The organism is Oryzisolibacter sp. LB2S, assembly GCF_040732315.1.
Classification (GTDB): Bacteria; Pseudomonadota; Gammaproteobacteria; order Burkholderiales; family Burkholderiaceae_C; genus Alicycliphilus; species Alicycliphilus soli.
This window is the reverse complement of record NZ_CP160388.1, coordinates 2,280,308-2,336,483: the sequence shown is the minus strand read 5'-3', so window position 1 is coordinate 2,336,483 and position 56,176 is coordinate 2,280,308. Positions and strand designations below refer to the sequence as shown.

The window sequence follows — 56,176 nt, the reverse complement described above, 5'->3', positions numbered from 1 at the left end:
GCATCCGGTGGCCCTGTTCGGCGGCGGGCATGTGGGTCATGCGCTCTCGCGCGTGCTCGCGCCGCTGCCGTTTGCGCTGCACTGGATAGACAGCCGCGACGGCGTGTTTCCGGCGCAGGTCGATGCCGACACCCTGTGCGAGCACTCGGACCCGGTACAGGCCGCCGTGCCCACGCTGGCGCCGCAGTCCATGGTGCTCATCATGAGCTTCAGCCATGCGGAGGACCTGGACATCGTCGCCGCCTGCCTCACGCGCCAGCGCGCCCAAGGCGACCTGCGCTTCATCGGCCTGATCGGCAGCCGCACCAAATGGGCGACCTTTCGCCACCGCCTGCAGGCGCGCGGGTTCTCCGACGCCGAGCTCGCGCAGGTGACCTGCCCGATCGGCCTGCCGGGCATCACCGGCAAGGAGCCAGAGGTCATCGCCGTGGCCGTGGCGGCGCAGCTGCTGCAGCGGCTCGGATAGAGCGCGTCATCGAATCGACGCGCTTCTGACATCGGGGCGTCATCCCGGCCGCCCACACTTGCTGGCAACCCCGAGTCAAGGAGTTGCCATGTCCGAGTCAATCCCGCTTTTGATGCCTTCGCCGGCTGCCGGCGTCATCACCGCCCCCAAAGAGGCACAGGCCAGCGGCAAGAGCGCGGGCATTGCCGTGGCCTGGGCCCGTCATCAGGACGAGGTGCGCGAGGCCCAGCGCCTGCGCCATGCGGTCTTTGCCGGCGAGATGGGTGCCCAGTTGCCATGCCAGGTGCCGGGTCACGACATCGATCTGTTCGATGACTTCTGCGAACACCTGCTGGTGCGCGACGTGGCGAGCGGCCAGGTCGTCGGAACTTACCGCGTGCTCACCCCCGCCCAGGCCAGGCGCGTGGGCAGCACCTACAGCGACACCGAGTTCGACCTGACGCGCCTGCGCGACCTGCGCCCGCGCATGGTGGAGCTGGGCCGCAGCTGCGTGCATGCCGCGCATCGCCATGGCGGCGTGATCATGGCCCTGTGGGGGGCGCTGGGTGACTTCATGGCGCGCAACGGCCTCGACACCATGATCGGCTGCGCCAGCATCCCCATGGTGCACAACGGCGTGATGAGCGGCGACGCGGCGGTGAGCATCTGGCATCAGCTGCGCCAGACCCATATGGCGCCCATCGAACACCATGTGCGGCCGCGTCTGCCCCTGCCGGTGGACAGGGAGCCGTCGCTGCCGCCGGTCGAGCCCCCGGCGCTGATCAAGGGCTATCTGCGCCTGGGCGCCAAGGTGCTGGGCGCGCCCGCCTGGGACCCGGACTTCAACTCGGCCGACCTGCCCATCATGCTGCGCCTGGCCGACCTGCCGCCACGCTACCGCAGGCATTTCCTGGGCGACTGACGGTTAGATCCGGGCCGGCCTCGGGTAATCCCGGATCGGCGTGCGTGGTGGCTGCGGCAAAAAGTGCATACACTTCGTGTCCACAAAGTTGGTCGCAGCGGTGTCCCGGTAGCTTCATGCCAAGGTGCGCGGCCCATTGTTTCCTGCTCAGAGCACCCGCAGTGGTGAGCAGCTTGGCTGGCGCCCCGCGCGGGGCGCCGAGGTGGAAGCATCATGGAAAGCTATCTTCTGGACTGGGCCAATCTGCTGCTGCGCTGGCTGCATGTCATCACCGCGATCGCCTGGGTGGGCTCCTCGTTCTATTTCGTGTTTCTCGACAGCAGCCTCACGCCGCCCGTCGATGAAAACCTCAGGCGCGACGGCGTGACCGGCGAGCTCTGGGCCGTGCATGGCGGCGGGTTCTACCACCCGGTCAAGTACAACGTCTCGCCGCCGAAGCTGCCCGACCATCTGCACTGGTTCTACTGGGAGAGCTACACCACCTGGCTCAGCGGCTTTGCGCTGCTTACCGTGTCCTACCTGTGGAATGCCGGCATCTATCTGGTGAGCCCGAGCAATCCGCTGATGTCTCCGGCCATGGCCATCGTGGCGGCACTGGCCTTCCTCGTGGTGTTCTGGCTGCTGTACGACGCCATCTGCCGCGTCTTCGGCCAGAGGGACAACGGCGACGCCATCGTGGGTGCGCTGGTGCTGGTGCTGGTGTGCATCGCGGCGTGGCTGGCCTGCCGCATCTTCCCGGGCCAGGCGGCCTTCCTGCTCATGGGCGCCATGCTCGCGACGTCGATGAGCGCAAATGTGTTCTTCTGGATCATTCCGGGCCAGCGCAAGGTGGTGGCTGCGCTCAAGGCCGGCCAGCCCGTGGACCCCATCCACGGCAAGCGCGGCAAGCAGCGCAGCGTGCACAACACCTATTTAACGCTGCCGGTGCTGTTTGCCATGCTGTCCAACCACTATGGCTGGCTCTACAACCATGGACAGAACTGGCTGGTGCTGATCCTCATGATGTTCGCCGGCGCGGCGATTCGCCAGTTCTTCGTCATGCGCCATGGCTTCAAGCTGGGGCGCAACGCCCACCCCTGGCCCTATGCCACCGTGGGCGTAGTGGTGCTGCTGGCTGTGCTGGCCTGGCTCAAGCCCGCACCGCAGGCTGCCATCGCGGCACAGGCGCCGGCCGCCGGCTATGCCCAGGTGCACGCCATCATGGAGAAGCACTGCATGGTGTGCCACAGCGCCAACACCGTGGCGCAGAAGAACGTGAAGTTCGACACGCCCGAGGACGTCAAGAGCCACGCCCAGCAGGTCTACCAGCAGGTGGTGCAGCTGCGCAAGATGCCGTTTGGCAACCCGGGCGCGCTCTCCAGCGAGGAAGTCGATACCTTCAAACGCTGGTATGAAGGTGGCGCCCCGGTCACGCCTTGATGTGGATCATGGGTAAAAATCGCTGTCAGCGCCTATGAATAAAGCGCTGACAGCTATTTTTTTAGGAGCTTTCTCGGCGGCTCGATAGAATGCATGCCAGGAGTCTTTACCCATGAGCATCAAAAGCGACAAATGGATCCGCCGCATGGCCGAGCAGCACGGCATGATCGAGCCCTTCGAGCCCGGCCAGATCCGCGAGGCCGACGGCAAGAAGATCATCAGCTATGGCACCAGCAGCTACGGCTACGACATCCGTTGCGCGCGTGAATTCAAGGTCTTCACCAACATCCACAGCACCGTGGTGGACCCGAAGAACTTCGACGAAAAGAGCTTCGTCGACTTCGAGGGTGACCACTGCATCATCCCGCCCAACAGCTTTGCGCTCGCGCGCACCATGGAGTACTTCCGCATCCCGCGCGACGTGCTCACCGTGTGCCTGGGCAAAAGCACCTACGCGCGCTGCGGCATCATCGTCAACGTCACGCCGTTTGAGCCCGAGTGGGAGGGCTATGTGACGCTGGAGTTTTCCAACACCACGCCGCTGCCCGCCAAGATCTACGCCGGCGAGGGCTGCGCCCAGGTGCTGTTCTTCCAGGGCGACGAGGAATGCGCGGTGAGCTACCGCGACCGCAAGGGCAAGTACCAGGGCCAGCATGGCGTGACCCTGCCCAAGGCCTGACACTCGGCCGACAGTTCTCCACCCCTGACGCGCCATGCGCATTGGAGCGATCCTATGAAATGGGAAGGCAACCGCGAATCGGACAATGTCGAGGATCGCCGCAGCGGCGGTGGTGGCGGCTTCGGCGGCGGGCGCTCCATCGGCATTGGCACGGTGGTCATCGCGCTGATCGGCTGGGGCGTGTTCGGTATCAACCCGCTGACCACCATAGGCCTGCTGTCGGGCGGCGACGCGCCCCAGGTGCAGCAGGCGCCGGCCCAGCGCCCGCCCGAGGGGGACCGCCAGGCAGCCTTTGTCTCCACCGTGCTGGCCTCGACCGAGGACGTGTGGGGCCAGATCTTCCGCCAGGGTGGGGCGCAGTACCGCGAGCCCAAGCTGGTGCTCTATCGCGGCGCCACGCCCACGGCCTGCGGCACGGGGCAAAGCGCCATGGGGCCGTTCTACTGCCCGGGCGACCACAAGGTCTACCTGGACATGGACTTCTTCGACACCATGAGCCGCCAGCTCGGCGCGCCGGGTGAATTTGCGCGCGCCTATGTCATCGCCCACGAGGTCGGCCACCATGTGCAGACCCTGCTGGGCGCCACGGGCAAGGTCGACAGCATGCGCGGGCGCGTGAGCCAGCGCGAGCAGAACGCCCTGTCCGTGCGCCTGGAGCTGCAGGCCGACTGCTACGCCGGCGTCTGGGCCCACCACTCGCAGCAGGCCAAGAACTGGCTGGACGAGAGCGACATCGAATCGGCCATCAACGCCGCCGAGCAGATCGGCGACGACACGCTGCAGCGCCAGCAGACCGGCACCGTGCGCCCCGATGCCTTCACCCACGGCTCGAGCGCCCAGCGCGTGCGCTGGTTCACGCAGGGGCTCAAGACCGGCAGCGTGCGCGCGTGCGACACCTTCAGCGCCCAGGCGCTGTAGCGCTCGCCAGGGCCGACCGACCCCATCCATGGGCCGCAAGTTGGCGCGGCCCATGGCCATGTTGCGCTGCAATGCGACAATAGCGGCTTCATGACACAACCGTACTCCACCCTAGCGCTGGCCGAACCGCTCAAGCGCGCCGTAGCCGATATGGGCTACGAGAACATGACTCCGATCCAGGCGCAGGCGATCCCTGTAGTGCTGACCGGCAAGGACGTGATGGGCGCGGCGCAGACCGGCACCGGCAAGACGGCGGCGTTCTCGCTGCCGCTCTTGCAGCGCCTGCTCAGGCACGAGAACAGCTCGGCATCGCCCGCGCGCCACCCGGTGCGCGCGCTGGTGCTGCTGCCCACGCGCGAGCTTGCCGATCAGGTGGCGCAACAGATCGCGCTCTACGCCAAGTACACCAAGCTGCGCAGCACCGTCGTCTTCGGCGGCATGGACATGAAGCCGCAGACGCTCGAGCTCAAAAAAGGCGTCGAGGTGCTCGTGGCCACGCCCGGGCGCCTGCTCGACCACATCGAGGCCAGGAACGCCGTGCTCAACCAGGTTGAGTACGTGGTGCTCGACGAGGCCGACCGCATGCTCGACATCGGCTTTCTGCCCGATCTGCAGCGCATCCTGTCCTACCTGCCCAAGAGCCGCACCACGCTGCTGTTCTCGGCCACCTTCTCGCCCGAGATCAAGCGCCTGGCCTCGAGCTATCTGCAGGACCCGGTCACCATCGAGGTGGCGCGGCCCAACGAGACGGCCTCCACCGTCGAGCAGCGCTTTTTCAGCGTGCAGGACGACGACAAGCGCCGTGCGATCCGCAAGATCGTCAAGGAGCGCGAGATACGCCAGGCCTTCATCTTCGTCAACAGCAAGCTCGGCTGCGCCCGCCTGGCGCGCGCGCTCGAGCGCGACGGCCTGAGGACGGCCGCGCTGCACGGCGACAAGAGCCAGGACGAGCGCCTCAAGGCCCTGGACGCCTTCAAGGCCGGCGAGGTGGACCTGCTCGTGTGCACGGACGTGGCCGCGCGCGGCCTGGACATCAAGGATGTGCCCGCCGTGTTCAACCATGACGTGCCGTTCAACGCCGAGGACTATGTGCACCGCATCGGCCGCACGGGGCGCGCCGGCGCCTCGGGCCTGGCCGTCACGCTGGTGGGCAGCGGTGACACGCGCCTGGTGGCCGACATCGAAAAGCTCATCAAGAAGAAGATCGAGCTCGAGCCGCTGGAGCTGCAGGACGAGCGCCCGCGCGGGCGCTTCAACGACGGCCGCCGCGCCTGGCGCGAGGAGGGCGACGAGGCATCGCCGCGCAGCAGCCGCGAGCGCAGCAGCTATCGCCCCGCGCCGGCCGTGGTGCGCGACGCCTTCTTCGACAAGCCCTACGAGGCCAGCCCGGGCGCCGGCACGCCGAGCTGGGAGGTGACGCCCAAGGCCGTCACCGCACGCGGCAGCATCTCCGCCAACATCAAGCCCAAGCGCAAGGTGGCGGCCTTGTTCAAGGCGCCTCAGCCGGTGGCCGAGCCCTCGGCGCAGTGACCGCATCGGCCACCGGCGATTTTTGATAAAAACGGGCGGAAACGCCCGTGCGGCAAGCGCGGACAGCTACAGTTTTTGATGTTACTGAGCTTGCGGGTGGTGGCTGTGGCCGCCATGGCCCGCAAGCCGCGTGATGAGCGCCGCGTCGATGGCGCCATACGCCAGCACCTGGCCGCCGCGCCGCTGCGCGAAGGCCTGGGCCGCATCGCGTGAGGCAAACGCGGGCAGGTTGCCCGCACGCATGGGGCCGCGGGCCGAGGAGCCGTGCACGTAGTAGGCGCCCAGGGCGTCTATCCAGCGGGCCTGGTCGGCCTCTGCGGCGTCGGTCACGTAATGCGCCACGATGCGCGCCCTGCTGCGGCCGGGGCTGTAGCGCTCCACATCCTGAAGGTACATGAACAGCGACAGGGGCGAGTCGAAGAAATGCGCGTCGCCGTTGTCGAAGATGATCTGCGCCGCCCATTCGCGCGAGCGCGCCGGAAACATGCCGCAGACCGGGCAGCGCGCGTCGGGCGGTATGGGGCGCGCGGCCGTGGGCGCCAGGCCCGATGCCGGGTCATGGGGCGTGGGTGGGGCGACGATGCAGACGTCGGCCTCGGGCAGCAGCGCCTCCCGCGGCGCGACGGCCCTGCGCAGCGCGGGCAGGCTCCAGGGCGTGCTCGCCAGTGCCGCCAGGCCGGCGAGCGCGCCCAGGGCCAGCAGGCGCCGGCGCTGTGGCGATGGGGCAGGGGCCAGGGGGGCCGTGGACATGGGGCTTGCCTGCGATACGGTGCGATGGAACGTGGGGCGATGCGGCAGGCCGCTCCTACATGCGCGTGTCGTGAAGCGCGCCGCCGCTCAGGTCCACCATGCCCGGCTTGATGTCGCCATAGCGCAGCACCTTGCCGCCGTATTCCTGCGCGAACTTCGTGGCGTCGGCCTCCTGGGCAAAGCTGGCGATCGTCGGGCCCATGGAGCCATGGCGCTTGCTGCCCAGCACATAGATGGCGGTCTTGGCGTCTATCCAGTGGCCCTTGGGCTCGTCCCAGCTGGCCTGGCCCATGTCCTGCACATAGACGGCGCGCACGGGGCGCACCTGTTCGCCCGCGAGCAGGGTGTTGAACAGCTCCACGGTGTCGCAGAAGAAGGCCGGCCGGTCCTGGCCCGCGTAGTGGATCTGCGCCTTGGGGCCGGGGTAGTCGGCGAGCAGCATGCCGTCGAGCTCGCAGCTCGTGCTGCGGTCGATCTCCACCGGCGCGAGCGATTGCTGCTCGGCGGCCTTGTCGCCGCAGGCGGCCAGCAGGCCGGAAGAGGCCAGGGCGGCGAGGGAGGCCAGGCCCAGGGCGCGGCGGCGGGTGATGCAGGAACAGGTCATGGCTTGAATCTCCATTGGGCGAGGACGAGCGGCAGGGCGATCCAGGCGGCCATCACGCCACCCATGGTGAGCGGGTCGCCGAGCGAGGCCGGCACCACGCTGGCCAGGCCGTAGAGGGTGCGCACGTCCTCGAGCGAGAACACGTTGAGGATGCGGAACACGTCCGCCGGGTTGAGCAGCAGCAGCCAGGCGAAGGCGTCGCCCGCGAACTGTCCGCCCGTGGTCACCAACAGGCCCAGCAGCAGCAGGTCGAACACCAGCACGAAGAAGAACCAGGTGGCAATCGCCAGACCCGAGGCGCGCGTGCGCTCGCGCGCGAGCACCGAGATCAGCACCGCCAGGCTCAGAAAGGCCAGGCCCAGCAGCACCGAGCTGAGCATGAACCCCGCGTAGTGGAACAGCGCATTGGCGTTCATGTGGCGCCACAGCAGCACGGCCACCAGACCAAAGCCGGCCACGGTCGAGAGCGTGAGCGCCAGCGCCAGGCCCAGGTACTTGCCCAGCAGCAGTTCGAGCCGCGTGATCGGCAGGGCCAGCAGCAGGTCGAGAGAGCCGCGCTCGCGTTCGCCGACGATGGCGTCAAAGCCCAGCAGCAGGGCGATCAGTGGGATCAGGTAGATGACCAGACTGACCAGGCTGGCGATGGTGAACTCGATGGAGCGAAAGCCCACCTGGCCCTGCTGCGCGCCGCCGAAGTAGGCGATGACGAGCGAGAAGATGGTGAACACCAGGGCCACGGCCAGCACCCAGCGGTTGCGCATGCGGTCGCGGAACTCCTTGGCGGCGACGGTGAGGATAGGGGTCAGTTCCATGGATGGCGGTACCCGAATGCGGGCCTTATGCGGAAATGCCGAAGAACATGTCTTCGAGCGAGGGTTCGTGCAGGCGCAGGTCCTGCACGCGTGCGCCCAGGGCGGTGAGGGTGGCGATGGCGGCCATCTTGCGCTCGCGCGGGCACTGCAGCTGCAGGCCGCTCGGCGTCTGCGCGGGCTTGACCCCGGTGGCGCCATGCAGGGCGTGCAGCGCGTCGTGGCAGTCCTGGGGCGCGAGGTCGACCTCGATGACCACCGGCAGGCCCGTGCGCTCGCGCAGCTCGTGCACGCTGCCCAGCGCCTGCACCTTGCCCGAGGCGAGGATGGCGAGGCGATCAACGCGCTCCTGCAGCTCGGCCAGGATGTGGGAGGTGATGATGATGGTCACGCCCTGCTGCTGAAGGCCCCGCAGCGTGGCGTAGAAGTCGCGAATCGCCTGCGGGTCCAGGCCGTTCGTGGGCTCGTCGAGGAACAGCACGCGCGGGTTGCCGAGCAGCGCCTGCGCAAAGCCCAGGCGCTGGCGCATGCCCTTGGAATACTCGCGCACCGGGCGCTTGCCGGCGTGGGCCAGGCCCACCTTGTCGAGCATGGCCGCGCAGTCGCCGAGTGGGGCGCCCTTGAGGCGCGCGAAGAAGTGCAGCGTCTCCAGGCCGTCGAGGTTGTCGTAGAGCACCACGTTCTCGGGCAGGTAGCCGAGCTGGCGGCGCGCGGCGCGAAACTGCCGCCCGCCCACGCTGGTGCCGGCCACGAGGATGGAGCCCGCCGTGGGCGCGAGCAGGCCCAGCATCATCTTGAACAGCGTGCTCTTGCCCGCGCCGTTGTGGCCTATGAGGCCGAAGATCTCGCCCTGGGGGATGTCCAGGTCCACGCCGTCGACCGCATGCAGCGCGCCGAAATGCTTGCGCACACCGCGCACCGATATCGCCATGCCCGGCTCACTGGCCGGGGAAATGCTTGCCACGCCACTGACTCCAATCTTGATGGTGGGGGCGCATGCGCGGATGGGGATCGACCACCGAGGGCACACGCAAAACGGGGAACTGCTGGCCCACGAGGCGCAGCGCCTGCACCGCGGGGCTGGCCAGCAGCAGCTTGATGGCCGGGTGGCGCCAGGTCAGGCGGTCCACCATGTCGTTGGCTTCGTACTGCACATCGCCCTGGCCGTCGTTGTTGCGGTCCCAGCCGAGGTAGTTGCTCCAGTAGTTGCCGCGCTGCTGGCCCCAGCGCTCGTCGCGCGCGCCCACGTAGCGCACCTGCTCGCGGTTGGCGATGAAGTCGTTGCCTTCGACCTCGTTGCGCGTGGAGCCGGCCGACAGGTGCACGCCCACGGTGTTGTCCACGACCAGGTTGTCGTTGAGCTTGATGTACTCCACGTCGTAGATGAAGAAACCGCGGTTGTTGCCGGCCACGACGTTGCCCTCGATGACCGAGTCCTGCAGCGTGCGCAGCATGATGCCGTGGTCCGAATTGCCCCAGGCGCGATTGCCGCGCACCACCTGCTCGCGCACCTCCATCAGGGCCAGGCCGCCGCGGTTGTAGTACGTGTCGTTGTCCTCCCACAGGTTGTGGTAGGAGTTCATGTAGTGCGTGCCGTAACGGCTGTGGTGCAGCTTGTTGCCCTTGAACACCGCGTTGTGCGACACGTCCACGTACAGGGCATCACGCACGAAGCTGATGTTGTTGTGGAGGATCTTCGCGCCCCGGGTGTTGTAGAGCTGCACGCCGTTGCCGCGCTGGGGCGAGTCGTACTCGCGCTTGCCGGTGATGGTGTTGTGCTCTATGAGCACGTCGTTGGCCTTCTCTATCCACAGGCCGAAGAGGTTGTAGGTCAGGTCGCAGTGGCGCACGATGGCGCGGTGCGCGCCGGGGTAGAGGTAGATGCCGGCGTTCTGGTCCTTGAGGCTGTCGCCCGAGTCGCGCACGATCAGGCCCTCTATGACCACATCTGGCGCGGTCACGCGGATGGTGTCGCCCTGGTTGCCGCCGCTCACGGTGGGGCGGTCCAGGCCGCGCAGGGTGAGCGGCTTGTCGATCAGCAGGTTGGCGCGGTACTGGCCGCGCGCCACCTCGATGACATCGCCCGGCTGGGCGCGGGCCACGGCTGCGGCGAGGTCGTCGCCGGGGCGCACGCTCAGCGTCGCCGCCTGACAGGCACCGGCGATGCACAGCGCCAAGGCCAGGCTCAAGCGGGACAGGGTCTTCATGCGACCAGCCAGCCCAGCGTCTTGAGCACCAGGAACAGGGCCGCGCCGATCATCAGGTTCTTGAATCCCACGTAACTCATCATGTCCATCACGCCGGCGACGCGGTACTGGTCGCGCCACCACGGGCCATCCTTCACATATCGGCGACCGGACAGGCGGATCAACACCTCGTACACGCTCCAGCCAAACCACCAGCCGATGATAGCGCCCGAGGACATATGCCCCAGGGCCGTCTGCACCCAGGCGATGGTGGCGGCAATGGCGAGTGCGAGACCCGCGATCTGCAGCGCCTTCTGGCTGCGCCAGCCCTCGCGGCTCCAGGGCCAGAGGTGGTCGCGCAGCTCGAGCCACAGCCATTCGATCGGGCCCACATCCTCCTTGTGCGCGGGCAGGGTGCGGTCGGTGGGCATGCGTGGATCGACGCCATCCTTGGCCTTGGGCGAGATCTGGTCCTCCACCTTGGCCGGGTGGATGGGGATGAAGTAGCCGTTCTTGCCTATGGGGGTGATCTCCAGGCCGTCCTTTTCGCGGCGCTTGCGCTCCTTGGCCAGGGGCGGGCAGCCCTTGGTGTCGGTGTAGAGAATCATGCAGTCGAGGCAGTGCAGGCATTCGCGGTGGTCGATGCGGCCGTCGGCGTCGATGGCCTGGGCGCCGCAGCCCACGGCGCAGGCCTTGCAGCTGTTGCAGTCCTGCTTGCGCTTCAGGCCAAACCAGCGGAAGGTGCTGGGCATGGCGAGCGACGCGCCGAGCGGGCAGATGTACTTGCAGTAGGGGCGCTCGATGAAGATGGACACGCCCAGGATGGCGGCCACGAACAGGCCGTAGGGCCAGGCACGGTTCATCACGCCGACGAGGAAGGTGGTCTTGAAGGGCTCGACCTCGGCGAGCTTCTCGGCCAAGCCCATGGAGAACATGGACACGGCGAGCAGGAAGAAGAAGATCGCGTACTTGAGCCACTTCAGGCGGTCATGCCATTTCTGCGGCAGCGCGGTCTGGAAGCGCTTGAGGCCGATCGCCTTGGCGATCTTGAAGATGCCCTCCTGCAGCGAGCCGAACGGGCACATCCAGCCGCAGAACAGGCCGCGGCCGAACAGGAACACCGTGACGATGATGAAGATCCAGAACAGGAAGATGAACGGGTCGGACAGGAACAGCGACCAGGTCCACTGGAACAGGATGGAGTGGAACCAGGTCAGCACCTGGGTGATGGACGGCTGCGCCATGTAGCCAAAGCCGATCCAGAAGATGCTGATGGCCCAGAAGGTGTACTTGAAGCCGTTGACGGGCCATTTGTTCTTGTGCGTGGATAGGCGCGTGAGCTTTTCGCGGAAGGCGTAGACCACGGTCACGGCGACGAGCAGCAGCGCGAACAGGCCGATGGGCATGGCCTGGCTCTTCCAGATGCGCACCCAGGGGGCATCGGGCTCCTCGACCTTGGGGCGGCCTCCTTCGAGCAGTGCGCCGGGCAGCCAGTACTTGGACTCGAACACGGCAAAGCTGCGCTGGCCCGTGGCACGGTCCACGCGGTTGCCCAGGAAGGCGAACTTCCACGGATAGGCGGCCGAGAACGAGTGCGAGCGGATGATGAAGATGGCCGACTCGGTGTAGCGCGGCGCGCCCGCGGCCTCCAGCCCGTAGAGGTTCATCGAATCGAGGTCGCGGAAGGTGAAGGAGTCCGCGCCCTGCTTGACCTGCACGCGGTCGAAGATGCCGCCGCGCACGAAGCCCGAGCCCTTGAACGATTCCTGTCCGGCGGTGCGGATCACGAACAGCGCGCTCTCGCCCTCCTTGAGGCTGGCGCGCAGCCGGTCATGGTTGTACTTGCCCAGCAGGCTCGTGCCCAGGTCGGGGTGGTTGAGGTCGCCGAACCACAGCTCGATGAAGGGCTCGGGGCCGCGCGGAAGGCCTACCTGCTCGGGCTTGACGAGCAGCTGCTGCACCGCGCCCATCTTCACGAGCTGGGCCCAGTCGTAGCCCTGGCCGCTGGCGGCAAAGCGGGCCGGCTCGCGCACCGTGGGCGCGATGATGCCGGTCTGGCGCGCCACGGCCGCGCCCGAGGCCATGACGACCTGGTTCTGCGCGACGACGGTCACCGTGGCGCCGGAGATCGCGTCCACGCCGATGACGTTCTCGTCGGGGCGCGAGGGCCCGACCTCGATGGTGTCGGTGACCGACTTGCCCAGGTATTGGTTGTTGAAATTGATCAGCGCCGATTCGGGAATGCCCAGCAGCAGGATGGGCTCGGAATGCTTGAGCACCTTGATGCCGACGAAATGACCGGCCTTGTCCATGCCGATCAGCGTGACCACGGGCTTGCCCGAGTAGGCCGGCGTGTCGGTGATGTCGGTCGACAGCATGACGTAGCCGAGCAGCTTCTTCTCGGCCGAGTCGTTGTCGTAGGCCTCGACGTAAGGGGGCTGGCCCTTGCGTTCGGAGAAATGCGTGGCGCCCGGAAACACCTCGGTGCAGGGCAGCAGCGAACACATGTCGGGTGTCGTCGCCAGGTTGGCCGGCAGCTCCGCCTCATAGGCGCCGGCGTGGGCGCGGGGCGTCAGCAGGGCCAACGCGATGAACAGGGCAAGACAAAAGGCTGCGAACCGATGACCGAGGGACAACATTACACTATCAATTTAATAGCTTCTAGCGCTTGAAAGGCAAGCGATGGAGGCATATTTGGCTACAAATCTGGGCGCCATCTGCACAGCTGGCGCGCCCCATGCCAGCAGACGCCGTGGAGCTGGCTTTGCCAGGCCACTGGCGTCGTCCCCCTTCCCGCGCGCGCGGCGCGAGAGAAGGGGGAGGCGGCGTCAGCCGCTCAGGGGGATGTTCCCGCTCATGCCTCGACGATCATGCGCGTGCGCATCTCAAGGTGCAGCGCGTGGCAGAACGTGGAGCAGTAGGCCCAGAACACGCCCGGCTTGTCGGCGATGAAGGTCACCGACTTGGTCTCCAGCGGATTGATGACGAACTGGATGTTGTACTTGGGCAGGGCGAAGCCGTGCGTCAGGTCCTCGATCTTGTCCAGGTTGGTCAGGATCAGCGTGACCTCGTCGCCCTTCTTCACCGTGAACTCGCGCAGGCTGAAGGCCGGCGCCTGCGAGGTGAGCTTGACCGTGACCTTCTTGCCGTTGCGGGTGACGCCCGACTCCTTGGCATCCTTGATGGCCAGGGGCGAGTCGTCCAGGTCATAGACCTGCTTGGGCTTGAGGATGTCGCGCTTGAAGATGATGAAGTCGTGCGGCTCGCCGCGCACCGGGTGGTCGGCCAGCAGCACCATCTTCTCGCCCGAGATGTCGATCAGCTGCTCGTTCTCGGGGTGTAGCGGGCCCACGGGCAGGAAGCGGTCCTTGGAGAACTTGCATCCCACGGCCAGGTACTTGCCGTCGGCAGCCTTGGTTTCGGACTGCGAGGCGTTGATGTGGCCGGGCTGGTAGTGCACGTCGATGCGGTCGACCACGTACTTGGCGTTCTTGTCGCCCTTGTGGAAGGCGATGGCCTTCTCCACGTTCCACTTGACGATCTGGCTGTCCAGGAACAGCGTGGTGTAGGCGTTGCCGCGGCCGTCGAAGGCCGTGTGCAGCGGGCCCAGGCCAACCTCGACCTCGGCGACGATGGCGTCGTCGAGCTTCTCCATCTTGCCGTCGAACCAGTCGAGCACCTTGGCCAGCTCGATGGTGGTGGTGGTGGGCGAGAGCTTGCCCGCGCAGATGAAGTACTTGCCGTCGGGCGAGGCGTTCACGCCGTGCGGGTTCTTGGGAACGCTGACATAGGCCACCAGGGCCGTGGCGGCGTCCTTGTTGGCCTCGCGCGTGCCGTCGACCACGGGCACCTTGTTGCCATAGGTCTTGAACTTGCCGGCCTTGACGGCCTCCTCGATGCGCGCCACGTTGAAGAACAGGCAGGCGTCGCGCTCGGCGGACATCATGTCCTCGTAGTGCATGCCGTTCTCGGTGTTGTACTGGTTGGTGGCGGCGAGCTTTCCGTCATACGACGTGGCCACCAGGTCGCAGTTGCCGTCGATCAGCACCTGCCAGCGCACCTCCATGGTCTCGGCGTCGACGCAGGTGAACAGCGAGCGGTATTTCTCGGGCGCGTTCACGTCCTTGCCGTCGTTGGGCAGGGGGATGGCGAACTCGCCACCGCAGAACACGCGCGTGGTGTAGTTGATCGCGGGATCGACCGGGTCGGCCTTGTCCGGGAAGATGCCGTGGAAGCCCTGCACGTTGGGCAGGTCGGTGATCTTGTCGCAGACCATGTAGTCCAGACGGATGCGCGCGATGCGTGCGTTGATCTTGTCGTTGACCCAGGCGTAGCGACCGTCGTAGTTGCCGTCCTTGTACGAGGCGTGCAGGTGGTGCGTGTCGGCCACCGTGTAGCGCAGGCTACCGTCGGCCTTGGTGCCCATGACGGCCTTGGATTCGTTCGTAATGCCCCAGCCCACGAGCGCGTCGGGCACGAAGCAGGGGATGCGGTGGATCTCACGGCCCGAGGGCAGGCCCAGCACGCGCACGTCACCGTTGTGACCGCCGCTCCAGAGGCCGTAGTAGGTGTCGAGCTCGCCCGGCTTGAGGTGAATGCCGGCGGCCGCGCCGCCCGCATGGTCGGCGGCCGGGGCCGGGGCGCTGGGGGCCGCGGGAGCGGCCGCCGGCTTGTCGTTGCAAGCGGCAACGCCCACGGTCAGGCCGGCCAGGGCGGCCGTGTTGATGAAACGGCGACGGCCCATGCCGACGGTCTCATTGCCCAGGTCTACTTTCTTGCTCATGAGGTCCTCTTTCAGGGTGTGTTAAACGGAAATCGGTGGTGGGCCGCGCGCCGGCGGCGGCGCGGCCGTGGGGGAGGGCGCCAGCGCCAGGGACGGCGGCGCAGGAAGCAGATGAGGTGCCGGAAGGCCCGCCCGCGCCTGCGCCAGGGGCGGCGGTGGCGCGCTGCCCAGCAGGCAGAGTGCGCAGTCCGCACCCAGTTGGTCGAGCACGGGATTGCCGGTGCTGGCATGCACCACCATGGTGGTGCCATGGACGCCCGAGCACACCAGCTCCATGCTGCGCGGCTGTGCCAGGGAGGTCACCAGCGCCGCGCCCAGGCTGGCCACGAAGCACGCGACGACCCACCAGCGCAGGAGATGGGAGGTTCGCAGCATGTCCATGGACTCGGTACGGGCTTGGTGTTGTGTGAGGCGCGCCCCGTTTCGGAGGGCGGTTGAATGTTCACTCCAAATGATTCTTTGGATATTGATTTGTATCAACCAAGCAATTCTGGAAACTACCAAACTGACGCCCATGCCAGAAGGCAGGCCCGGCGCATGGGGCGCGGGCTGCGATGCCGGCTGGCTCGGACGAGCAAATACAAGAAAGGCTTTCTCCATGAACAAGACATCCCTCACGATGGTGCTGGCCGCCGCTGCGCTGGCATTGGCCGCCTGCGGCAAGAGCGAGGCGCCCGCAACGGCTCCGGCCCCGGCGCCTGCCGCCGAGGCACCCGCGCCGGCGCCGGCCCCCGCTCCCGCCCCCGCGGCCGAGAACACGGCCGGCAAGAGCGTCTATGGCAAGACCTGCGCCATGTGCCATGCCGCCGGCGTGGCCGGTGCGCCCAAGCCCGGCGACAAGGCCGACTGGGGCCCGCGCATCGCCCAGGGCAAGGACACGCTGTACAAGCACGCCATCGAGGGCTTTACCGGCGCCAAGGGCCAGATGCCCGCGCGTGGCGGTGCCTCATCGCTCAGCGACGAAGACGTGAAGGCCGCCGTGGACTACATGGCCGACCAGTCGGTGTAAGGCGAGGAGTGCGTGCCATGAACAACGGATGGCAAGGCGGGCGGCTGTCGCGCCGGCGCATTGCCCTGGCGCTGCCCCTGCTGGGCGCGGCGGCCTGGGCGCTTCCCGGCATGGCGCGGGCCAGCGGGCCGCAGCGTGCAAGCCGTGACCTCATGGGCACGCGCGTGGACATCGTGGCCGACGGCGCCGATGCGCGTCATCTGCAGGCCGCCATCGCGCAGGCCTTTGCCGAGATGCAGCGCCTGGAGGCCGAACTGAGCCGCTACCGCGCCGACAGCGTGGTGCGGCGCATCGACGAGGCCGCGGGCCGCCACCCCGTGGCGGTGACGCCCGAGGTCATGGCCGTGCTCGAGAGCGCGCAGCATGTCTGGCGCGAGAGCCGGGGCGCTTTTGATCCCACGGTGGGCGCGCTGTCGGGCTGGCATTTCGAGCCGGGGCGGCAGGCCATGCCGGCCGCGGCCGACATCGCCGCCGCGCTGCGCCATGTGGGTGCGCGCCGGCTGCACCTGGATGCGCGCGCGGGCACGGCCTATCTGGCGGAGCGCGGCATGCGGCTCGACCTGGGCGGCATCGCCAAGCTGCCCATCCTGGCCGCGGGTCTGCGCGTGCTCGAGCGCGAGGGCGTGACCAACGCCCTGGTCAACGGCGGCGGTGACGTGCTCGTCAGCGGCAGCCTGCAGGGCAGGCCCTGGCGCGTGGGCGTGCGCGACCCGCGCGCGCCGGCCAGCCTGCTGGGCGTCATCGAAGTCGAGGGCTTTGGCATCGTCGCGTCATCCGGCGATTACGAGCGCGGCTTTGTGCACCAGGGCCGGCGCCTGCACCATGTGCTCGACCCCCAGACCGGCTGGCCCACCGAGGGCGTGCACGGCGTGGCGCTGCTGGCGCGCGATGTGCATGCCGTCAACGGCTGGGGCACGGCGCTCATGGTGCAGGGCATGGAGGCCGTGCCCGCCTGGAGCGCGCGCCACCCCGACGTGGCGGTGCTGGCGGCCAGCGGCGACGGTGCGCTGTGGCAGTCGGGCGGCATGCGCCGGGCGCTCAGGCCCGTGTCTGCTTAGAAAAGAATAGCTGTATGCGCCTGGTGGGCGGCATTCTCAGACCTTCTTGTCGGTGAAACCCATGTCCAGAAGGCGCAGGCAGCTTCTGTATTTGTAGTGCCTACTTGCCCGGGCGCTGCGCCTGAGGGCATTGCACGCGCAGGGGCTCGCGCTCGGCCAGCGTGGCGCCAAAGCGCACGGCGGTCAGGGCGCCGCCCCAGACGCAGCCCGTGTCCAGCCCGAGCACGTCGGGCCGGCTGAACCAGCCCAGCGTGGACCAATGGCCGAAGGCGATCAGCGTGTCGCGCGTGCGCCGCTGCGGCGCGTCGAACCAGGGCAGCAGCCCAGCCGGGGCCTGCGTCGCGCTCTCCGTGCTGTCGAAGTCCATGCGCCCCTCGGGCGTGCAAAAGCGCAGCCGGGTGAGTGCGTTGACGATGACGCGCAGGCGGTCTGCGCCACGCAGCTCGGCGCTCCAGTGATCGGGGCTGTTGCCATACATCCGCTGTAGAAACTCCGGCAACCGCACGCCCGACAGCTGCGCCTGCACCTCGGCCGCAAGATCCAGCACCTCGTCGGCCGACCATTGGGGCAGCACGCCGGCGTGCACGAGCAGCATGTCCTGGCCGCCGTGGTGCACGCGCCGCGCCAGCGGCTGGCGGCGCAGCCAGTCGAGCATGGCCTCGCGGTCGCTCGCCTGCAGAATGCCGTCCAGGGTGTCGCGCCTTGAGGGCGGGCGCACCCCATGTGCCGTGGCCAGCAGGTGCAGATCGTGGTTGCCCAGCAGCACGCCCACGCTGCCCTCCAGTTGCATGCAGCGGCGCAGCACCGCGGCCGAGTCCGGGCCGCGATTGACCAGGTCACCCAGCAGATACACCGTGTCGCGACTGGGCGAAAAGCCGATTTCGGCGAGCAGCCGCTCGAAAGCGCCGCCGCAGCCCTGGATATCACCGATGCAATAAAGTGCCATGTCGATTAGCTCAAGCCATTGATGCGCCGATTGTCGCCCCGTATTTGATGTCCGCGGCGCAGGCAGGACGCGGCTTCCAATCGCAATTCGATACTTGCCTGCGGCGCGTCATGGCAGAAACCATTTGAGTCTGGCGGGAATGCATATCCGGCCCAAGCCTGACCCTGGCGCGGGATGCGCAATGTGCGGGTGATCGCGGGTGTCAGCCAATGCCCCGCCTGTCGTCATAAAAAAATATACGGCGCTTGTAATCAAAGGGGAATTGTTTCAATATAATCCGCAACGTTTATTAATTCTCAACCCACTATTTACCGCTATGACCGCAAGCTACAAAGAGCTCTTGAAGCAGCGCGAAGCGCTTGAGCAGCAGATCAAAGAGGCCAAGCAGCGCGAAATGGCCACCGCCGTCGCACAGGTGCGCGAATTGATCGCCGCCTATGAATTGACCCAGGAGGATGTATTCCCCGTCGGTCGTGCCGGGCGCGCATCGAGCAATGCCGGCGTGAAGGTGGCCCCCAAATATCGCGACCCCGCGACGGGCCAGACCTGGACGGGCCGCGGCAAGCCGCCGAAGTGGATTCAGGACCAGGATCGCGAGAAATTCGCGATTTAATCGACTGACGTGAATGTCCCGCGGCGCGGGATATGTCCGTCAGGGCGGGTGAATACTATGTGTGCACTCGCTGACAGCCCGCCATTGGCGGGCTTTTTGTTTTGGCTTGCCATTATCTGCAGGGGGTATCGGCATCGGCAGAGTGTGCGGGGCGTCAATGCCCCAGGCGGGGATGGGTATTTCCCCGGACATCGGGCGGGCCCTTGATACTCGCCCCGTGGGTATTGTCCTGGCGCATTGGCGTTTGTGATGGGGACTGCCAGAATGGGACGTTGTCGTCTTACTACGGAGTTTCCCCATGGCTGCCACCCCCGCTCATGACTTTGCCTCCACCCTCAAGACCTTCACCACCCCCTCTGGCAAGGAGGGGAGGTTTTTCTCGCTGCCGGCGCTGGCCCAGCAATATCCGGGGGTCAGGCGCCTGCCGGTGTCGATACGCATAGTGCTCGAATCGGTATTGCGCAACTGCGACGGCCGCAAGGTCACGGCCGAGCATGTGCGCCAGCTGGCCCAATGGGGAGCCACGGCGCCGCGCAAGGAGGAGATCCCCTTCGTCGTCGCGCGCGTGGTGCTGCAGGACTTCACGGGTGTGCCGCTGCTGGCCGACCTGGCCGCCATGCGCAGCGCCACCGAGCGCCTGGGCCGCGACCCGAAGAAGATCGAGCCCCTGGTGCCCGTGGACCTGGTGGTGGACCACTCCATCATGGTGGACCACTATGGCAGCAAGCAGGCGTTGCAGCTCAACATGCAGCTCGAGTTCAAGCGCAACCGCGAGCGCTACGAGTTCATGAAATGGGGCATGCAGGCGTTCGATACCTTCGGTGTCGTGCCGCCGGGCTTTGGCATCGTGCACCAGGTCAATCTGGAATACCTGGCGCGCGGCGTGCACCGCGGCGCGGGCGGCGTCCACTACCCCGACACCCTCGTGGGCACGGACAGCCACACCACCATGATCAACGGCATAGGCGTGGTGGGCTGGGGCGTGGGCGGCATCGAGGCCGAGGCCGCCATGCTGGGCCAGCCCGTGTACTTCCTCACGCCGGACGTCGTGGGCGTGGAGCTCACGGGCCGGCTGCGCGAGGGCGTGACGGCCACCGATCTGGTGCTCACCGTCACCGAGCTGCTGCGCAAGGTCAAGGTGGTGGGCAAGTTCGTCGAGTTCTTCGGCGAGGGCACGCGCTCGCTGTCGGTGCCCGACCGCGCGACGATTGGCAATATGTCGCCCGAATATGGCGCGACCATGGGCTTCTTCCCCGTCGATGACAACACCCTGGCCTATCTGCGCGGAACGGGTCGCACCGACGAGGAGATCGAGACCCTGGAGGCCTACCTCAAGGCCCAGGGCCTGTTCGGCATCCCCAATGCCGGGGACATCGACTATTCCCAGGTCGTGCGGCTGGATCTGGGCACGGTCACGCCCAGCGTGGCCGGCCCCAAGCGGCCGCAGGACCGCATCGATCTGGGACAGGTCAAGCAGCAGTTCACGAGCCTGTTCTCCAAGCCGGTGGCAGAGGCGGGCTTCAACCAGGCGAGCGAGCGTCTGCACCTGCGCTATGCGCTGGCGCACCACCACGGCGCCGCGCCAGCCGTGCCTGACGAGCGCCCGGCCGCCGAGGGCACGCCGCGCTTCGAGGCCGAGATGGTGCACAACAAGCCACGCCTGGAGGTCCAGCACATCGACGCGCCCACGCACCCGGCGCCCAGGGGTGCCCAACCGACGGTCGGCAGCGGCGACGTGCTGATCGCCGCCATCACGAGCTGCACCAACACCTCCAACCCCAGCGTGCTGCTGGCGGCCGGTCTGCTCGCCAAAAAGGCTGTCGAGGCGGGCCTCACGGTGCAGCCCCACATCAAGACATCGCTGGCGCCGGGATCGCGCATCGTGACCGAGTACCTGACCGAGACCGGCCTGCTGCCCTATCTCGAAAAACTCGGCTTTGCCGTCGCGGGCTACGGCTGCACCACCTGCATAGGCAACGCGGGCGACCTGACGGCCGAGCTCAACGAGGCCATCACCGGCAACGACCTGGTGTGCGCGGCCGTGCTCTCGGGCAACCGCAACTTCGAGGCGCGCATCCACCCGAACATCAAGGCCAACTTCCTCATGAGCCCGCCGCTGGTGGTGGCCTACGCCATCGCCGGCACCATGCTGCGCGACCTGATGACCGAGCCCCTGGGCCAGGGCAGGCAGGGGCGTGACATCTTCCTCGGCGACATCTGGCCCAGCGCGCAGGAGGTGCAGGAGCTCATGCAATACGCCATGCGCGGCAAGGCCTTCCGCGAGAACTACGCCAAGGTCAAGACCGAGCCCGGCGCGCTCTGGGACCAGATCCATGGCGTGAGCGGCGATGTCTATGCCTGGCCCGCGAGCACCTACATCGCGGAGCCGCCGTTCTTTGCCGGGTTTGCTATTGATAACGAAGCTGCCAGCGCAGCAGGGGCGGGCGCTGAAGGCCAAAAAGATGCCGAATCCGTGCGCGGCGCGCGCATCATGGCGCTGTTTGGCGACTCGATCACCACGGACCATATCTCGCCCGCCGGCTCCATCAAGGAGAGCTCGCCCGCGGGCCAGTGGCTGCTGCGCCATGGCGTCGCCAAGGCGGACTTCAACAGCTACGGCGCGCGCCGCGGCAACCACGAGGTCATGATGCGCGGCACCTTCGCCAATGTGCGCATCAAGAACCTGATGATCCCGCCGCTGGCCGACGGCTCGCGCGAGGAGGGCGGCATGACGCTGTACCAGGGCGAGGGCGCCGAGCGCGGCCGCAAGATGTCCATCTTCGACGCGGCCATGCTGTACATGGCCAGCGACACGCCCACGGTGATCTTCGCCGGCGAGGAATACGGCACGGGCTCGAGCCGCGACTGGGCGGCCAAGGGCACGCAGCTCTTGGGCATCAAGGCCGTCATCGCCAAGAGCTTCGAGCGCATTCACCGCTCCAACCTCGTCGGCATGGGGGTGCTGCCGCTGCAGCTGCACGCGGGTGACTCCTGGGAGAGCCTGGGCCTCAAGGGCGACGAGCGCATCGACGTGCTGCCCGATGCCGCGCTCACGCCGCAGAGCGAGGCGCGCGTCGTCATCCACCGCGCCGACGGTTCAACCCAGGAGGTGGCGGTGACGCTGCGCATCGACACGCCCATCGAGGTGGACTACTACCGCGCGGGCGGCATCCTGCCCTATGTGCTGCGACAACTGTTGACCGACTGAATAGGGCCGATCCGCGCCCATCGGGCCCCTCGGGCGCAGACAATCGGGGGATGCAGAAACAAGTCTTGATAGCGGGCGGCGGCATAGGGGGGCTGGCCGCCGCGCTGGGCAGCGCAAGAGCGGGCTGGGAGGTGCGCCTGTTCGAGCGCGCGCGCGCATTCACCGAGGTGGGCGCGGGCGTGCAGATCGGGCCCAACGTGGTGCGGCGCCTGCAGGCCTGGGGGCTGCAGCGGCCCCTGCAGGCCGTGGCCAGCTTTCCCGAACGTCTGCAGGTGCGCTGCGCGCTCGGCGGCGCCGAGCTCGGCATGCTGCGCCTGGGCGCGACGGTGATCGAGCGCTATGGCGCGGCCTATGCCACCATCCACCGCGCGGACCTGCACGCCATGCTGCTCGACGTGGCGCGCAAGTCCTCCCTGGTGCACCTGAACCTCGAGCACCGCGTGGAGCGCTACGTGGAGCAGGGCGATGCCGTCACGGTGCGCCTCGCGCGTGGCGATGGCTCGACCATGGAGGTCGAGGGCGACGCCCTCATCGGCGCCGATGGGTTGCGCAGTGTCATGCGGGCCCAGCTGCTGGGCGAGACGCCGACGCGCGTCTCCGGCCACCTGGCCTACCGCGCCGCCCTGCGTCAGGACGTGCTGCCCGCGGCGCTGCGCAGCCAGCAGGTCACCGTCTGGCTCGGGCCGCGCCTGCATGTGGTGCAGTACCCGCTGCGCCGCGGCGAGCTGCTCAACGTCGTGGCCATACGCCATGGCCAGGCGCCGGCCGACCTGGACTCCTGGGACCATGGCGCCAATGCGGCCGACCTGGAGACGGCGCTCGCGCACACCTGCACGCCGCTGCAGGACCTGATTCGCGCCGTGCCCCAGTTCGGCGACGGCTGGCGCCTGTGGCCGCTGCTCGACCGGCCGCCCGTTGCCGGTGCGCACCAGATGGCGCGCGGCCTGGTGGCCCTGCTGGGCGACGCGGCCCATCCCATGCGGCCCTATCTGGCCCAGGGTGCGGGCATGGCGATAGAGGACGCGGCGGAGCTCGAGAAGTCTCTTGCCATGCACGACCTGGACGTGTCCCTGTGCCTGCGCCGCTACGCCCTCAACCGCTGGCAGCGCAATGCCCGGGTGCAGGCGCGCTCCGAGCGCAACGGGCGGATCTTCCATGCCAGCGGCCCGGTGCGCTGGGGGCGTGATCTGGCCATGCGCCTGGGCGGGGAGCGCCTGCTCGACCAGCCCTGGCTGTACGGCGGATGAGCGCGCCGGCGCTCACGTGGCCATGGCGGGGCCGCCGGCCGCCTGCATGCCCTGGGCCGTGAGCTGCAGCACGCGGTCTGCACGCGCGGCCGCCGCGCCCGAGTGGGTCACGAGCACCAGCGCGGCGCCATGCGCGCGTGTCTGGGCTATGAGCAGGTCCATGATGCGCGCGGCCGTGCCGGGGTCGAGGTTGCCCGTGGGCTCGTCGGCCAGCAGCAGGGCCGGGCGATGCACGAGGGCGCGCGCGATGGCCACGCGCTGCAGTTGCCCGCCGCTGAGCGCGTGCGGCAGCCGCGCGCCCAGGCCGGCCAGTCCCACGGCGGCGAGCATCTCGTCCACGCGCCGGCCATCGGGGCGGTGCAGCAGCAGCAGCGGCAGGCCCACGTTCTGCGCCACGTCCAGGTGCGGCAGCACGTGAAAGGCCTGGAACACGAAGCCCACATGGGCGCGGCGCCACAGCGCGCGCCGGGCGTCGTCCAGCGGGCCCAGGTCCACGCCCTCGTGCAGCACCTGGCCCGCATCCCAGTGGTCCAGCCCCGCCAGGCAGTTGAGCAGCGTGGACTTGCCCACGCCCGAGTCGCCGACGATGGCGACGAACTCGCCGCGGCGCACCTCGAGAGCCACGTTCTCGAACACCGTCTGCGTGCCGTAGCACCGGGCCAGGCCGCGCACCTGGAGCAGGGGCGGGGCGCTCACGCGGCGCCGCCCAGCACATGGGCGCGCACGGCGTCCACCAGCCGCGCCGTGGCGCCCTCGGCGTCGCAGGCGATCACGTGGCGAGCGGGCATGCCGCGCAGCCAGGTGATCTGGCGCTTGGCCAGCTGGCGCGTGGCGGCAATGCCGCGCTCGGGCAGGCTGGCCATGGGGTGCAGGCCGTCGAGCGACTCCCAGGCCTGGCGATAGCCCACGCAGCGCATGCTGGGCAGGTCGGCATGCAGGTCGCCGCGCGCGCGCAGGCGCAGCACCTCGTCGAGAAAGCCCTCGGCGAGCATGGCGTGAAAGCGTCGGGCGATGCGCTCGTGCAGCCAGGCACGATCCTGCGGTTCCAACGAAAAAAGGCCTCCAGCGCTTATGGGGCGGGCGCTGGCAGCTATTGTTTTTGCTGTGTGAAAGCTCGACAGCGGACGGCCCGAGACATGCCAGACCTCGAGCGCGCGCTGTATGCGCTGGCTGTCGCCGGGCGCCAGGCGCGCGGCCGTGACCGGGTCCACGCGCGCGAGCTCGGCATGCATGGCGGGCCAGCCCTGCGCCGCGGCCTGCTGCTCCAGGCGGGCGCGCACGGCGGCGTCGGCCGCGGGCATGTCGTCGATGCCATCGAACAGCGCCCTGAAGTACAGCATGGTGCCGCCCACGAGCAGCGGCAGCGCGCCGCGCGCGCGGATGTCCTCGATCAGCCGCGTGGCGTCGCGCACGAACTCGGCCGCGCTGTAGGCCTGCAGGGGGTCGCGGATGTCGATCAGATGGTGCGGCACGGCGGCGAGCTCCTCGCGCGTGGGCTTGGCCGTGCCGATGTCCATGCCGCAGTACACCAGGGCCGAGTCCACGCTGATGATCTCCACCGGCAGCCGCGGCGCCAGCGCCTCGGCGATGGCCAGCGCCGCCGCCGTCTTGCCCGAGGCCGTGGGCCCCGCGAGGGCGACGGCCGGGATGGATTCAGCGGTCATGGGCCGGCTCCTGCGGTGTGTGGCGCTGCACCAGCGTCCAGGCGACGGCCGCGACCAGCACCGACCACAGCGCCACGCCCTGCACCAGCGGCCAGACCGTGCCGTCCAGCGCCCCGCCGAGCCAGTGGCCTATGGCAAAGGCCGCCAGCATCATCATGAAGCCGTTGAGCGCCGAGGCCACGCCCGCCGCCTGCGGAAACGGCCCCACGGCACCCGACTGTCCGCAGGGCTGGTGGATGCCATGGCCGAGCATGAACAGATAGAACGGCGGCAGCAGCGCCGCCACGCTGTGCCAGCCGAGCGTGGCGGCCAGCAGCATCAGCAGGCCGCCGCTGGCGCTCAGCGCGCCGGCGATGGCCACCGTGCGCGCCAGGCCCCAGCGCGCCAGCAGCCGCCGGCACAGCAGCGTGCCCAGCAGATAGGCCACGGCCGTGGACAGCAGCGTCAGCCCGTAATGCGTGCGCGTCGTGCCCAGCACGTCGATGAAGACGAAGGACGATGCGGCGAGAAAGGTGAACAGCCCGCCATAGGTGGCCGTGGTGAGCAGGGAATAGGCCCAGAACGCCGGCGTGCGCAGCACCAGTGCCCAGGTGCGCGCCATGGTCGCGGGGCGCAGCGCCCGCGGGTTGCGCTCGGCCAGCGTCTCGGGCAGGCGCAGCGCCACCAGGGCCAGCGTGGCCACGGCATAGGCCGTGAGCACCAGCAGCGCCGCGCGCCAGCCCAGCCATTCGGTCAGCAGGCCGCCCAGTGGCGCGCACAGGCAGGCGATGATCCCCAGGCCCGTGAGCGCCTTGGACATGGCGCGTGCGCCCGCCAGCGGCGAGTACAGATCGCGCACGATGGCGCGCGCGCACATCACGGCCGCGCCCATGGCCGCGCCCTGCAGCGTGCGCCAGGCCACGAGATGCTCCATGGTCGGCGCCAGCACCGCGCCCACCGAGGCCAGCGTGTACAGCGCCAGCCCCATGAGCAGCACGGGCCGCCGGCCCAGGCGGTCGGACAGCGGCCCCCAGAGCAGCTGCGAGCAGCCAAAGGCGAGCAGCAGCGCGGACAGCGTGAGCTGGCCGGCCGCCACGGGCGCGCCCAGGCTGCGCGTGAGGGCGGGCAGGGCGGGCAGGTACAGGTCGGTGGTGACGGGCTGGATGCTCAGCAGCAGGGCCAGCACCATGATGGCCAAGCCGGGAGGGATGGTCATGGGCTGAACCCCCAGCGGGCCGACGGCGGCGGACGGAACGGACATGGTGCGGGCGAGGGTAGCAGAGTCTGCCCACCGCCGCGCGGTGGTCGGCAGGGGGGCTAGAGCGCCGCGCGCAGGCGTGCGGCGTAGTCGGCCAGCACGGCGGGCGGCGGCTCCTGGCGCGGCCAGGTGAAGCTGATGCCGTCCTGCGCGTGGCGCGGCACCACGTGCATGTGAAAGTGCGCCACGGTCTGGCCGCCCAGGGCGCCGTTGGCCTGCAGCAGCGTGAGCCCGGGCGGGTCGAAGGCCGCCTGAACGGCCTGGGCCACGCCGTGGACGGTGCGCATCACGGCCGCGGCCTCCTCGGGCGTGGTCTCCAGCAGCGTGGCGGCGTGGCGCCGGGTGGCCACGAGCACATGGCCGGGTGTGACCTGGCCTATGTCCATGAAGGCAATGGTGTGCTCATCCTCGTGCACCAGGGCGGCAGGGATCTCGCCGGCGATCAGGCGGCAGAAGATGCACTGGCCCGGGGGGGAGTGGTCGACGAACATGGGCATGGATGGTTCTCCTGAGGTTCCAATACACAAAGGGCACGCGGCCATGCGCCCGCGTGCCCTGCGCCAAGGCAGTATCGGTCAGAAGCGGTGGCGTATGCCCACGCCGAAGCTGTTGCCCTTGGTCTGCCCGGTGATGCGGTCGTTCATGTACATGGCGTACACGTCGGTGCGCTTGGACAGGTAGTGGTCATAGCCCACGGTGAAGGTCTTGCGGTCGCGGTTGGTGGCGGTCATCTCGGTCTTGGCCCAGGACGCGAGCAGGCTGCCTGCGCCCAGCGGTGCCGAGGCGCCGAGCTGCAGCGTCTTGGCCTTGTCGGGCAGGCCGTCGGCCTTGGCCTGGCCGTAGCTCAGGTAGGGCTTGACCACCTTGAAGTCATAGGCTGCGGCCAGCATCCAGTCCTTCGTGGTTGCGCCCAGCGGGACGCTGGTGCCGGGGTTGCTGACCTGGTCGCGCTCATAGAAGCCGGTCAGGGTCAGGGGGCCGCCGAAATAGAAGAAATTGGCGCCGATGTTCTTCTTGCCGTTGTCGCCCGCCTGCTCACCGAACTGGTATTGCAGATTGGCCTTGAAGCCGCCGATGTCGGGTGTGCTGTAGACGATCTGGTTGCTCCAGCCGGTGTCGGCGGGGGTGGTGGACATCCAGCTTGCGGCATTGAACAGCGGCACGTTCATGTGCAGGATCAGCGGCGAGAAGGTGAACGAGTCGCCCAGCGGATTGCCGATGACGGACGGCAGGAAGTTGGGCGCCATCCAGCGGCCCAGCAGCACCGAGCCGAAGCTGCCCGACAGGCTCACGTTGGCGTCGCGCGAGAAAAAGGTGTCATTGGGGATGCCGCGCGTGGGCGCGCCGCTGTCCGCCTGGAAGAAGGAGGTCAGCTGAAAGCTCGCCTTCAGACCGCCGCCCAGGTCTTCCGTGCCCTTGAAACCGAACCACGAGGTGGTCATGCCGCCACTGTTGACGACGGATCTGCGATCGCCGTCGCCGGCCATCTTCATGGAGCCGGCGTACACGTCCACCAGACCGGTGACCTGAACGGAACTTTGGGCATGGGCACCGGCGCAGCACAACGCTGCGGCGGCCAGGGCAATGAGCTTCTTGGGCATGAGCAATCCTTCTTCTTGGGAGGGGAGGGTGAGGGGTGTTTTGTATGCAATTACTGCACACCAAACCATCATCCGGCAGTTTGCATGTCCTGCATAGATGAAACAGAGTCTTGCCCAGCGTTTTTGTAATATTTCAAGGACGTTTGTTGCATCCATGTCAGTAAACGTGTAGTGGCGCAGGTTTGATATCCCTCAAAGCGGGCGCCGCGCACACCCGGCACAGTGGTGCCATGTTCCCGACTCCTTCCTCCGACCAGTCCGTCCAGATCGAGGTGGCCGCCGCCGGCGAGGTGCTGCGTGAACGCCACCAGCAACCCGCCTCCGTGCTGTACTTGGACAGCGGCCGCGTGCTCCTGGGCGTGCGGGAGGAGGGCGTGATGCGTCATCAGCTGGGCGTTGTCAACGGGCCGTTCTGGCTGGACGCCGCGACGGCACTGCTCGACCAACCCTGTCCCGTGGACATGGTGGCCGACACGCGCGTGCATCTGCGTCGCATGCCGGTCGAGGAATTCAAGCGTGGCTTCGATAGCCTGCCCGCCGCGGCGCAGGCATTGCTGCGCGACATGGCCACGGGTTACTGCCAGCAGACCGAGCTGGCCGTCAGCCGCCTGGCGCAGGATGCCGAGGCGCGCTGCGCGCAATGGCTGCTGCGCCATGCGCACAACGGCGAGGACGGCGGGCTGCGCGTGACGCTGCACCAGCGCAAGCGCCTGATCGCGGCCCAACTGGGCATCGCGCCGGAAACCCTGTCGCGCGTGCTGCGCCATCTGCGTGAGCATGGCCTCATCGCCGGTACCGGCAACGTGCTGAGCCTGCCGCAGCCGCGCGCGCTGCAGATGGTCGCTGGGGTGTAGGGGTGGCACGGGGCGACAGGCGCGGGCTGCGACGCGCAAGCGGGCTCATCTTGTAAGAAAGTGCGTCCAACGCAGGCGAATACCGCGCTTTTGCGCGTATTTGTCAGCGGCTGGGCCTGCATGGCGCGTTTGCTAGGGTTTTCCTGAGCGTGCCACAGGGTTCCACCCAGGGCCGGGCGTGAAGGCGCTGCGTATATTGGCTCGGACATCCCTTGTCCGAGTCCTTCGCCATGCGCCGCCCCCTCCCTTGTTCATTTGATGCTTCCGTGACGGGGCGGCCATGACGCATCGCGCACACGAGGGCGGGCCCTGGGGCCCCGAGGCCGACGAGACGAGTGGTGGCGGCTGGTTGCCGGGCCCCCTGGTGCGCAAGCTGCTCCTGGTGCCGGTACTGGCGATTGCCCTGTCGGGTGCGCTGGCCGCCTGGTGGGTGTCGCACGCCATGGGCCGGGAGGCCATGGACCGCCTCGTGAGCCAGCAGAACGACGAGGTCGAACTGGTGGCGCGCCTGCTGGCGAGCAAGATCGAACAGAGCCAGAAGGTCCTGTCCACGGTTGCCGAAGGCATCACGCCCGAGATCCTGGATTCTCCGGCCTGGCTCGAGTGGCTGCTGCAACAGGGCTTGCCCGCGGTGCGCTTCTTTGACGCCATCCAGGTGGCGCGCAAGGACGGCACCTTGAGCGTGAATCTGCGCTATGGCCGGCTTGCCAAGGCGTCCGAGCTCGACCCCGTCGAGCGCGAGTTTCTGGTGCGCACCCTGCTCGATGGCAAGCCGCAGGTTTCGGGGGTCATCGGCACCTCCGATGCGGACGCGCGCGTGATGTTCACCATGCCATTGCTGCGGGGCGAGGGCCGGGTGATAGGGGCGGTATCCGGTGTGCTGAGGCTGCAGTCGCAAGGTTTGCTGCCGCACTCGCTGGCCCTGCCGGCGCGCAGCGAGTCACGCCTGGTCGTCTTTACGCGCGACGGGGTGATCCTCTCGCACCCGAGTCTGGAGCGCGTGCTCGGTCAGATCAGCGAGGAGCCCGGGCTGGCCGAGGCCTATGCCCGCTGGCTCGACGTGAATCAATCCCACTCGGGCGGGGGCGGCACGCAGGTGCTGGGCGAGCGCGTCATCAGTCTCGCGAGCGTGCCCATGCCGCGCTGGATGGTGGCCCGTGTGAGCGACGCGCATGCCATGCTCGAACCGCTGCAGGGGGCGCAGCACCGTGCCTGGGGGCTGGTGGCAGGGGTCACGGCCATGGTGTGCGCGCTCACGCTGGCCGCCATGCTCTGGCTCGCGCGGCCGCTGACGCTGCTGCGTCTGCGCGCCAGGTCCGTGCTTGAGCAGGACGAACCGAAGCCATGGCTTCGTGCCCAGACCGGGCCATCGCCGACGCAGGTGACCGGCGTGGAGTCATGGCCTCGTGCGCGTGGGGAGGTCGATGATGTCGTGCAGCTGCTCTCCCGCTTGCTGGAGGGGCGGCACAGGCTCCAGCGTGGCACGGAGACATTGCTGCGGCAACTGCAGTCCGTCCTCGATCATGTTCCCCTGGGCATCGCGGTCACCCGTGCCGAGCAGGTGGAGGTCGTGAGCCAGCAGGTCTGCCGCCTGCTGGGCTATTCACCGCAGGAACTGCAGGGGCGCAGTCTGGTGGCGTTGCTGGCGCCCCATGAGCAAGGCGTGGACATGGCGCAGCAGGTGCACGATGCGTTCGCCGCGCATGGAGGTTTCGATGGCGAGCTGCCCCTGTTGTGCAAGGATGGTGGCGCACTGTGGGTGCGGGTGAGAGGGCATCTCGTGCAGCCGGGCGAACCTGCGCGCGGTGTGGTCTGGACGCTCGAAGATGGCACGGCCGAGCGCGAGGCACGGGCGCAGCAGGCATGGGAGCGCACCCACGACAGCCTGACGCAGTTGCTCAATCACACGGAGATGGAGCACCGCCTGCAGGTGTTGCTGGCCGAGCGCGCGGAGCGTGAATGGCAACCCAAGGGTGATGCTCAGGAGGGCAGCGGTGTGCTGCTGTTCCTCGATCTCGATCATTTCACCGTGGTCGACGATCTGGCGGGCCGGGCCATGGCCAACGATGTGCTGCGTCGCCTTGCGAGCCTGCTTGAGGCCGAGGCGCGCAGCAGCGGCTGGGCGGCACGCATGGGGGGTGACGAGTTCGCCGTGCTGTTGCCCGGCAGCAGCGTGGAGCGCGGCCGGATGGTGGCCGAGCGTCTGCGTGTGGCGGTGCAGGCGTGGGAGCCCGCATACCAGGGGCGCAGCTATGGGTTGGGCCTGAGCATTGGCCTCGTGTCGCTGGTCCCGGGTCTGCGCGATGCGGCGGCCGTGCTGCATGCGGCAGACCTGGCCTGCTACGAGGCGCAGCGCGCGGGGGGCAACCGCGTGCATGTGGGGGACGCGCACTCCATGGCGTGAGGGCGGCAATGCAATCGCGGCACGGCGCCGAGGGCGGGCGTTGTGGCGTGAGATGTTGACCTGCGCATCGGACTGCACTTATCCTGAGATACTATCAATACGGTAGCTTCCAACGCGTGCGCAGTGGTGCTGTGCACGGGTTTGGTGCAGTGCACCAAAACCGAGAACCAGGACACGAACGCCCCATGCCCCCTTCCGCCCACCCCGCCTCGGCCCCCGCGGCAGCGCCATCTGCGCCGCGGCTGCAGCTGACGGGTATCACCAAGAAATATCCGGCCGTGGTGGCCAATGACGGCGTGTCGCTCACGGTGCAGGCGGGAGGGGTGCATGCGGTGCTCGGCGAGAACGGGGCGGGCAAGTCCACGCTGATGAAGATCATCTACGGCGCCGTCAAGCCCGATGCCGGGCAGATGCTGTTCGACGGCCGGCCCGTGCAGATCAGGAACCCGCAGGAGGCGCGCCAGCTCGGCATTGCCATGGTGTTCCAGCATTTCAGCCTGTTCGACACGCTCACCGTGGCCGAGAACGTCTGGCTGGGCCAGGACAGGAGCCTGCCGCTGGCCGAGGTGGCGCGGCGCGTCAGCGCCACGGCGGCCGAGTACGGCCTGGACATCGACCCCGAGCGTCCCGTGCACACGCTCTCGGTGGGCGAGATGCAGCGCGTGGAGATCATCCGTGCGCTGCTCACCCAGCCAAAGCTGCTGATCCTTGACGAGCCCACCTCGGTGCTCACGCCGCAGGCCGTGGACAAGCTGTTTGTGGTGCTGCGCAGGCTGGCCAGCGAGGGCTGCTCCATCCTCTACATCAGCCACAAGCTGCATGAGATTCGCGCCCTGTGCACGGCCTGCACCGTGATGCGCGGCGGCAAGGTCACGGGCGTGTGCGATCCATCGCAGGAGTCCAATGCCTCGCTCTCGCGCCTGATGATTGGCGCCGAGCCGCCGCAGCTCGCGCACCGCTCGGGCAGCGCGGGCGAGGTGGTGCTGCGCGCCCAGGGCCTGAGCCTGCCCGCCGCCGACCCATTTGGCGTGCCCTTGGTCGCCATCGACCTCGTGGTGCGCGCGGGCGAGGTGGTGGGCATTGCCGGCATCTCCGGCAACGGGCAGAAGGAGCTGCTGCAGGCGCTGTCGGGCGAGGACCTGCGCGCCGCGCCCGACATGGTGCTGCTGGCCGGCAGGAAGGCGGCGCGCCTGAGCCCCCGGCGCAGGCGCGCCCTGGGTCTGCACTTCGTGCCAGAGGAGCGGCTGGGCCGCGGCGCCGTGCCCAGCATGAGCCTGGCGCACAACCTGCTGCTCACGCGCGGCGATGCCGTGGGCGTGGGCGGCTGGCTGCGCATGGGGCGGCTCGAGGAGCAGGCGCGCGGCATCATTGCGCGCTACCAGGTCAAGGCGGGCGGGCCCGACGCTGCGGCCCAGTCACTGTCGGGTGGCAACCTGCAGAAATTCATCGTGGGACGCGAGATCGAGGCCGGCCCCAAGGTGCTCATCGTCTCGCAACCTACCTGGGGCGTGGACGTGGGTGCGGCGGCGCAGATTCGCGGCGAGATATTGCGGCTGCGCGACCAGGGCTGCGCCGTGCTCGTGGTCAGTGAGGAGCTGGACGAATTGTTTGAGATATGTGACCGGCTGCATGTGCTGGCCAAGGGGCGGCTGTCGCCCAGCGTGCCGCGCGCCGAGGCGACGGTGGCGCGCATAGGCGAATGGATGAGCGGGCTGTGGCATGCCGAGGTGCAGGCCCATCTTGCGGGCGCTGCAGACGCTGCGGGCGGGGAGGGCGAGCATGCTCAAGCTTGAGATGCGGCCCCAGGCCTCGCGTCTGTGGGCCTATGGCTCGCCCGTGCTCGCGCTGGCGATCACCGTGCTGATCGGCGTGGCGCTGTTCGCGGCGCTGGGCAAGGATCCGGTGCGTGCGCTGCAGGTGTTCTTCTGGGAGCCCATCAAGTCGCCCTATGCGCTCGGCGAGCTGGCGCTCAAGGCCACGCCGCTCTTGCTCATCGCGCTGGGGCTTGCGGTGTGCTTTCGCTCCAACGTCTGGAACATCGGCGCCGAGGGGCAGTTCGTGATCGGCGCCGTCGCCGCCGGGGGCATCGCCCTGCTGGCGGACAAGGGCACGGGGCCGTGGATCGTGCCGGCCATCCTGGCCGCGGGCATGGTCGGCGGCATGGTCTGGGCGGGCATCACGGCGCTGCTGCGCGACCGCTTCAACGCCAACGAGATCCTGGTCAGCCTGATGCTGGTCTATGTGGCCATCCTGTTCCTGGGCTACCTGGTATATGGCCCGTGGAAGGACCCCATGGGCTACAACTTCCCGCAGACGCGCATGTTCGAGCGCGTCACGCAAATGCCCCGGCTGTTCGCCGGCTCGCGCGTGACCATCGGTGCCGCGCTGGCCCTCGTGGGCGTGCTGCTGCTGTGGGTGTTCCTGTTTCGCACGCGCGCCGGTTTTGCGCTGCAGGTGGGAGGCCTCGCGCCCTCAGCGGCGCGCTATGCGGGCTTTTCCTCGCGCCGCGCGCTGTGGACGGCGCTGTTGATCTCTGGCGCAACGGCGGGCCTGGCGGGGGCGCTCGAGGTGGCCGGGCCGATTGGCCAGCTCACGCCCTATGTGCCGGCGGGCTATGGCTTTGCCGCCATCATCGTGGCCTTCGTCGGCCGCCTGCACCCGGTGGGCATGGTGTTCTCGGCGCTGCTCATGAGCATGTTCTATATCGGGGGGGAGCTTGCGCAGTCGCGCCTGGGCCTGCCGAAGTCATTGACCGGCGTGTTCCAGGGCCTGCTGCTGTTCACGCTGCTGGCCTGTGACACGCTGATTGCCTACCGCGTGCGCTGGGTGGGCGCGAAGGGAGGGGCGCGCTGATGGAGTCGTACGCATTGCTGCTGGGCAGCACGCTGAGCGCGGGCACCGTGCTGGCGATTGCGGCGCTGGGCCTCTTGATCAACGAGAAGGCCGGCATCGTCAATCTCGGCGCCGAGGGCATGATGCTGTGCGCGGCCATTGCCGGCTTTGCCACCGTGGTGCACACGGGCAGCTTTGCTCTGGGCCTGCTCGCCGGCATGGCAGCGGGCGCGCTGCTGGCGGTGCTGTTCGGCTGGCTGGTGATCTGGCTCAACACCAACCAGTACGCCACGGGGCTGGCGCTGTCGCTGTTCGGTGTGGGGTTTTCGGCCTTCGCGGGCATCAACTATGTGCAGGCCAGGCTGCCGGACACGCCCAAGTTTTCCTGGCCCGTGCTGGGTGATCTGCCCGTGCTGGGGCCGGCGCTGTTTCGCCTGCATCCGCTGGTCTATCTGACCATGCTGCTGGTCGTGCTGCTCATGTGGTTTCTGTACCGCACGCGTGCCGGCCTGGTGCTGCGCTCGGTGGGCGAGTCGCCCCAGTCGGCCCATGCGCTGGGCTACCCGGTGCGGCGCATCCGCCTGCTGGCCGTCGCCGCCGGCGGGGCGTTGTGTGGCCTGGCGGGGGCCTACATCTCCACCGTCTACACGCCGCTGTGGGTGGAGGGCATGGTGGCCGGGCGCGGCTGGATTGCGCTGGCACTGACCACCTTTGCCACCTGGCGGCCCGCGCGCGTGCTGCTGGGCGCCTATCTGTTTGGCGGTGTGACCATGCTGCAGTTCCACCTGCAGGCCTCCGGCGTGCATGTGGCCAGCCAGCTGCTGTCCATGCTGCCCTACCTGGCCACCATCGTGGTGCTGGTCTTGATCTCGCGCAATCCGACCTGGATCCGTGTCAACATGCCGGCCTCGCTGGGCAAACCCTTTTTTCCGGGAAGCTGACTTTTTCAAACCTTGCCATGAACACCTTGAACAAACGCACCCTGCTCAAAACCGCGGCCCTGTCTGCCGTCACCCTTGCAGTCCTGGCCGGCTGCGGCAAGAAGGAGGAGGCCGCACCCGCCGCTGCCCCGGCGCCGGCCGCTGCGCCAGCGGCCGACAAGCTCAAGATCGCCTTCATGTATGTGAGCCCCATCGGCGATGGCGGCTGGACCTTCCAGCATGAGCTGGGGCGCAAGGCCATCCAGGAGAAGTTCGGCGACAAGGTCGAGACCTCCTTCGTCGAGAGCGTGCCCGAGAGCGCCGACGCCGAGCGCGTCATGCGCGACATGGCGGGCCAGGGCAACAAACTGATCTTTGCCACGAGCTTTGGCTACCAGGAGTTCGTGCAGAAGGTGGCGGCGGATCTGAAGGACGTGAAGTTCGAGCATGCCACCGGCTACAAGCAGGCCGACAACGTGGCCACCTACGACACCAAGACCTTCGAGGGCGCGTACCTGGCTGGCATCGTGGCCGGCGGCATGAGCAAGACCAAGACCGTGGGCATCGTGGCCTCGGTGCCCATTCCCGAGGTGGTGCGCAACATCAACAGCTTTGTGCTGGGCGCGCAGAGCGTCGATCCGTCCATCAAGGCCAAGGTGGTCTGGGTCAACGAATGGTTCAGCCCCCCGAAGGAGGCCGAGGCCGCCAGCACCCTGATCAACGGCGGCGTGGACGTGATGTACCAGAACACCAATTCGCCCTCGGTGCTCAAGACGGCCGAGGAGCGCGGCGCGCGCGCCTTCGGCAAGGATGGCGACATGAGCGCCTTCGCGCCCAAGGCCCACCTGGGCTCGGCCGTGGTGGATTGGACGCCGTACTACACCAAGGTGGTCGAGGACACGCTGGCCGGCCAATGGCAGAGCGGCTCGTTCTGGTGGGGCGTGAAGGAGGGTGCCATCGACCTCAAGAAAATCGCCGACGATGTGCCGCAGGACATCAAGGACCGCGTCGAGAAGGCCCGCGCAGGCCTCAAGGATGGCAGCTTCGCCGTCTGGACCGGGCCCATCAAGGACAACACCGGCAAGGAACTGCTGGCCGCCGGTCAGGTGGCCGACCTGAAGTTCCTCACCGGCATCAACTTCTACGTCGCCGGTGTCGAAGGCAAGGTGCCGGGCACCGAAGGCAAGTGAGAGTGTTTCCCCATCAATCCACGCAAGGATTCCGCATGACTGATCTGCACAAGCGTTCCCTGTTCAAGCTCGCGGCCCTGACGGCCGTCACCGCCACGGCCCTGCTGGGCTGCGGCAAGAAGGAGGAGCCGGCACCGGCCGCATCGGCCCCGGCACCCGCCGAAGCGCCCGCGGCCAAGCCCGCGCCGCTGAAGGTGGCGTTTGCCTACGTCGGCCCGGTGGGCGACGGCGGCTGGTCCTATGCGCATGACCAGGCGCGCCAGAAGCTGCAGGCCGAGTTCGGCGACCGCATCGAGACCTCGTATGTGGAAAGCGTGCCCGAGGGCCCAGACGCCGAGCGCGTGCTGCGCGACATGATCGGCCAGGGCAACAAGCTGATCTTCGGCACCACCTTCGGCTACATGGACGTGATGCAGAAGCTCGGCGCCGAGTTCCCTGACGTGAAGTTCGAGCATGCCACCGGCTACAAGACCAGCGCCAACGTGCGCACCTACGACAGCCGCACCTACGAGGGCGCCTACCTCGCGGGCATCATCGCCGGCGCCATGACCAAGACCAACACGCTGGGCGTGGTCGGCTCCGTGCCCATCCCTGAGGTGCTGCGCAACCTCAACAGCTTCACGCTGGGCGCGCAGAGCGTGAACCCCAAGATCAAGACCAAGGTAGTCTGGGTCAACGAATGGTTCAGCCCGCCCAAGGAAACCGAGGCCGCGACCAGCCTGATCAACGGCGGCGCCGACGTGCTGTTCCAGAACACCGACTCGCCCGCCGTGCTCAAGACCGCACAGGAAAAGGGCAAGCGCGCCTTCGGCTGGGACAGCGACATGACCGCCTATGGTCCCAAGGCGCATCTGGCGTCGGCCGTGATCAACTGGCTGCCCTACTACACCAAGGCCACCAAGGACGTGCTCGACGGCACCTGGCAGACCGGCCAGAGCTGGTGGGGCGTGAAGGAGGGCGCCATCGATATCGTCTCCATCGCCGAGGATGTGCCCGCCGACATCAAGGCCAAGGTCGATGAGGCGAAAAACGGCCTGAGAAATGGCAGCTTCGCGATCTGGAAGGGCCCCATCGTGGACAACACGGGCAAGACCGTGCTGGAGCAGGACGTGGTGGCCGACGACAAATTCCTCACCGGCATCAACTTCTACGTGAAGGGCGTGGAAGGCCAGGTGCCGGGCGGCGACAGCAAGTAAGCCGCGCGCATCTGCCTGTGCACAGGGCCACCACCGGTGGCCCGTTTTTTTCATGGCGGCGGCGTATGCTTGCCCGGTCTGGGGGCAGACCGCCCGTTGCATGAGGAGTCCGTGACCATGATCGAAGCAAGTCTGTGGCACCCCGTTGCCGCCGTGCAGGACCTGGCCCAGGCGCCGCTGGCCGTGCGGCTGCTCGAGCGCAACATCGTCCTCTGGCGCGACGGCGAGGGCCAGGTTCAGGCCTTTGCCGACCAATGCCCGCACCGTGGCGCGCGCCTGTCCCTGGGGCGCGTGCACGATGGCCGGCTCGAATGCCCCTATCACGGCTGGCAGTTCGCCGGCAGTGGCCAGTGCGTGCATGTGCCCGCGCTGCCGCACATCACGCCGCCGCCCCTGCACCGTGCCTGCCGCCATGCCGTGCGCGAGGCCTGCGGACTGCTCTGGGTGCGGCTGCAGGAGGGCGACGCGCCGCTGCCGGCGTTTGCCGCCGAGCACGACGCGCATCTGCGCAAGCTCAATTGCGGCCCCTATGACGTGGCGGCGAGCGCGCCGCGCATCATCGAGAACTTTCTCGACATGTCGCATTTCGGCTTCGTCCACGAGGGCTGGCTGGGCGCGCGCGAGGCCACGGCCATCGACCCCTATCAGGTGGAGCAGACCGCGACGGGCCTGCGTGCGACCGGCTGCAAGGCCTGGCAGCCCCAGTCCAACCTGCATTCCACGGCGCCCGCCCAGGTCGAATACGAGTACGAGGTGACCGCGCCCTACACGGCCGTGCTCACCAAGGTGCCCGAGGCCGGCAGCACGGCCGTGCAGGGCTGGCGCGAATCCATCGCCCTGTTCATCTGCCCGCTTGCACCGGAGGCCAGCCGCGTGTGGTTTCGCCTGGCCGTGGCGGACTTCGACACGCCCGACGACAAGCTGCGCGCCTTCCAGCACACCATCTTCACGCAGGACCAGCCTGTGCTCGAATCGCAGCAGCCCAAGCGGCTGCCGCTGGACCTGCGGGCCGAGCTGCACGTGATGTCCGACAGGGCATCGACGACCTACCGCCGCTACCTCAAGGAATGCGGCATCACCTTCGGAGTCTGCTGATGCACACGCTGCCGACCATCGCCCCCGAGCGCCTGCCCGATCTGCTGGCGGCCAGCCCCAAGGCGGAGTTGCACATCCACATCGAGGGCTCGCTCGAGCCCGAGATGATCTTCGCGCTTGCGCGGCGCAACGGCGTGGCGCTGCCGTACGACGATGTGGAGGCGCTGCGCCGGGCCTACGCCTTTACCGACCTGCAGAGCTTTCTGGACATCTACTACGCGGGCGCCAGCGTGCTGCTGCATGAGCAGGATTTTTACGATCTGGCCCTTGCCTATCTAGCGCGAGGAGCTACAGATAATGTAGTGCGCGCTGAGATCTTCTTCGACCCGCAGACGCACACCGCGCGCGGCGTGTCCATGGAGACCGTGGTGCGCGGCCTGCACCGTGCCTGCGTCGACGCGCGCGCCAGGTTCGGCATCTCGGCCGCGCTCATCATGAGCTTTCTGCGCCACCTGAGCGAAGAGGATGCGTTTGCCACGCTCGAGCAGGCCATGCCGCTCCTGGACCACATCATCGGCGTGGGGCTGGACAGCAGCGAGCTCGGCCACCCGCCCGAGAAGTTCGCGCGCGTGTTCGCGCGCTGCCGGCAGCTCGGCCTGCATGTGGTGGCGCATGCGGGCGAGGAGGGGCCGCCGGCGTACATCTGGGGCGCGCTCGATGTGCTCCACGCCGAGCGCATAGACCATGGCGTGCAGGCTGTGCACGACGCGGCGCTGGTGCGCCGGCTGGCTGCCGAGCGCATACCGCTCACCGTGTGCCCGCTGTCCAACCAGAAGCTGTGCGTGTTCCCGGAGCTCGCGCAGCACAACCTGCCGCAGCTGCTCGCCGCCGGCCTGGTGGCCACCGTCAACTCTGACGATCCGGCCTATTTCGGCGGCTACATCAACGACAACTTCCGCCAGACCTTCGCCGCGCTGCCGGCACTCACGGCGCAGCACGCCTGGCAGCTCGCGCGCAACAGTTTCGAGGCCAGCTTTGCGGCCGAGGCGGAGCGCCAGGCCTGGCAGCAGCGGCTCGAAGCTTGCTTCGAGCAGCACGCGCAGCGCGGCTGACCGCTTCGGACGGGCGCGGGCCGGCGTGGGGCGCCATGCGCTCATGCGGCATGGCGCGCGCCATCAGCCCCCGGTGGTCATGTAGCCCATCCACGGCCAGTAGGTCAGCGAGAACACCGCCAGCAGGACCACGGCCGCGGCGGTGAGCACCAAGCCGGTGCGCACGTAGTCGCGGATGTCGAAGGTGTCCGTGCCGTAGGCCAGCATGCCCTGGGGCGAGTTCACCGGCAGGATGAAGCCGATGCTGATGACGAACTGCAGCAGCATGGTCAGGCCTATGGCGTTGATGCCCGGCGTCTGCACCGCCTGCAGCACGCTGATGATGATGGGGATCATGGTCGACGCCAGCCCCGTCGCGCTGGCAAAGCCCAGGTGGATCACGATCAGGAACAGCGCCAGCAGCATGAAGATGGCGAACGCGCTGGCATGGGTCAACCCCAGATGGTCCACGATCAGGCGCGCCAGCCAAGGCGCGGCCTCGGTCTTGAGCAGGGCCGAGCCCATGGCGATGCCCACGGCAAACAGCAGCACGGTCCCCCAGGGGAAGCCCTTTTGCGATTCCTTCCAGCCCATCACGCCCACGCGCGGCATGAGCATCAGGGCGATGGCGACAATGGTGGAGGTGGTCGTGTCCACGTCGTGCAGCACGCCCTCGGTGGCCCAGAAGCCCAGCAGCACCAGGGTGATGCCCAGCAGCTTCCACTGCCTGGCGGTCATCGGACCCAGGGCGCTCAGTTGCTGGCCGATGGCCTCGCGCCCGCCGGCGATATGGTCCATCTCGGGCCTGAGCATGCGCGTCATGATGAAGTACAGCGCGAAGGTCAGCGCGGCGGCATAGGGCGCACCGGCCACGAACCACTCGCCCCAGGTGATGCCCTGGCCGAACTGCCTTTCGATGAAGCCGATGGCCACCATGTTCTGCGCCGCGGCGGTCTTGATGCCGATGTTCCACACGCTCGCGGTCTGGGCCGCGGTGATGACCACCAGCGCGGCAAACTTGCTGCGCCTGTCGGCGCCGAAGGCCGTCAGAAAGCCCAGCATGATGGGCATGAGGCAGGCCACGCGCGCCGTGGCGCTGGGCACGATGAACGACAGCAGAAAACCCACCAGGATGGCGCCCATGGCCACATGGTTGGCGCGCGCCGGCACGTACGACAGCACCTGCAGGGCGATGCGTTTGTCGAGCTGCGTGGCCGTCATGGCAGCGGCGATGAAGCAGGCCGCCGCCACCAGCACCACGGCGCTGTTGCTGAAGCCGCTCAGCGCGTAGGGCAGGGCCGCCTTGGTGCCCATCATGGCGCCCGCGGCCTCCTTGCCGGGCACGGGGCTGATGGCCATCAGCACGATCATCAGCGCGCCGATGACGACGGCGCTCACAGCGTAGTCCAGTGCCTCGGTCATCCACAGAATCACCGCAAAGGCGAGTATGGCCAGCATCATCTGACCCGCCTGTGGCAGCCCCGGCAGGGCCGGCATGAAGCCGATGACAAGCAGGACGGCAATGGCGGCCCACAGCCCGACGCGCTGCGTGAGGGTCGGTCCGCCGGGGCCGCCGGAGGGTGCAGGCGAGGCCGGCGGTGCGGCCGGTGAGGGCGAGGCAGTGATGGCGGGAGACGATGTCACGGCAGCTTCCTTTCTTTTTGTTGGTGCCGGCAGGGCCGGCGGTTCTGCGGCCATTGATTGTGTGCCGCGCTGGCGGCCTTGCATGGCTCATGGCGTGGCGCAACGCCGCATTCTTGATGGACATCAAGCATGGCCCTGCGGGCGGGCGGCGCCGCATGCGCCTACAATCGCCGCCCGGCAATATCGCCAACATGGGTTCCCTCGCCCCCATCCATCAAAAAGGACTGTCATGTCATTGCCTCAGGCACAGCCGTCGCGCGTGCCGTTCTACCTCTCCCTGCTGGTCGCGTTTCACATCGCCATCGTCATCGCCAGCAACTATCTCGTGCAGCTGCCCATCAATCTGCTGGGCTTTCACAGCACCTGGGGGGCGTTCAGCTTCCCGTTCATCTTCCTGGCCACCGATCTCACGGTGCGGCTCATCGGCAAGGCGCAGGCGCGGCGCGTCATCGCGCGCGCCATGGTGCCGGCGCTGCTCGCCTCCTATGTGGTGGGCGTGCTGTTCCATGAGGCCGCCTTCAACGGCTGGGGCGCTCTCGCCGAGTTCAACGCCTTCGTGTTCCGCATCGCCTTTGCGAGCTTTGCCGCCTATGTGCTGGGGCAGTTGCTGGACATCCAGGTGTTCGACCGCATCCGCCAGCAAAGCCGCGCCTGGTGGCTGGCACCGGCGGCCGCCTCGGTGTTCGGCCAGGCGCTGGATACGGCGGCGTTCTTCTCCATCGCGTTCTGGCGCAGCTCCAACCCCTTCATGGCCGCGCACTGGGTGGAGATCGCCTGGGTGGACTATGTCATCAAGCTCGGCGTGAGCCTGCTGCTCTTTGTGCCCGCCTATGGCGTGGTGCTGGCGGCCATCGTGCGCTGGCTGCGCCAGGACCCGCTGCCGCTGGCGGCCGCGCGATGAGCGCGCTGCAGCCGCGCCGCGCCCTGGTGCTGCTCTCGGGCGGGCAGGACTCCGCGACCTGTCTGGCCTGGGCGTTGTCGCGCTACGCCGAGGTCGAGACCCTGGGCTTCGACTACGGCCAGCGCCACCGCGCCGAGCTCGAGTGCCGCCTGCGCCTGCGCGCCGGCATGCAGGCCATGGCCTGGCCCGGCCGCCTGGGGCCCGATCATCTGCTGACCGTGGATGTGCTCGCCCAGCTGGGCGGCAGCGCCATGACCGAGGAGGTGGCCATCACCCTGCAGCAGGACGGCCTGCCCAACACCTTTGTGCCGGGGCGAAACCTGCTGTTCTTCACGCTGGCGGCGGCGCTGGCCTACCGGCGTGGGCTCGAGGTGCTCGTCGGGGGCATGTCCGAGACCGACTATTCCGGCTATCCCGATTGCCGCGACAACACCCTGAAGGCCCTGCAGGTCGCGCTCAGCCTGGGCGTGGACCGGCGGCTGACGCTGGAGACGCCGCTCATGTGGGTGGACAAGGCCGGCACCTGGGCCCTGGCGCAGCGGCTCGGCGGGGACGCGCTGGTGGAGCTCATCCGGCGTGACTCCCATACCTGCTACCTGGGCCAGCGCGACCGGCTGCACGACTGGGGCCATGGCTGCGGCAGCTGCCCGGCCTGCGAGCTGCGGGCACAGGGCTGGCAGGCGTGGAAGCGCAATGCCGGGGCAGACTGATTGCTTTTGAATTGATAGCTGCCAGCGCTTTGTGGACAAGCGCTGCAGGCCTTTTTGACTGATATTGCTCCTGCGCTCCCTCAGTACACGAGCCGCTCCGGTCGCACCTCCTGCAGGATGGTGGTAGCGATCTCCTCGATGCTCTTGGTCGTTGTGGACAGCCAGCGTATGCCGGCGCGGCGCATCATGGCCTCGGATTCGCTGACCTCGTAGCGGCAGTTGGTCAGGCTGGCGTAGCGCGAGTTGGGGCGGCGCTCGTTGCGGATCTCGGACAGCCGCTCGGGCTGTATCGTCAGGCCGAAGATCTTCTTGCGGTAGGGCACGAGCGCGGGCGGCAGCTGGCGGCGCTCGAAGTCCTCGGGAATCAGCGGGTAGTTGGCCACCTTCAGACCGCATTGCATGGCCAGGTACAGGCTGGTGGGCGTCTTGCCGCTGCGCGAGACGCCGATCAGGATGACGTCCGCCCCCTCGAGGTCGCGGTGGCTCTGGCCGTCGTCATGGTCCAGGCTGAAGTTGATGGCCTCAATGCGGTCCAGATACTCCTTGGAGCGCGTGATGTCCGAAAAGCGTCCCACGCGGTGCAGCGACTTGATGCCCAGCTCCTGCTCCAGCGGCCGCACAAAGGTGCCAAACATGTCCATGAGCATGCCCTTGCAGCCGGCCTGGATCACCTTGAGCACTTCCATGTTCACCAGCGTGGTGAAGACGATGGGCTTTCTGCCCTCGAGCTCCGCCGTGTGATTGACCTGGCGCACGGCCTGGTGCGCCTTGTCCACGGTGTCCACGAAGGGCAGGCGTACATGGCGCGGCTTCATGTCGAACTGGGCCAGGATGGCGTTGCCGAAGGTTTCGGCCGTGATGCCGGTGCCGTCGGAGATATAGAACACGGTGCGCGTGTGCGTGGGCAGCATGGAAGGTGGTGGTCTGCGGTGGGAGATGGGGCGGGGATTTGGCGGCGCCCCTACAATGGCGCCCATTATTCCCAATTTCCACCCATGCACTGCGCCGGCCCACAACCACAACAGCAAAGCCAAGGCCGCTGCATGGGCGCACACCGGTTTTCAACTTCTGGAGTCTTCCCATGTCTGCACGTTTCGATGCGGCCGCCCTGGTCGTACCGTTTGAGAACCTGAGAATGAGCGACGTCGAGGTCGTTGGCGGCAAGAACGCCAGCCTCGGCGAGATGATCTCGCAGCTGCCCCAGGGCGTGCGCGTGCCCACCGGCTTTGCCACGACGGCGCACGCCTTCCGCGAATTTCTGAAGCACGAAGGTCTGGCCGAGCGCATCAGCGCCCGCCTGGCCGCTCTCAACGTCGACGACGTGCGCGCGCTGGCCGAGGCCGGCGCCGAGATCCGCGCCTGGGTGGAAAACCAGCCCTTCCCCGCCGACCTGGAAAAGGCCGTGCGCGACGCCTTTGCCCAGCTGTCCGGCGGCAACGCCCAGGCCAGCTTTGCCGTGCGCAGCTCGGCCACGGCCGAGGACCTGCCCGATGCCTCGTTCGCCGGCCAGCAGGAGACTTTCCTGAACGTCGTCGGCATCGAAGACGTGCTGCACAAGATGAAGGAAGTGTTCGCCTCGCTGTACAACGACCGCGCCATTTCCTACCGTGTGCACAAGGGCTTTGCCCACGATGTGGTGGCGCTGTCGGCGGGTGTGCAGCGCATGGTGCGCTCGGACCTGGGCGCGGCCGGCGTGATGTTCACCATCGACACTGAAAGTGGCTTCGACCAGGTGGTCTTCATCACCAGCAGCTATGGCCTGGGCGAGACCGTGGTGCAGGGCGCGGTGAATCCCGACGAGTTCTACGTGCACAAGCCCATGCTCAAGGCAGGCAAGCAGGCCGTGATCCGCCGCAATCTGGGCAGCAAGCTCATCCAGATGGTGTTTGCCAGCGCGGAAGAAAAGGCCGCCACGGGCAAGCTCGTCAAAACCACGGATGTGGCCCCCGAGCAGCGCAACCGCTACAGCCTGACCGACGCCGAGGTGCAGCAGCTCGCCCAGTACGCCCTCGTCATCGAGGAGCACTACGGTCGCCCCATGGACATCGAATGGGGCCGCGACGGCCAGGATGGCCAGCTCTACATCCTGCAGGCGCGCCCCGAGACCGTGAAGAGCCAGGCCAAGGGCCAGGCCGAGCAGCGCTTCAAGCTCAAGGGCCAGGGCCAGGTGCTGGCCGAAGGCCGTGCCATCGGCCAGAAGATCGGCACCGGCCCGGTGCGCCTGGTGCACGACATCCGCGAAATGGACAAGGTGCAGGCGGGCGACGTGCTGGTGACCGACATGACCGACCCGAACTGGGAGCCGGTGATGAAGAAGGCCAGCGCCATCGTCACCAACCGCGGTGGCCGCACCTGCCACGCGGCCATCATCGCGCGCGAGCTGGGTATCCCGGCCGTGGTCGGCTGCGGCAACGCCACCGACCTGCTCAAGGACGGCACGCTGGTCACGGTGAGCTGCGCCGAGGGCGACACCGGCAAGATCTACGACGGACTGCTGGAGACGGAAGTCACCGAGGTGCAGCGCGGCGAAATGCCTGCCATCAAGACCAAGATCATGATGAACGTGGGCAACCCGCAGCTGGCCTTCGACTTTGCCCAGCTGCCCAACGAGGGCGTGGGTCTGGCGCGCCTCGAATTCATCATCAACAACAACATCGGCGTGCACCCCAAGGCCATCCTTGACTATCCTGCCGTCGATGCCGACCTGAAGAAGGCCGTGGAGAGCGTGGCCCGTGGCCATGCGAGCCCGCGCGCCTTCTACGTGGACAAGGTGGCCGAGGGCGTGGCGACGATTGCCGCGGCCTTCTGGCCCAAGCCCGTCATCGTGCGTCTGTCGGACTTCAAGAGCAACGAGTACCGCAAGCTCATCGGCGGCAGCCGCTACGAGCCCGAGGAAGAAAACCCCATGCTGGGCTTCCGCGGCGCGGCGCGCTACATCAGCGAGGACTTCGGCGAGGCCTTCGCCATGGAATGCGAGGCCATCCGCCGCGTGCGCGGCGAGATGGGGCTGACCAACGTGCAGGTCATGGTGCCGTTCGTGCGTACCCTCAAGCAGGCCGAGCGCGTGACCAGCCTGCTGGCCGAGCATGGCTTGAAGCGCGGCGAGAACGATCTCAAGCTCATCATGATGTGCGAGGTGCCGAGCAACGCCGTGCTGGCCGACCGCTTCCTCGAGTACTTCGACGGTTTCTCCGTCGGCTCCAACGACCTGACCCAGCTGACCCTGGGGCTGGATCGCGACTCGGGCCTGGAACTGCTCGCCGCAGACTTCGATGAGCGCGACCCGGCCGTGCAGACCCTGCTCAAGGGCGTGATCGCCACCTGCCGTGCCCAGGGCAAGTACGTGGGCATCTGCGGCCAGGGCCCCAGCGACCATCCCGACTTTGCGCAGTGGCTCGCCGCCGAGGGCATCACCTCGATCTCGCTCAACCCCGACAGCGTGATCGACACCTGGCAGAAGCTGGCCGCCTGAGCCACGCGCCCCGGGCCATGCCACAGCGCAGGACGTTCACCGAAGGACTGGTGGAGGGCGAGCATGCGGGGGCGCCGTTCGCGCCCGACCTGCACGATGCGCGCCACCTCTGGCTCAAGGCCGGCCTGCTCGTGGTGTGGGCGCTGGTGTCGTTCGTCGCCTGCTACTTTGCGCGCGACCTGCAGATCACGGTGGGGCAATGGCAACTGGGCTACTGGATCGCTTCGCAGGGGGCGGTTCTGGTGTTCATCGTCATCGTCGGCGTGTATTGCGTGGCGATGAACTGCTTCGAGCGGCAGGACCAGGCCGCACAGCGCAGGGACGGGGGCGCCAGCGCCGATGACTGAGCGCGCTGTGCAGCGCTCCTATGTCGGGCGCCTGAACCGCATCGTGGCGTTGTATGTGGCGGGCCTGCTCGGCTTTGTGGCCCTGATGGCCTGGGCCGAGCAGCGCGGCCTGTCGCGCCAGTGGATAGGCCCCATCTTCCTGTTCCTCACGGTGATGGCCTATGCCGCCATCGGCGTCTATGGCCGCACCACGGACGCCGACGAGTACTACGTGGCCGGCCGTCGCATTCCGCCCATGTACAACGGCATGGCCGCGGCGGCGGATTGGATGAGTGCGGCCTCCTTCATCAGCCTGTCGGGGGCCCTGTACCTGCAGGGTTTTTCGGGCACGCCGGACCAGCCCGGCGGGCTGGCCTATCTGCTGGGCTGGACGGGCGGCTTCGTGCTCGTGGCCATGCTGGTGGCGCCGCATCTGCGCGCCATGAACCTCTACACCATCCCCGACTTCTTCCAGGTGCGCTTTGGTGGGCGCTGGCCGCGCATCATCGCGGCGCTGGCGGCCGTGCTGTGCTCCTTCACCTATGTGGTCGCGCAGATTTACGGCGTGGGCCTGATCGCCTCGCGCCTCACCGGGGTGCAGTTCGAGATCGGCATCATGCTCGGCCTGGGCGGCGTGCTGCTGTGCTCGTTTCTGGGCGGCATGCGGGCCATCACCTGGACGCAGGTGGCACAGTACATGGTGATTCTTCTGGCCTTTCTGATCCCCGTGTCCTGGCTGGCCTACAAGCAGATGGGCAACCCGACGGCGCCCTTCGTCGTGGGCGCGCAGATCGAAAAGATCGCGCATCTGGAGGACGCGCTGCTGGCCTCCGATGTCGAGCACCAGGTGGTCGCCGCCTATCTGAGGCGTGCGCGCGACTACGAGGCGCGGCTCGCCGATGTGCCCGCGGCGCTGGCGCGCGAGCGCGAGACCGCACGCGCCCACCTGCAGCGCCTGCGTGCCCAGAACGCCGACGTGGGGCTGATCGTCGCCGCCAGCCGAGAGCTGGCCACCATGCCGCGCGACGAGGCCAGCGCGCGCGAGCGCTGGACGCGCGAGATGCAGGTCAACTACGAGCACGCACGCGCACTCGGCGGCCTGCCGCGCCACAGCCAGCCCTTTGCGGGCGACCCGCAGGGCACGCCGGCGCAGCAGCAGGCCTTCGAGAACTCGCGGCGCAACTTCCTCGCGCTGATGTTCTGCCTCATGGTGGGCACGGCCGGCCTGCCGCACCTGCTCACGCGCTACTACACCGTGCCCTCGGTGGCGGCGGCGCGCAGCTCCGTGGCCTGGTCGCTGGTCTTCATCGCCCTGCTGTACCTGAGCGCGCCGGCGCTGGCCGTGCTCGTGAAGTACGAGGTCATGAACAATCTCGTGGGCAGCAGCTTCAACGAGCTGCCGCACTGGATGGCGCAGTGGGCCAGCGTCGACCCCGCGCTGCTGTCGATCGAGGACATGAACGGTGACGGCGTCGTGCAGTTCGGCGAGATCCACTTCGGCGCCGACCTCATCATGCTGGCCACGCCAGAGATTGGCGGCCTGCCCTATGTCATCTCCGGCCTCGTGGCCGCGGGCGGGCTGGCGGCGGCGCTGTCCACGGCCGACGGCCTGCTCCTGACCATCAGCAACGCCTTGGTGCGTGACCTGTACTTTCAGCAAAAGCGTCGCCGCCGCGCCTCGCCCGAGCAGCGCGTGATTCTGACCAAGTTCGCGCTGCTGACCGTGGCGCTGTCGGCGGCCTTTGTGGCCGCGCTCAAGCCGTCGGAGATCCTGCCCATGGTCTCGGCGTCGTTCTCCATTGCCGCATCGGCCTTCGTGCCGGTCATGGTGCTGGGCATCTTCTGGCGCGGCACCACGCGGCGCGGCGCCGTGGCCGGCATGGTGGCCGGCCTGGCGGTCACCATCTACTACCTGCTCTCGCAGGTCGAGGGCGTGCGCGACTGGATGCCCAGCCTGCTGGTGCCCGATGGCCTGTGGTTCGGCATACACCCCATTTCCTCGGGCGTGTTCGGCGTGCCGGCGGGCCTGGTCGTGGCCTGGCTGGTGAGTCTGGCCACGCGGCCCGGCAAGGTGCCGGTGGTGGCGCCCGACGGCCTGTGAGCATCACCGAATCAAGGCGACCACTTATTCACAATTGCATACATTCGTGGCAAGCTGAAACTCGTGCGGCGTGGCGACGCCGTAGTGTGACGTCTACCAAGAGGTGTGCATGATTCTCGTCAAGACCGAACTCGGGCAGCAGACGCTCAAGGAGCGTCACGGTGCGCTGTCTCAACGTCAGCGCTCGGCCTTCATTCTGTTTGATGGCTCGCGCAGTCTGCAGCAGGTGCTCGATGCCACGGCCGTCCTGGGCATCACCGAGGCCGATGTGCAGTTCATGATCGACTCCGGCCTGCTCGCATTGGCCGGCCCGGCGCAGCCGGCGCGGGCGCCCCGGTTGCCGCATACGCAGGCGACCATGCCGGGCGACGGCGGCGCGGGTGGCGGCCGCTCCGAGGGCGAGCGCTACCAGACGGCCTACCTCATCGCGTCCGAACTCACCGCGGGCCTGGGGTTGCGCGGCTTTCGCCTGCATCTGGCGGTCGAGCGCGCCGCCGGCTACGAGGCGCTTACCGAACTGGCCCCGAAGATCCGCGAGGCCGTGGGCGAGGCCAGGTACCGGCCTCTGGAGCAGGCGCTCTTCGCCTGACAGGGCCGCACCGCTGTCATGCGGCCGGGCAACAAAAAAGGGAACGTACTGGACGTTCCCTTTGTCTTGTGGCGGCCGGCGCGGCTTACACGCGCTTGCGGTATTCGCCGGTGCGGGTGTCGACCTCGATCTTGTCACCCTGGTCCACGAACAGCGGCACGGCGACCTCGAAGCCGGTGGCGATCTTGGCGGGCTTCAAGACCTTGCCGGAGGTATCGCCCTTGACGGCGGGTTCGGTCCAGGTGATTTCGCGCACCACGGTGGTGGGCAGCTCGACCGAGATGGCCTTGCCGTCATAGAACACGACTTCGGCGGACATGCCGTCTTCCAGGTAGCTGATGGCGTCGCCCATGTTGCCGGCCTCGACCTCGTACTGGTTGTACTCGGCGTCCATCCAAACGTACATCGGGTCGGCGAAGTAGGAGTAGGTGCACTCCTTCTTGTCCAGGATCACGTTGTCGATCTTGTCGTCGGCCTTGAAGACGACTTCCGTGCCCATGTTGCCCAGCAGGGACTTGAGCTTCATGCGCACGGTGGCGGCGCCGCGGCCGCCACGGGCGTATTCGGTCTTGAGAACGATCATCGGGTCTTTGCCCTGCATGATCACGTTGCCGGCGCGGATTTCTTGAGCGATTTTCATGGCTTGCTTGGGAAGGTAAGGTTGGGCCGCTCCACAAGACGGGGCGGGCGGGCGTGACCGCGGGGGCCCGCCTTCCACCCCGGCGCATGTTCCGCGGCGGGGGCGCCGGCTGGACACGCAAACGTGCAGCCTAGAGGTGGCGCAAAGCCAAGCATTCTAGCTTTTCTCGGCCACAAACCCCAACAGTAAGGTCAATAAATCGGCTTGTTCCAGCAGCCGCGCGCGCGCAGCGAGGGCGCAGTCACGCCATTCGGCGAGCGTGTCGGCGTCGAGCGGGGGCAGCGTCGGCGCGGCTTCCATCCCGTTCCACAGCAGGTGAAAACGTCGCAGCGAGGCGGGCGCCTGCAGCCAGTCGAGAAACGCGAGCAGCTTGGCGTGGTGCGCGTCGTCATGCTGAGGGTAGATGTGCCAGACAAAGGGCTGGCCGGCCCAGAGCGCGCGCACCAGCGAGTCCTCGCCGCGCACCAGGTTCAGGTCAGAGGCCCAGAGCATCTCGTCGAACGCGGGCTGGGCGCAGGGTTCAAGATATGAAATTGAGAGCTGCTCGCGCTTGTTCCATAAGGGATTGAGGCCGATTTCATGCAAAACCGCCGCCGTGGCACGCCCCGGCGTGACCAAGAGCCGCGCATCGCCGCGGGGCGCGAGCTGCGCGAGCAGCTGCGCGAGCGACGGCGGCTCGTAGCAGAACAGCGAGACGGCCAGCGTGTCCGCCGCCAAGCCGTGGCGCGCGCGCCAGGCCGGGCGGTCGAAGGCCGCCTGGCGCGCCGCCAGGTCCCGCTCGCGCAGCAGGCCGCCGGTGCGCGGCGTGAAGCCCGGGTAGAAGAACCAGCGCGTCAGGCCCGCGCCGGGCCCGCTCATGATCGGTGAGGGCAGGGCGTGGCAGCGCTCCACATAGCCCTCGGCCGACAGGTATTCGAGGTTGATCCACAAGGGTTTTTGGCCTTCAGCGCTTGCCTGGCGTGCGATGGCAGCTATGAAATTTGCAGGAATCTCGCAGCCGAAGGCCTCGACCACCACGTCGCCCGGCCCATCCGGCGGCGCCTCGGTCGGCCAGGGCCGCACCTGCACGCCCGCGGCGCCCTGCGGCGCCATCCAGGTCAGGGCGCTCGCGTCGTCCGTCCACAGGCGCACGGCGTGGCCGCGGGCGCCGAGCTCGGCCGCCAGGCGCCAGCACACGCCGATGTCGCCAAAGTTGTCTATGACCTGGCAGAAGAGGTCGCAGCGCAGCCTGCGGTTCATGCGGCCTGCTCCTCGGGGGCCGCGCGCAGATGCTCGACGAGCAGCCGGGCCGCGCCCGACAGCGGCTCGTGCGCGCGCACGCACAGCGACAGGCGTCGGCGCGCCCAGGGCTCGGCCAGAGTGACGGCGCGAATCGCCAGCGAGCCGCGCAGGTTCTGCGCGCTGCCGCGCGGCAGCACGGCCACGCCCAGGCCGGCCGATACCATCAGGCACAGCGCGTCGTAGCTCGTGACCTGCATGCGCAGCCGCAGGGGCCGCTCCAGCTCGGCCGCTGCGCGCGCAAGCAGGTGGTTGATGGCGCTGCCCGGGTGCATGCCGACGAAGTCGCAGTCCAGCGCGTCGGCCAGGCGGGCGCTGGGGCGGCGCGCCAGCGCATGGCCCGTGGGCACGATGAGCACGAGCTCGTCCTCGCGGTAGGGCAGCAGCGTGACGCGCTCGCCATAGCTGCCGTGGTTCAGTATGCCCAGGTCGGCCGCGTTCTCGGCCACCGACTGCGCCACGGCGCTGCTGATCTGCTCCACCAGGCGCACATCGACCTGCGGGTGCGCGGCCATGAAGCGCTGCAGCTCGTGCGGCAGAAACTGCGTGACGGCCGAGATGTTGGCCACCACGCGCACATGGCCGCGTACGCCGGCGCGGTAGTCGCGCATCTGCGTGGCAATGCCGTCCAGGTCGTTGAGCACGCCGCGCGCCAGCTGCAGCAGCGCATAGGCCGCGGCCGTGGGTTCGGTGCCGCGGTTGCTGCGTGCAAACAGCTCCACGCGCAGCTGGTCTTCCAGCTCGGCCAGGCGGCGGCTGGCGGCGGATGCGGCGATGTGCTCGCGCGCGGCGGCGCGCGCGATGGCGCCGTTCTCCATGACGGCGACGAACAGGCGCAGGGAAAGCGGGTCCAGCTTCATGGCGGGCGATGGTACTGCGAGCGCGCACTGCCATGCCGGATGGCGATGGCAGCGTCGCGCCAAAGCGCTTTGAGTGGCCACCAGAGCCGGCGCATGATGCGCGCCTGATTTTCAGGAGACATGGCATGCAAGACACAGCCACCCTCACGCCCGCCGCGCTTGCCGGCGTGCGCGTGATCGAGATGGGCCAGCTCATCGCCGGGCCGTTCTGCGGCAAGACACTGGGCGAGTTTGGTGCCGACGTGGTGAAGATAGAGGCCACGGGCACGGGCGACCCGCTGCGCAACTGGCGCCTCATCAAGGAGGGCACCTCGGTCTGGTGGCAGGTGCAGTCGCGCAACAAGCGCTCGGTGGCGCTGGACCTGCGTCAGGCCGAGGCCCAGGAGATTGCGCGCCGCCTGATCGCCGAGGCCGATGTGCTCATCGAGAACTTCCGCCCCGGCACGCTCGAGGGCTGGGGCATGTCGCCCGAGCAGCTCCACGCGCTCAACCCGGGGCTGGTGATTCTGCGCATCTCGGGCTATGGCCAGACCGGGCCCTACCGCGACCTGCCGGGCTTTGGTGTGATCGGCGAGGCCATGGGCGGCCTGCGGCATCTGACGGCCGAGCCCGGCCGCGTGCCGGTGCGCGTGGGCGTGTCGATAGGCGACACGCTGGCCGCGCTGCATGGCGCCATCGGCGTGATGATGGCCCTCTACCACCGCAAGGCCAATGGCGGCGCGGGCCAGGTCATCGATGTGGCGCTGCACGAGGCCGTGTTCAACTGCATGGAAAGCCTGATCCCCGAATACAGCGCCTTTGGCGCCGTGCGCGAGGCTGCGGGCAGCGCGCTGCCGGGCATTGCGCCCAGCAATGCCTACGCCTGCCAGGACGGCTGGGTGCTGGTGGCCGGCAATGGCGACAGCATCTTCAAGCGCCTGATGGCCACCATAGGCCGGCAGGACCTGGAGGCCGACCCGCAGCTGGCCGACAACGCCGGCCGCGTGGCGCGCGTGGCCGAGATCGACGCCGCCATTGGCGCCTGGACGGCCGAGCGCACCGTGGCCCAGGTCATGGAGCTGCTCGCCGCGGCCCGCGTGCCGGCGGGCAAGGTCTACACGGCCAGGGACATCTTCGAGGACCCGCATTACCGGGCGCGCGACATGCTGCTGACCCAGCGCACGCGCGACGGTTACGAGGTCACCGTGCCGGGCATAGTCCCCAAGCTCTCGGCCACGCCGGGCAGCATTCGCACGAGCGCTCCGCGCCTGGGCGACGACACCGATGCGGTGCTCGCCGAGGCAGGCATCACGGCCGAGCAGATCGCGCTGCTGCGCAGCAAGGGGGTGATCCAGTGAATGCCGTGTGCAGCGGTGTGTGGCAGGGCGCCGGGCGGCGCATTGCACTGTGCGACGTGGGCCTGCGCGATGGCCTGCAGATGGAGGCGCAGTTCGTGCCCACCGAGGACAAGATCGCGCTCGTGAATGCGCTCTCGGCGGCGGGCCTGGCCAAGATAGAGGTCACCTCGTTCACCTCGCCCACGGCCATCCCCGCGCTGCGCGACGCGGAGATCGTGATGCGCGAGATAGCGCGCCGGCCGGGCGTCGTCTACACCGCACTCGTGCCCAATGCGCGCGGCGCCGAGCGCGCCATCGAGTCGCGCACCGACGCGCTCAACCTCGTCATGTCGGTGAGCGAGACGCACAACCTGGCCAACCTGCGCATGACACGCGCGCAGTCGTTCGCGGCGCTCGCGCAGGTCGTGGCCATGGCCCAGGCCGCGCGGGTGCCGGTCAACGTATCGCTGTCCTGCAGCTTCGGCTGCCCCATGGAGGGCGATGTGGCCGAGGAGGTGGTGAGCGACTGGGTGCAGCGCTTTGCCGACCTGGGCGTGACCGGCATCACGCTGTGCGACACCACGGGCATGGCCTACCCGACGCAGGTCGCAAGGCTCACGGCGCAGGCGCTCGCGCGCTGGCAGCAGCTGGCCTTCACGCTGCACTTTCACAACACGCGCGGCATGGGCCTGGCGAATGTGCTGGCCGCCATCGATGCCGGGGCGAGCCGGTTCGATGCCTCGCTCGGCGGGCTGGGCGGCTGCCCCTACGCGCCGGGCGCCACGGGCAATGTGTGCACCGAGGAGCTCGTGCATGCGCTCGCGCTCATGGGCTATGACACGGGCGTCGATCTCGCCGCGCTGCTGGACGCCGTGGCGCGCTTGCCGGCGCTCATAGGCCACGAGGTGCCGAGCCAGATCGCCAAGGCCGGCCAGCGGCTGCACCTGCACCCGGTGCCGGCGGACTTTGCCGCCATCCGCGAGCGTGCGCAGGCGCGCGCCGCCATCTGATTTTCACCACCCGAGGAGACAAGCGAATGCACATTACACGCAAGCAATTCACCATCGCCGCCCTGGCCGCGGCCGCGCTCTCCGGCGCCTGGGCCCAGGGCGCATACCCCGCCAGGACCGTGGCCTTCGTCGTGCCGGCCGCAGCCGGCGGCACCACCGACATTGCGGCGCGCATGGCGGCGCAGGCGCTCGCGCCCGTGCTGGGCCAGTCGGTGGTGGTGGACAACAAGGGCGGCGGCAACGGCGCCATCGCGGCGGGCATCGTCAAGCGCGCCGAGCCCGACGGCTACACGCTGCTCATGCAGTACTCGGGCTTTCACGTCATCTCGCCGCATCTGGCCAAGGCCCCGCAGTGGGAGCAGAAGGACTTCCAGCCGATCGCCAACGTGCTCTCGGCGCCGCAGATCATCGTCGTGCGCGAGGGCCTGCCGGTGAAGACATTGCAAGAGCTGATCGCCTATGCCAAGGCCAACCCCGGGCGGCTCAACTACGCCTCGTCGGGCAATGGCTCGCTGCAGCATGTGACCGGCGCCATGCTGGAGCAGCAGGGTGGCATCAAGATGGTCCACGTGCCCTACAAGGGCACGGGCCCGGCGCTGCAGGACCTGCTCGGCGGCCAGGTGGACCTGACCTTCGGCACCGCGCCGCCGTTCATGCCGCACATCGCCGCGGGCAAGCTGCGCGTGCTGGCCGTCACGGGCAAGGAGCGCCTGGCCAGCCTGCCCGATGTGCCCACCACGGCCGAGGCCGGGTACCCCGGCGTGAACGCCACCTCGTGGTTTGCGCTGTTCGCGCCGGCCGCCGTGCCCAAGCCCGTCATCGACAGGCTGGCCGCCGACATGAAGAAGGTCGTGGAAGACCCGGCCTTCCGCAAGAAGGCGCAGGAGCAGGGCGCCAGCGCCGACTACCTGGGTCCGCAGCAGCTCGGCGAGCGCGTGAAGGCCGACTTTTCCAACTGGGCCGGCGTGATCAAGAGCTCGAAGATCCAGGCCGAATAAGGCCTGGCCATCCGAGGGCCGGCCGCCACCTTGCCCGGCCTACGGCCCCGACCTGCCACCATCGGCCGGCAGCGCCGAGCAGCATGCGGCGGGCAGGTCCAGCCAGCGCCCGGCCGCGGCCTGCAGCGCATCGAGCCGGCCCGTGGTGTAGAGGCGGATGCTGCCCTCTGCGTCGGCCTGCTCGTCCGCCAGCGTGCCGGCCTGGGTCAGGATGCGGCGCGTCTGGCGCGCCACGGCGGCGCCGGTGTCCAGAATCTGCACGTCGGGGCCGACCAGGGCGCGCAGCGCGTCCTTGGCGAACACATAGTGGGTGCAGCCCAGCACCAGCGTGTCCATCTCGCCGGTTTTCAGACCAAACAGGCCTAGAGCGCCCGTGTACTGGGCGCAAAGCGCTCTTATTTTTGCTGCAGACTCGGTGGCCGGCAGGGGCTCCTCGGTGCTCTGCTCTATGGCCCGGGCCAGGCCGTCGCAGGGCTGCACGGCAAACCGCGTGTGCGCCGAATGGGCCGCCAGCAACCGTTGAAAGCGCGCGCTGCCCACGGTGCCGCGCGTGGCCAGCACGCCCACATGGTGGGTCTGGCTGCAGGCGGCCGCGGGCTTGAGCGCGGGCTCCACGCCGATGGCGGGCAGGTCGGGCAGCGTGGCGCGCAGCCGCTCCACGGCCGCGGCCGTGGCCGTGTTGCAGGCCACCACCAGGGCCTTGATGCCATGCTGCGCGCGCAGCCAGCGCGCAATCGCCAGCGTGCGCTGCTGCACAAAGGCCTCACCCTTGGCGTCGCCATAGGGGGCGTTGCCGCTGTCGGCCAGGTAGACGAAGTCTTCGTGTGGCAGCTCGTGGCGCAGGGCCTGGAGCACGCTCAGGCCGCCTATGCCGCTGTCGAAGACGCCTATGGGCCGGGCGGCGGGGGGTTCGGTCATGGAATGCGGGGCGATGGATGGGCGAAGGGTGTCACTCTACGCCAGCGGCGCCGGCGCCGCGGCGAAACACCAGCAGGCGGTTGTTGGCCGGCATGGCGTGGTCCTGCGCCAGCGTCAGGCCGTGCTGCGCGGCCAGCGCTGCGATGTCCTCGAAGTGGCGTATGCCGCTTTTCGGGTCGCGCTGGCGCAGCCAGGCGTCGAAGGCGCGGTTGCTCTCGCTGGTGAAGGTCCCGCCGTAGTTGAACGGGCCGTAGAGCGCCAGC

General features: G+C 68.2%; 50 protein-coding genes (2 of these 50 cut by a window edge). 29 read left to right on the top strand and 21 right to left on the bottom strand.

The window, feature by feature from the left end:
- The 6 genes from xdhC to ABUE11_RS11000 all read left to right on the top strand — a co-directional run.
- A protein-coding gene (xdhC, locus tag ABUE11_RS11025) for a xanthine dehydrogenase accessory protein XdhC (protein WP_367065369.1) crosses the window boundary here: on the top strand, positions 1-466 show its 3' portion. It extends 356 nt beyond the left edge of the window; 466 of the gene's 822 nt are visible here — the last part of the coding sequence; the start codon falls outside the window, past its left edge; the stop codon is at positions 464-466.
- Between the two features lie 88 nt (positions 467-554).
- Positions 555-1,367 carry a GNAT family N-acyltransferase gene (locus ABUE11_RS11020; protein WP_367065368.1) on the top strand — a complete coding sequence of 271 codons (813 nt, stop codon included), beginning with the start codon at positions 555-557 and terminating at the stop codon, positions 1,365-1,367.
- 213 nt (positions 1,368-1,580) lie between these two features.
- The gene (locus tag ABUE11_RS11015; protein WP_367065367.1) at positions 1,581-2,786 is read left to right on the top strand and encodes a urate hydroxylase PuuD; all 1,206 of its coding nucleotides are present in this window, start codon (positions 1,581-1,583) and stop codon (positions 2,784-2,786) included.
- A 112-nt stretch (positions 2,787-2,898) separates the two neighbouring features.
- Positions 2,899-3,465 carry a dCTP deaminase gene (gene dcd, locus ABUE11_RS11010; RefSeq protein ID WP_367065366.1) on the top strand — a complete coding sequence of 189 codons (567 nt, stop codon included), beginning with the start codon at positions 2,899-2,901 and terminating at the stop codon, positions 3,463-3,465.
- Between the two features lie 54 nt (positions 3,466-3,519).
- Positions 3,520-4,383, top strand: coding sequence for a neutral zinc metallopeptidase (locus ABUE11_RS11005; protein ID WP_367065365.1), 864 nt, complete (start codon positions 3,520-3,522; stop codon positions 4,381-4,383).
- A gap of 90 nt (positions 4,384-4,473) precedes the next feature.
- Complete coding sequence (locus ABUE11_RS11000; RefSeq protein ID WP_367065364.1) at positions 4,474-5,913, top strand: DEAD/DEAH box helicase; 1,440 nt, start codon at positions 4,474-4,476, stop codon at positions 5,911-5,913.
- A gap of 81 nt (positions 5,914-5,994) precedes the next feature.
- On the opposite strand, the gene ABUE11_RS10995 is transcribed toward ABUE11_RS11000, so the two are convergent.
- The 8 genes from ABUE11_RS10995 to ABUE11_RS10960 all read right to left on the bottom strand — a co-directional run bounded on the left by ABUE11_RS10995 (position 5,995) and on the right by ABUE11_RS10960 (position 15,420).
- Positions 5,995-6,615 (bottom strand): nitrous oxide reductase accessory protein NosL, encoded by a 621-nt coding sequence (locus ABUE11_RS10995; protein ID WP_367068805.1) that lies wholly within the window; start codon positions 6,613-6,615, stop codon positions 5,995-5,997.
- 103 nt (positions 6,616-6,718) lie between these two features.
- Positions 6,719-7,267, bottom strand: a complete 549-nt coding sequence (locus tag ABUE11_RS10990) for a nitrous oxide reductase accessory protein NosL (protein ID WP_367065363.1) — start codon at positions 7,265-7,267, stop codon at positions 6,719-6,721.
- The gene (locus ABUE11_RS10985; protein ID WP_367065362.1) at positions 7,264-8,079 is read right to left on the bottom strand and encodes an ABC transporter permease subunit; all 816 of its coding nucleotides are present in this window, start codon (positions 8,077-8,079) and stop codon (positions 7,264-7,266) included. The genes ABUE11_RS10990 and ABUE11_RS10985 overlap by 4 nt, the downstream gene beginning before the upstream one ends.
- Positions 8,080-8,104: 25 nt before the next feature.
- Positions 8,105-9,007: an ABC transporter ATP-binding protein gene (locus tag ABUE11_RS10980; protein ID WP_367068804.1), complete on the bottom strand. Its 903-nt coding sequence runs from the start codon at positions 9,005-9,007 to the stop codon at positions 8,105-8,107.
- 7 nt (positions 9,008-9,014) lie between these two features.
- Positions 9,015-10,283 (bottom strand): nitrous oxide reductase family maturation protein NosD, encoded by a 1,269-nt coding sequence (locus tag ABUE11_RS10975; RefSeq protein WP_367065361.1) that lies wholly within the window; start codon positions 10,281-10,283, stop codon positions 9,015-9,017.
- Positions 10,280-12,901 (bottom strand): 4Fe-4S binding protein, encoded by a 2,622-nt coding sequence (locus ABUE11_RS10970; protein ID WP_367065360.1) that lies wholly within the window; start codon positions 12,899-12,901, stop codon positions 10,280-10,282. The genes ABUE11_RS10975 and ABUE11_RS10970 overlap by 4 nt, the downstream gene beginning before the upstream one ends.
- A 215-nt stretch (positions 12,902-13,116) precedes the next feature.
- Positions 13,117-15,045: a TAT-dependent nitrous-oxide reductase gene (gene nosZ / locus ABUE11_RS10965; protein WP_367065359.1), complete on the bottom strand. Its 1,929-nt coding sequence runs from the start codon at positions 15,043-15,045 to the stop codon at positions 13,117-13,119.
- A gap of 21 nt (positions 15,046-15,066) precedes the next feature.
- Complete coding sequence (locus tag ABUE11_RS10960) at positions 15,067-15,420, bottom strand: hypothetical protein (protein WP_367065358.1); 354 nt, start codon at positions 15,418-15,420, stop codon at positions 15,067-15,069.
- A gap of 223 nt (positions 15,421-15,643) precedes the next feature.
- On the opposite strand from ABUE11_RS10960, the gene ABUE11_RS10955 reads away from it, so the two are divergent.
- Together ABUE11_RS10955 and ABUE11_RS10950 are read left to right on the top strand one after the other, a co-directional pair.
- Positions 15,644-16,054, top strand: a complete 411-nt coding sequence (locus ABUE11_RS10955) for a c-type cytochrome (protein ID WP_367065357.1) — start codon at positions 15,644-15,646, stop codon at positions 16,052-16,054.
- 17 nt (positions 16,055-16,071) lie between these two features.
- Positions 16,072-17,112: an FAD:protein FMN transferase gene (locus tag ABUE11_RS10950; protein ID WP_367065356.1), complete on the top strand. Its 1,041-nt coding sequence runs from the start codon at positions 16,072-16,074 to the stop codon at positions 17,110-17,112.
- 100 nt (positions 17,113-17,212) lie between these two features.
- Here ABUE11_RS10950 and ABUE11_RS10945 read toward each other — a convergent pair whose 3' ends face one another.
- Entirely contained in the window at positions 17,213-18,058 is an 846-nt protein-coding gene (locus ABUE11_RS10945; protein ID WP_367065355.1) for a symmetrical bis(5'-nucleosyl)-tetraphosphatase, read from the bottom strand.
- A gap of 316 nt (positions 18,059-18,374) precedes the next feature.
- Between ABUE11_RS10945 and ABUE11_RS10940 the strand changes: the two genes are divergently transcribed.
- From ABUE11_RS10940 to ABUE11_RS10930, 3 genes are all read left to right on the top strand, one after another.
- On the top strand, positions 18,375-18,671 hold the full coding sequence (locus tag ABUE11_RS10940) for an H-NS histone family protein (protein WP_367065354.1): 297 nt from the start codon (positions 18,375-18,377) through the stop codon (positions 18,669-18,671).
- 298 nt (positions 18,672-18,969) lie between these two features.
- Positions 18,970-21,879, top strand: a complete 2,910-nt coding sequence (locus tag ABUE11_RS10935) for an aconitate hydratase (RefSeq protein ID WP_367065353.1) — start codon at positions 18,970-18,972, stop codon at positions 21,877-21,879.
- 50 nt (positions 21,880-21,929) lie between these two features.
- Positions 21,930-23,126, top strand: coding sequence for an FAD-dependent monooxygenase (locus ABUE11_RS10930; RefSeq protein ID WP_367065352.1), 1,197 nt, complete (start codon positions 21,930-21,932; stop codon positions 23,124-23,126).
- 12 nt (positions 23,127-23,138) lie between these two features.
- On the opposite strand, the gene ABUE11_RS10925 is transcribed toward ABUE11_RS10930, so the two are convergent.
- The 5 genes from ABUE11_RS10925 to ABUE11_RS10905 form a co-directional block, all read right to left on the bottom strand.
- A complete protein-coding gene (locus ABUE11_RS10925; RefSeq protein ID WP_367065351.1) occupies positions 23,139-23,822 on the bottom strand; it encodes an ABC transporter ATP-binding protein in 684 nt (227 codons plus the stop codon).
- Positions 23,819-24,790, bottom strand: a complete 972-nt coding sequence (miaA, locus tag ABUE11_RS10920) for a tRNA (adenosine(37)-N6)-dimethylallyltransferase MiaA (protein WP_367065350.1) — start codon at positions 24,788-24,790, stop codon at positions 23,819-23,821. Before miaA ends, ABUE11_RS10925 begins: the two co-directional genes overlap by 4 nt.
- On the bottom strand, positions 24,780-26,030 hold the full coding sequence (locus ABUE11_RS10915) for a multidrug effflux MFS transporter (protein ID WP_367065349.1): 1,251 nt from the start codon (positions 26,028-26,030) through the stop codon (positions 24,780-24,782). The genes miaA and ABUE11_RS10915 overlap by 11 nt, the downstream gene beginning before the upstream one ends.
- Before the next feature lie 56 nt (positions 26,031-26,086).
- Complete coding sequence (locus tag ABUE11_RS10910) at positions 26,087-26,524, bottom strand: HIT family protein (protein ID WP_367065348.1); 438 nt, start codon at positions 26,522-26,524, stop codon at positions 26,087-26,089.
- Positions 26,525-26,602: 78 nt separating this feature from the next.
- On the bottom strand, positions 26,603-27,628 hold the full coding sequence (locus ABUE11_RS10905; protein WP_367065347.1) for a porin: 1,026 nt from the start codon (positions 27,626-27,628) through the stop codon (positions 26,603-26,605).
- 230 nt (positions 27,629-27,858) lie between these two features.
- Between ABUE11_RS10905 and ABUE11_RS10900 the strand changes: the two genes are divergently transcribed.
- From ABUE11_RS10900 to ABUE11_RS10860, 9 genes are all read left to right on the top strand, one after another.
- Complete coding sequence (locus tag ABUE11_RS10900) at positions 27,859-28,482, top strand: Crp/Fnr family transcriptional regulator (RefSeq protein ID WP_367065346.1); 624 nt, start codon at positions 27,859-27,861, stop codon at positions 28,480-28,482.
- Between the two features lie 280 nt (positions 28,483-28,762).
- Positions 28,763-30,886: a diguanylate cyclase gene (locus tag ABUE11_RS10895; protein WP_367065345.1), complete on the top strand. Its 2,124-nt coding sequence runs from the start codon at positions 28,763-28,765 to the stop codon at positions 30,884-30,886.
- A gap of 185 nt (positions 30,887-31,071) precedes the next feature.
- On the top strand, positions 31,072-32,679 hold the full coding sequence (locus ABUE11_RS10890) for an ABC transporter ATP-binding protein (protein ID WP_367065344.1): 1,608 nt from the start codon (positions 31,072-31,074) through the stop codon (positions 32,677-32,679).
- Positions 32,666-33,739 carry an ABC transporter permease gene (locus ABUE11_RS10885; protein ID WP_367065343.1) on the top strand — a complete coding sequence of 358 codons (1,074 nt, stop codon included), beginning with the start codon at positions 32,666-32,668 and terminating at the stop codon, positions 33,737-33,739. Before ABUE11_RS10890 ends, ABUE11_RS10885 begins: the two co-directional genes overlap by 14 nt.
- Positions 33,739-34,659 carry an ABC transporter permease gene (locus ABUE11_RS10880; protein ID WP_367065342.1) on the top strand — a complete coding sequence of 307 codons (921 nt, stop codon included), beginning with the start codon at positions 33,739-33,741 and terminating at the stop codon, positions 34,657-34,659. Before ABUE11_RS10885 ends, ABUE11_RS10880 begins: the two co-directional genes overlap by 1 nt.
- Positions 34,660-34,676: 17 nt before the next feature.
- Entirely contained in the window at positions 34,677-35,828 is a 1,152-nt protein-coding gene (locus ABUE11_RS10875; RefSeq protein ID WP_367065341.1) for a BMP family ABC transporter substrate-binding protein, read from the top strand.
- A gap of 35 nt (positions 35,829-35,863) precedes the next feature.
- Positions 35,864-37,024 carry a BMP family ABC transporter substrate-binding protein gene (locus ABUE11_RS10870; RefSeq protein WP_367065340.1) on the top strand — a complete coding sequence of 387 codons (1,161 nt, stop codon included), beginning with the start codon at positions 35,864-35,866 and terminating at the stop codon, positions 37,022-37,024.
- A 117-nt stretch (positions 37,025-37,141) separates the two neighbouring features.
- The gene (locus tag ABUE11_RS10865; RefSeq protein WP_367065339.1) at positions 37,142-38,119 is read left to right on the top strand and encodes an aromatic ring-hydroxylating dioxygenase subunit alpha; all 978 of its coding nucleotides are present in this window, start codon (positions 37,142-37,144) and stop codon (positions 38,117-38,119) included.
- Positions 38,119-39,171 (top strand): adenosine deaminase, encoded by a 1,053-nt coding sequence (locus tag ABUE11_RS10860; RefSeq protein ID WP_367065338.1) that lies wholly within the window; start codon positions 38,119-38,121, stop codon positions 39,169-39,171. Before ABUE11_RS10865 ends, ABUE11_RS10860 begins: the two co-directional genes overlap by 1 nt.
- Before the next feature lie 63 nt (positions 39,172-39,234).
- On the opposite strand, the gene ABUE11_RS10855 is transcribed toward ABUE11_RS10860, so the two are convergent.
- Positions 39,235-40,776: a DASS family sodium-coupled anion symporter gene (locus tag ABUE11_RS10855; protein WP_367068803.1), complete on the bottom strand. Its 1,542-nt coding sequence runs from the start codon at positions 40,774-40,776 to the stop codon at positions 39,235-39,237.
- A gap of 247 nt (positions 40,777-41,023) precedes the next feature.
- On the opposite strand from ABUE11_RS10855, the gene ABUE11_RS10850 reads away from it, so the two are divergent.
- Positions 41,024-41,695, top strand: coding sequence for a 7-cyano-7-deazaguanine/7-aminomethyl-7-deazaguanine transporter (locus ABUE11_RS10850; protein WP_367065337.1), 672 nt, complete (start codon positions 41,024-41,026; stop codon positions 41,693-41,695).
- The gene (queC, locus tag ABUE11_RS10845) at positions 41,692-42,405 is read left to right on the top strand and encodes a 7-cyano-7-deazaguanine synthase QueC (protein ID WP_367065336.1); all 714 of its coding nucleotides are present in this window, start codon (positions 41,692-41,694) and stop codon (positions 42,403-42,405) included. Before ABUE11_RS10850 ends, queC begins: the two co-directional genes overlap by 4 nt.
- An 80-nt stretch (positions 42,406-42,485) precedes the next feature.
- Here the strand turns inward: queC and ABUE11_RS10840 are convergent, their stop codons facing one another.
- Entirely contained in the window at positions 42,486-43,316 is an 831-nt protein-coding gene (locus ABUE11_RS10840; RefSeq protein ID WP_367065335.1) for a pyruvate, water dikinase regulatory protein, read from the bottom strand.
- A 170-nt stretch (positions 43,317-43,486) separates the two neighbouring features.
- On the opposite strand from ABUE11_RS10840, the gene ppsA reads away from it, so the two are divergent.
- The 4 genes from ppsA to ABUE11_RS10820 all read left to right on the top strand — a co-directional run bounded on the left by ppsA (position 43,487) and on the right by ABUE11_RS10820 (position 48,893).
- A complete protein-coding gene (ppsA, locus tag ABUE11_RS10835; protein WP_367065334.1) occupies positions 43,487-45,877 on the top strand; it encodes a phosphoenolpyruvate synthase in 2,391 nt (796 codons plus the stop codon).
- Between the two features lie 17 nt (positions 45,878-45,894).
- Positions 45,895-46,224, top strand: a complete 330-nt coding sequence (locus ABUE11_RS10830) for a DUF4212 domain-containing protein (RefSeq protein ID WP_367065333.1) — start codon at positions 45,895-45,897, stop codon at positions 46,222-46,224.
- A complete protein-coding gene (locus ABUE11_RS10825; RefSeq protein WP_367065332.1) occupies positions 46,217-48,304 on the top strand; it encodes a VC_2705 family sodium/solute symporter in 2,088 nt (695 codons plus the stop codon). Before ABUE11_RS10830 ends, ABUE11_RS10825 begins: the two co-directional genes overlap by 8 nt.
- Before the next feature lie 109 nt (positions 48,305-48,413).
- Positions 48,414-48,893 (top strand): hypothetical protein, encoded by a 480-nt coding sequence (locus ABUE11_RS10820; protein WP_367065331.1) that lies wholly within the window; start codon positions 48,414-48,416, stop codon positions 48,891-48,893.
- An 85-nt stretch (positions 48,894-48,978) separates the two neighbouring features.
- Here the strand turns inward: ABUE11_RS10820 and efp are convergent, their stop codons facing one another.
- The 3 genes from efp to ABUE11_RS10805 all read right to left on the bottom strand — a co-directional run bounded on the left by efp (position 48,979) and on the right by ABUE11_RS10805 (position 51,671).
- A complete protein-coding gene (gene efp / locus ABUE11_RS10815) occupies positions 48,979-49,533 on the bottom strand; it encodes an elongation factor P (protein ID WP_367065330.1) in 555 nt (184 codons plus the stop codon).
- A gap of 156 nt (positions 49,534-49,689) precedes the next feature.
- Complete coding sequence (gene earP / locus ABUE11_RS10810) at positions 49,690-50,772, bottom strand: elongation factor P maturation arginine rhamnosyltransferase EarP (RefSeq protein ID WP_367065329.1); 1,083 nt, start codon at positions 50,770-50,772, stop codon at positions 49,690-49,692.
- Positions 50,769-51,671, bottom strand: a complete 903-nt coding sequence (locus tag ABUE11_RS10805) for a LysR family transcriptional regulator (RefSeq protein ID WP_367065328.1) — start codon at positions 51,669-51,671, stop codon at positions 50,769-50,771. The genes earP and ABUE11_RS10805 overlap by 4 nt, the downstream gene beginning before the upstream one ends.
- Positions 51,672-51,796: 125 nt before the next feature.
- Between ABUE11_RS10805 and ABUE11_RS10800 the strand changes: the two genes are divergently transcribed.
- Genes ABUE11_RS10800 through ABUE11_RS10790 form a run of 3 tightly spaced genes read left to right on the top strand, consistent with a single transcriptional unit; the run spans position 51,797 to position 54,995 of the window.
- Positions 51,797-53,008: a CoA transferase gene (locus ABUE11_RS10800; RefSeq protein ID WP_367065327.1), complete on the top strand. Its 1,212-nt coding sequence runs from the start codon at positions 51,797-51,799 to the stop codon at positions 53,006-53,008.
- Entirely contained in the window at positions 53,005-53,997 is a 993-nt protein-coding gene (locus ABUE11_RS10795; protein WP_367065326.1) for a hydroxymethylglutaryl-CoA lyase, read from the top strand. The genes ABUE11_RS10800 and ABUE11_RS10795 overlap by 4 nt, the downstream gene beginning before the upstream one ends.
- Positions 53,998-54,023: 26 nt before the next feature.
- The gene (locus ABUE11_RS10790) at positions 54,024-54,995 is read left to right on the top strand and encodes a tripartite tricarboxylate transporter substrate binding protein (protein WP_367065325.1); all 972 of its coding nucleotides are present in this window, start codon (positions 54,024-54,026) and stop codon (positions 54,993-54,995) included.
- A gap of 39 nt (positions 54,996-55,034) precedes the next feature.
- Here ABUE11_RS10790 and murI read toward each other — a convergent pair whose 3' ends face one another.
- Both murI and ABUE11_RS10780 read right to left on the bottom strand, forming a co-directional pair.
- Positions 55,035-55,913: a glutamate racemase gene (gene murI, locus ABUE11_RS10785; RefSeq protein WP_367065324.1), complete on the bottom strand. Its 879-nt coding sequence runs from the start codon at positions 55,911-55,913 to the stop codon at positions 55,035-55,037.
- 31 nt (positions 55,914-55,944) lie between these two features.
- On the bottom strand, positions 55,945-56,176 hold the final stretch of the coding sequence (locus ABUE11_RS10780; RefSeq protein WP_367065323.1) for a DUF938 domain-containing protein. 413 nt of this gene lie beyond the right edge of the window; only the last 232 of its 645 coding nucleotides appear in the window; the start codon falls outside the window, past its right edge — the gene reads right to left on this strand; its stop codon occupies positions 55,945-55,947.

Bases quoted from the DNA above. Each gene is read 5' to 3' on its own strand.
- ABUE11_RS10840 (WP_367065335.1), bottom strand. From the start codon at position 43,316: ATGCTGCCCACGCACACGCGCACCGTGTTCTATATCTCCGACGGCACC.
- nosZ (WP_367065359.1), bottom strand. From the start codon at position 15,045: ATGAGCAAGAAAGTAGACCTGGGCAATGAGACCGTCGGCATGGGCCGT.
- ABUE11_RS10905 (WP_367065347.1), bottom strand. From the start codon at position 27,628: ATGCCCAAGAAGCTCATTGCCCTGGCCGCCGCAGCGTTGTGCTGCGCC.
- ABUE11_RS10980 (WP_367068804.1), bottom strand. From the start codon at position 9,007: ATGGCGATATCGGTGCGCGGTGTGCGCAAGCATTTCGGCGCGCTGCAT.
- ABUE11_RS10880 (WP_367065342.1), top strand. From the start codon at position 33,739: ATGGAGTCGTACGCATTGCTGCTGGGCAGCACGCTGAGCGCGGGCACC.
- ABUE11_RS10830 (WP_367065333.1), top strand. From the start codon at position 45,895: ATGCCACAGCGCAGGACGTTCACCGAAGGACTGGTGGAGGGCGAGCAT.
- ABUE11_RS10970 (WP_367065360.1), bottom strand. From the start codon at position 12,901: ATGTTGTCCCTCGGTCATCGGTTCGCAGCCTTTTGTCTTGCCCTGTTC.
- ABUE11_RS10945 (WP_367065355.1), bottom strand. From the start codon at position 18,058: ATGGCACTTTATTGCATCGGTGATATCCAGGGCTGCGGCGGCGCTTTC.
- ABUE11_RS10960 (WP_367065358.1), bottom strand. From the start codon at position 15,420: ATGCTGCGAACCTCCCATCTCCTGCGCTGGTGGGTCGTCGCGTGCTTC.
- earP (WP_367065329.1), bottom strand. From the start codon at position 50,772: ATGAACCGCAGGCTGCGCTGCGACCTCTTCTGCCAGGTCATAGACAAC.
- ABUE11_RS10850 (WP_367065337.1), top strand. From the start codon at position 41,024: ATGTCATTGCCTCAGGCACAGCCGTCGCGCGTGCCGTTCTACCTCTCC.
- dcd (WP_367065366.1), top strand. From the start codon at position 2,899: ATGAGCATCAAAAGCGACAAATGGATCCGCCGCATGGCCGAGCAGCAC.
- efp (WP_367065330.1), bottom strand. From the start codon at position 49,533: ATGAAAATCGCTCAAGAAATCCGCGCCGGCAACGTGATCATGCAGGGC.
- ABUE11_RS10975 (WP_367065361.1), bottom strand. From the start codon at position 10,283: ATGAAGACCCTGTCCCGCTTGAGCCTGGCCTTGGCGCTGTGCATCGCC.
- queC (WP_367065336.1), top strand. From the start codon at position 41,692: ATGAGCGCGCTGCAGCCGCGCCGCGCCCTGGTGCTGCTCTCGGGCGGG.
- ABUE11_RS10935 (WP_367065353.1), top strand. From the start codon at position 18,970: ATGGCTGCCACCCCCGCTCATGACTTTGCCTCCACCCTCAAGACCTTC.
- ABUE11_RS10875 (WP_367065341.1), top strand. From the start codon at position 34,677: ATGAACACCTTGAACAAACGCACCCTGCTCAAAACCGCGGCCCTGTCT.
- ABUE11_RS10910 (WP_367065348.1), bottom strand. From the start codon at position 26,524: ATGCCCATGTTCGTCGACCACTCCCCCCCGGGCCAGTGCATCTTCTGC.
- ABUE11_RS10860 (WP_367065338.1), top strand. From the start codon at position 38,119: ATGCACACGCTGCCGACCATCGCCCCCGAGCGCCTGCCCGATCTGCTG.
- ABUE11_RS10790 (WP_367065325.1), top strand. From the start codon at position 54,024: ATGCACATTACACGCAAGCAATTCACCATCGCCGCCCTGGCCGCGGCC.
- ABUE11_RS10990 (WP_367065363.1), bottom strand. From the start codon at position 7,267: ATGACCTGTTCCTGCATCACCCGCCGCCGCGCCCTGGGCCTGGCCTCC.
- ABUE11_RS11000 (WP_367065364.1), top strand. From the start codon at position 4,474: ATGACACAACCGTACTCCACCCTAGCGCTGGCCGAACCGCTCAAGCGC.
- ABUE11_RS10930 (WP_367065352.1), top strand. From the start codon at position 21,930: ATGCAGAAACAAGTCTTGATAGCGGGCGGCGGCATAGGGGGGCTGGCC.
- ABUE11_RS11005 (WP_367065365.1), top strand. From the start codon at position 3,520: ATGAAATGGGAAGGCAACCGCGAATCGGACAATGTCGAGGATCGCCGC.
- ABUE11_RS10890 (WP_367065344.1), top strand. From the start codon at position 31,072: ATGCCCCCTTCCGCCCACCCCGCCTCGGCCCCCGCGGCAGCGCCATCT.
- ABUE11_RS11015 (WP_367065367.1), top strand. From the start codon at position 1,581: ATGGAAAGCTATCTTCTGGACTGGGCCAATCTGCTGCTGCGCTGGCTG.
- ABUE11_RS11020 (WP_367065368.1), top strand. From the start codon at position 555: ATGTCCGAGTCAATCCCGCTTTTGATGCCTTCGCCGGCTGCCGGCGTC.
- ABUE11_RS10885 (WP_367065343.1), top strand. From the start codon at position 32,666: ATGCTCAAGCTTGAGATGCGGCCCCAGGCCTCGCGTCTGTGGGCCTAT.
- ABUE11_RS10955 (WP_367065357.1), top strand. From the start codon at position 15,644: ATGAACAAGACATCCCTCACGATGGTGCTGGCCGCCGCTGCGCTGGCA.
- ppsA (WP_367065334.1), top strand. From the start codon at position 43,487: ATGTCTGCACGTTTCGATGCGGCCGCCCTGGTCGTACCGTTTGAGAAC.
- ABUE11_RS10915 (WP_367065349.1), bottom strand. From the start codon at position 26,030: ATGTCCGTTCCGTCCGCCGCCGTCGGCCCGCTGGGGGTTCAGCCCATG.
- miaA (WP_367065350.1), bottom strand. From the start codon at position 24,790: ATGACCGCTGAATCCATCCCGGCCGTCGCCCTCGCGGGGCCCACGGCC.
- ABUE11_RS10820 (WP_367065331.1), top strand. From the start codon at position 48,414: ATGATTCTCGTCAAGACCGAACTCGGGCAGCAGACGCTCAAGGAGCGT.
- ABUE11_RS10950 (WP_367065356.1), top strand. From the start codon at position 16,072: ATGAACAACGGATGGCAAGGCGGGCGGCTGTCGCGCCGGCGCATTGCC.
- ABUE11_RS10940 (WP_367065354.1), top strand. From the start codon at position 18,375: ATGACCGCAAGCTACAAAGAGCTCTTGAAGCAGCGCGAAGCGCTTGAG.
- ABUE11_RS10870 (WP_367065340.1), top strand. From the start codon at position 35,864: ATGACTGATCTGCACAAGCGTTCCCTGTTCAAGCTCGCGGCCCTGACG.
- ABUE11_RS10805 (WP_367065328.1), bottom strand. From the start codon at position 51,671: ATGAAGCTGGACCCGCTTTCCCTGCGCCTGTTCGTCGCCGTCATGGAG.
- ABUE11_RS10985 (WP_367065362.1), bottom strand. From the start codon at position 8,079: ATGGAACTGACCCCTATCCTCACCGTCGCCGCCAAGGAGTTCCGCGAC.
- ABUE11_RS10895 (WP_367065345.1), top strand. From the start codon at position 28,763: ATGACGCATCGCGCACACGAGGGCGGGCCCTGGGGCCCCGAGGCCGAC.
- murI (WP_367065324.1), bottom strand. From the start codon at position 55,913: ATGACCGAACCCCCCGCCGCCCGGCCCATAGGCGTCTTCGACAGCGGC.
- ABUE11_RS10900 (WP_367065346.1), top strand. From the start codon at position 27,859: ATGTTCCCGACTCCTTCCTCCGACCAGTCCGTCCAGATCGAGGTGGCC.
- ABUE11_RS10825 (WP_367065332.1), top strand. From the start codon at position 46,217: ATGACTGAGCGCGCTGTGCAGCGCTCCTATGTCGGGCGCCTGAACCGC.
- ABUE11_RS10865 (WP_367065339.1), top strand. From the start codon at position 37,142: ATGATCGAAGCAAGTCTGTGGCACCCCGTTGCCGCCGTGCAGGACCTG.
- ABUE11_RS10800 (WP_367065327.1), top strand. From the start codon at position 51,797: ATGCAAGACACAGCCACCCTCACGCCCGCCGCGCTTGCCGGCGTGCGC.